46 protein-coding genes and 1 tRNA gene (2 of these 47 cut by a window edge) are annotated in these 57,671 nt (G+C 33.2%); 23 read left to right on the top strand and 24 right to left on the bottom strand.

Going from position 1 to position 57,671, the window contains the following annotated elements; genetic code table 11:
* The 6 genes from Q4Q47_RS04535 to Q4Q47_RS04510 all read right to left on the bottom strand — a co-directional run.
* On the bottom strand, positions 1–116 hold the 5' portion of the coding sequence (locus Q4Q47_RS04535; RefSeq protein ID WP_303305458.1) for a cellulose synthase family protein. Its footprint begins 1,375 nt before the window's first position; only the first 116 of its 1,491 coding nucleotides appear in the window; its start codon is at positions 114–116; its stop codon lies beyond the left edge, outside the window.
* The gene (locus tag Q4Q47_RS04530; RefSeq protein ID WP_303305457.1) at positions 113–805 is read right to left on the bottom strand and encodes a glycosyltransferase family 2 protein; all 693 of its coding nucleotides are present in this window, start codon (positions 803–805) and stop codon (positions 113–115) included. Before Q4Q47_RS04530 ends, Q4Q47_RS04535 begins: the two co-directional genes overlap by 4 nt.
* Positions 802–1,407 carry a toxin-antitoxin system YwqK family antitoxin gene (locus Q4Q47_RS04525; protein ID WP_303305456.1) on the bottom strand — a complete coding sequence of 202 codons (606 nt, stop codon included), beginning with the start codon at positions 1,405–1,407 and terminating at the stop codon, positions 802–804. The genes Q4Q47_RS04530 and Q4Q47_RS04525 overlap by 4 nt, the downstream gene beginning before the upstream one ends.
* Before the next feature lie 52 nt (positions 1,408–1,459).
* Positions 1,460–1,774: a GIY-YIG nuclease family protein gene (locus tag Q4Q47_RS04520; RefSeq protein WP_303305455.1), complete on the bottom strand. Its 315-nt coding sequence runs from the start codon at positions 1,772–1,774 to the stop codon at positions 1,460–1,462.
* 206 nt (positions 1,775–1,980) lie between these two features.
* Entirely contained in the window at positions 1,981–3,570 is a 1,590-nt protein-coding gene (locus Q4Q47_RS04515; RefSeq protein ID WP_303305454.1) for a 4Fe-4S binding protein, read from the bottom strand.
* Positions 3,571–3,579: 9 nt separating this feature from the next.
* Complete coding sequence (locus Q4Q47_RS04510; protein WP_303305453.1) at positions 3,580–4,878, bottom strand: NAD(P)/FAD-dependent oxidoreductase; 1,299 nt, start codon at positions 4,876–4,878, stop codon at positions 3,580–3,582.
* A gap of 290 nt (positions 4,879–5,168) precedes the next feature.
* Here Q4Q47_RS04510 and Q4Q47_RS04505 point away from each other — a divergent pair, with 290 nt between their 5' ends.
* Genes Q4Q47_RS04505 through Q4Q47_RS04485 form a run of 5 tightly spaced genes read left to right on the top strand, consistent with a single transcriptional unit; the run spans position 5,169 to position 9,857 of the window.
* Positions 5,169–5,882, top strand: coding sequence for a DUF547 domain-containing protein (locus Q4Q47_RS04505; protein ID WP_303305452.1), 714 nt, complete (start codon positions 5,169–5,171; stop codon positions 5,880–5,882).
* A gap of 25 nt (positions 5,883–5,907) precedes the next feature.
* Complete coding sequence (locus tag Q4Q47_RS04500) at positions 5,908–6,828, top strand: hypothetical protein (protein ID WP_303305451.1); 921 nt, start codon at positions 5,908–5,910, stop codon at positions 6,826–6,828.
* 44 nt (positions 6,829–6,872) lie between these two features.
* On the top strand, positions 6,873–7,883 hold the full coding sequence (locus Q4Q47_RS04495) for a glycoside hydrolase family 113 (RefSeq protein WP_303305450.1): 1,011 nt from the start codon (positions 6,873–6,875) through the stop codon (positions 7,881–7,883).
* Positions 7,867–8,601, top strand: a complete 735-nt coding sequence (locus Q4Q47_RS04490) for a hypothetical protein (RefSeq protein ID WP_303305449.1) — start codon at positions 7,867–7,869, stop codon at positions 8,599–8,601. The genes Q4Q47_RS04495 and Q4Q47_RS04490 overlap by 17 nt, the downstream gene beginning before the upstream one ends.
* The gene (locus tag Q4Q47_RS04485) at positions 8,598–9,857 is read left to right on the top strand and encodes a POTRA domain-containing protein (protein ID WP_303305448.1); all 1,260 of its coding nucleotides are present in this window, start codon (positions 8,598–8,600) and stop codon (positions 9,855–9,857) included. The genes Q4Q47_RS04490 and Q4Q47_RS04485 overlap by 4 nt, the downstream gene beginning before the upstream one ends.
* A gap of 147 nt (positions 9,858–10,004) precedes the next feature.
* Here Q4Q47_RS04485 and Q4Q47_RS04480 read toward each other — a convergent pair whose 3' ends face one another.
* The gene (locus tag Q4Q47_RS04480) at positions 10,005–13,457 is read right to left on the bottom strand and encodes a pyruvate carboxylase (RefSeq protein ID WP_303305447.1); all 3,453 of its coding nucleotides are present in this window, start codon (positions 13,455–13,457) and stop codon (positions 10,005–10,007) included.
* Between the two features lie 268 nt (positions 13,458–13,725).
* Between Q4Q47_RS04480 and Q4Q47_RS04475 the strand changes: the two genes are divergently transcribed.
* Positions 13,726–14,457 (top strand): metallophosphoesterase family protein, encoded by a 732-nt coding sequence (locus tag Q4Q47_RS04475; RefSeq protein WP_303305446.1) that lies wholly within the window; start codon positions 13,726–13,728, stop codon positions 14,455–14,457.
* Positions 14,458–14,570: 113 nt separating this feature from the next.
* Here Q4Q47_RS04475 and Q4Q47_RS04470 read toward each other — a convergent pair whose 3' ends face one another.
* The 12 genes from Q4Q47_RS04470 to Q4Q47_RS04415 all read right to left on the bottom strand — a co-directional run bounded on the left by Q4Q47_RS04470 (position 14,571) and on the right by Q4Q47_RS04415 (position 26,034).
* Entirely contained in the window at positions 14,571–15,332 is a 762-nt protein-coding gene (locus Q4Q47_RS04470) for a TIGR04283 family arsenosugar biosynthesis glycosyltransferase (RefSeq protein ID WP_303305445.1), read from the bottom strand.
* Positions 15,325–16,194 (bottom strand): DUF547 domain-containing protein, encoded by an 870-nt coding sequence (locus tag Q4Q47_RS04465; RefSeq protein ID WP_303305444.1) that lies wholly within the window; start codon positions 16,192–16,194, stop codon positions 15,325–15,327. Before Q4Q47_RS04465 ends, Q4Q47_RS04470 begins: the two co-directional genes overlap by 8 nt.
* Positions 16,195–16,417: 223 nt before the next feature.
* Positions 16,418–17,533, bottom strand: coding sequence for an inorganic phosphate transporter (locus Q4Q47_RS04460; RefSeq protein WP_303305443.1), 1,116 nt, complete (start codon positions 17,531–17,533; stop codon positions 16,418–16,420).
* Between the two features lie 152 nt (positions 17,534–17,685).
* A complete protein-coding gene (locus Q4Q47_RS04455) occupies positions 17,686–18,789 on the bottom strand; it encodes a hypothetical protein (RefSeq protein ID WP_303305442.1) in 1,104 nt (367 codons plus the stop codon).
* Complete coding sequence (locus Q4Q47_RS04450; RefSeq protein ID WP_303305441.1) at positions 18,789–19,229, bottom strand: hypothetical protein; 441 nt, start codon at positions 19,227–19,229, stop codon at positions 18,789–18,791. The genes Q4Q47_RS04455 and Q4Q47_RS04450 overlap by 1 nt, the downstream gene beginning before the upstream one ends.
* Positions 19,230–20,097: 868 nt before the next feature.
* Entirely contained in the window at positions 20,098–21,069 is a 972-nt protein-coding gene (gene arsM, locus Q4Q47_RS04445; RefSeq protein ID WP_303305440.1) for an arsenosugar biosynthesis arsenite methyltransferase ArsM, read from the bottom strand.
* Between the two features lie 2 nt (positions 21,070–21,071).
* Positions 21,072–21,884, bottom strand: a complete 813-nt coding sequence (locus tag Q4Q47_RS04440; protein ID WP_303305439.1) for a purine-nucleoside phosphorylase — start codon at positions 21,882–21,884, stop codon at positions 21,072–21,074.
* A 51-nt stretch (positions 21,885–21,935) separates the two neighbouring features.
* Positions 21,936–22,571, bottom strand: a complete 636-nt coding sequence (locus tag Q4Q47_RS04435; RefSeq protein WP_303305438.1) for a TIGR04282 family arsenosugar biosynthesis glycosyltransferase — start codon at positions 22,569–22,571, stop codon at positions 21,936–21,938.
* Complete coding sequence (locus Q4Q47_RS04430; protein ID WP_303305437.1) at positions 22,564–23,058, bottom strand: rhodanese-like domain-containing protein; 495 nt, start codon at positions 23,056–23,058, stop codon at positions 22,564–22,566. Before Q4Q47_RS04430 ends, Q4Q47_RS04435 begins: the two co-directional genes overlap by 8 nt.
* 2 nt (positions 23,059–23,060) lie before the next feature.
* Positions 23,061–24,116 (bottom strand): arsenosugar biosynthesis radical SAM (seleno)protein ArsS, encoded by a 1,056-nt coding sequence (gene arsS, locus Q4Q47_RS04425; protein WP_303305436.1) that lies wholly within the window; start codon positions 24,114–24,116, stop codon positions 23,061–23,063.
* Positions 24,117–24,202: 86 nt separating this feature from the next.
* Positions 24,203–24,538 carry an arsenosugar biosynthesis-associated peroxidase-like protein gene (locus tag Q4Q47_RS04420; protein WP_169671662.1) on the bottom strand — a complete coding sequence of 112 codons (336 nt, stop codon included), beginning with the start codon at positions 24,536–24,538 and terminating at the stop codon, positions 24,203–24,205.
* A gap of 353 nt (positions 24,539–24,891) precedes the next feature.
* Positions 24,892–26,034 carry an acyl-CoA dehydrogenase gene (locus Q4Q47_RS04415; protein ID WP_303305435.1) on the bottom strand — a complete coding sequence of 381 codons (1,143 nt, stop codon included), beginning with the start codon at positions 26,032–26,034 and terminating at the stop codon, positions 24,892–24,894.
* 94 nt (positions 26,035–26,128) lie between these two features.
* Between Q4Q47_RS04415 and Q4Q47_RS04410 the strand changes: the two genes are divergently transcribed.
* The 8 genes from Q4Q47_RS04410 to Q4Q47_RS04375 all read left to right on the top strand — a co-directional run bounded on the left by Q4Q47_RS04410 (position 26,129) and on the right by Q4Q47_RS04375 (position 33,856).
* Positions 26,129–27,193: an anhydro-N-acetylmuramic acid kinase gene (locus tag Q4Q47_RS04410; RefSeq protein WP_303305434.1), complete on the top strand. Its 1,065-nt coding sequence runs from the start codon at positions 26,129–26,131 to the stop codon at positions 27,191–27,193.
* A 155-nt stretch (positions 27,194–27,348) separates the two neighbouring features.
* The gene (locus Q4Q47_RS04405; protein WP_303305433.1) at positions 27,349–28,575 is read left to right on the top strand and encodes a Glu/Leu/Phe/Val dehydrogenase dimerization domain-containing protein; all 1,227 of its coding nucleotides are present in this window, start codon (positions 27,349–27,351) and stop codon (positions 28,573–28,575) included.
* A gap of 10 nt (positions 28,576–28,585) precedes the next feature.
* A complete protein-coding gene (gene nhaD / locus Q4Q47_RS04400) occupies positions 28,586–29,977 on the top strand; it encodes a sodium:proton antiporter NhaD (protein ID WP_303305432.1) in 1,392 nt (463 codons plus the stop codon).
* Positions 29,978–30,347: 370 nt separating this feature from the next.
* Positions 30,348–31,049 carry a MotA/TolQ/ExbB proton channel family protein gene (locus Q4Q47_RS04395; RefSeq protein ID WP_303305431.1) on the top strand — a complete coding sequence of 234 codons (702 nt, stop codon included), beginning with the start codon at positions 30,348–30,350 and terminating at the stop codon, positions 31,047–31,049.
* Between the two features lies 1 nt (position 31,050).
* Positions 31,051–31,443 carry an ExbD/TolR family protein gene (locus tag Q4Q47_RS04390; RefSeq protein ID WP_303305430.1) on the top strand — a complete coding sequence of 131 codons (393 nt, stop codon included), beginning with the start codon at positions 31,051–31,053 and terminating at the stop codon, positions 31,441–31,443.
* A 15-nt stretch (positions 31,444–31,458) separates the two neighbouring features.
* Positions 31,459–32,310 carry an energy transducer TonB gene (locus tag Q4Q47_RS04385; protein WP_303305429.1) on the top strand — a complete coding sequence of 284 codons (852 nt, stop codon included), beginning with the start codon at positions 31,459–31,461 and terminating at the stop codon, positions 32,308–32,310.
* Between the two features lie 191 nt (positions 32,311–32,501).
* Positions 32,502–33,719 carry a bifunctional folylpolyglutamate synthase/dihydrofolate synthase gene (locus tag Q4Q47_RS04380; RefSeq protein ID WP_303305428.1) on the top strand — a complete coding sequence of 406 codons (1,218 nt, stop codon included), beginning with the start codon at positions 32,502–32,504 and terminating at the stop codon, positions 33,717–33,719.
* A 62-nt stretch (positions 33,720–33,781) separates the two neighbouring features.
* Positions 33,782–33,856 (top strand) — tRNA-Val (locus tag Q4Q47_RS04375).
* A gap of 170 nt (positions 33,857–34,026) precedes the next feature.
* On the opposite strand, the gene Q4Q47_RS04370 is transcribed toward Q4Q47_RS04375, so the two are convergent.
* Positions 34,027–34,950, bottom strand: a complete 924-nt coding sequence (locus tag Q4Q47_RS04370; RefSeq protein ID WP_303305427.1) for a LytTR family transcriptional regulator DNA-binding domain-containing protein — start codon at positions 34,948–34,950, stop codon at positions 34,027–34,029.
* Positions 34,951–35,311: 361 nt separating this feature from the next.
* Between Q4Q47_RS04370 and Q4Q47_RS04365 the strand changes: the two genes are divergently transcribed.
* The 8 genes from Q4Q47_RS04365 to Q4Q47_RS04330 all read left to right on the top strand — a co-directional run bounded on the left by Q4Q47_RS04365 (position 35,312) and on the right by Q4Q47_RS04330 (position 54,479).
* On the top strand, positions 35,312–35,986 hold the full coding sequence (locus tag Q4Q47_RS04365; RefSeq protein ID WP_303305426.1) for a hypothetical protein: 675 nt from the start codon (positions 35,312–35,314) through the stop codon (positions 35,984–35,986).
* A 191-nt stretch (positions 35,987–36,177) separates the two neighbouring features.
* Positions 36,178–36,900: a helix-turn-helix domain-containing protein gene (locus Q4Q47_RS04360; protein WP_303305425.1), complete on the top strand. Its 723-nt coding sequence runs from the start codon at positions 36,178–36,180 to the stop codon at positions 36,898–36,900.
* Between the two features lie 431 nt (positions 36,901–37,331).
* Complete coding sequence (locus Q4Q47_RS04355) at positions 37,332–43,787, top strand: beta strand repeat-containing protein (protein WP_303305424.1); 6,456 nt, start codon at positions 37,332–37,334, stop codon at positions 43,785–43,787.
* A gap of 35 nt (positions 43,788–43,822) precedes the next feature.
* Positions 43,823–49,657, top strand: coding sequence for a beta strand repeat-containing protein (locus tag Q4Q47_RS04350; RefSeq protein WP_303305423.1), 5,835 nt, complete (start codon positions 43,823–43,825; stop codon positions 49,655–49,657).
* Between the two features lie 261 nt (positions 49,658–49,918).
* Complete coding sequence (locus Q4Q47_RS04345) at positions 49,919–51,166, top strand: gliding motility-associated C-terminal domain-containing protein (protein ID WP_303305422.1); 1,248 nt, start codon at positions 49,919–49,921, stop codon at positions 51,164–51,166.
* A 40-nt stretch (positions 51,167–51,206) separates the two neighbouring features.
* Positions 51,207–52,130 (top strand): PorP/SprF family type IX secretion system membrane protein, encoded by a 924-nt coding sequence (locus tag Q4Q47_RS04340; protein ID WP_303305421.1) that lies wholly within the window; start codon positions 51,207–51,209, stop codon positions 52,128–52,130.
* Positions 52,131–52,147: 17 nt separating this feature from the next.
* Entirely contained in the window at positions 52,148–54,061 is a 1,914-nt protein-coding gene (locus Q4Q47_RS04335; protein WP_303305420.1) for an OmpA family protein, read from the top strand.
* Positions 54,062–54,089: 28 nt separating this feature from the next.
* On the top strand, positions 54,090–54,479 hold the full coding sequence (locus Q4Q47_RS04330) for a hypothetical protein (RefSeq protein WP_303305419.1): 390 nt from the start codon (positions 54,090–54,092) through the stop codon (positions 54,477–54,479).
* Positions 54,480–54,582: 103 nt separating this feature from the next.
* On the opposite strand, the gene Q4Q47_RS04325 is transcribed toward Q4Q47_RS04330, so the two are convergent.
* The 3 genes from Q4Q47_RS04325 to Q4Q47_RS04315 all read right to left on the bottom strand — a co-directional run bounded on the left by Q4Q47_RS04325 (position 54,583) and on the right by Q4Q47_RS04315 (position 56,196).
* Entirely contained in the window at positions 54,583–55,107 is a 525-nt protein-coding gene (locus Q4Q47_RS04325) for a hypothetical protein (protein ID WP_303305418.1), read from the bottom strand.
* 487 nt (positions 55,108–55,594) lie between these two features.
* The gene (locus Q4Q47_RS04320; protein WP_303305417.1) at positions 55,595–55,813 is read right to left on the bottom strand and encodes a hypothetical protein; all 219 of its coding nucleotides are present in this window, start codon (positions 55,811–55,813) and stop codon (positions 55,595–55,597) included.
* A 98-nt stretch (positions 55,814–55,911) separates the two neighbouring features.
* Positions 55,912–56,196 (bottom strand): hypothetical protein, encoded by a 285-nt coding sequence (locus Q4Q47_RS04315; protein WP_303305416.1) that lies wholly within the window; start codon positions 56,194–56,196, stop codon positions 55,912–55,914.
* Between the two features lie 111 nt (positions 56,197–56,307).
* Here Q4Q47_RS04315 and Q4Q47_RS04310 point away from each other — a divergent pair, with 111 nt between their 5' ends.
* Positions 56,308–56,616: a hypothetical protein gene (locus tag Q4Q47_RS04310; protein ID WP_303305415.1), complete on the top strand. Its 309-nt coding sequence runs from the start codon at positions 56,308–56,310 to the stop codon at positions 56,614–56,616.
* A gap of 41 nt (positions 56,617–56,657) precedes the next feature.
* Here Q4Q47_RS04310 and Q4Q47_RS04305 read toward each other — a convergent pair whose 3' ends face one another.
* Positions 56,658–57,671, bottom strand: partial view of a UDP-N-acetylmuramoyl-tripeptide--D-alanyl-D-alanine ligase gene (locus Q4Q47_RS04305; RefSeq protein ID WP_303305414.1) — the 3' portion only. 270 nt of this gene lie beyond the right edge of the window; only the last 1,014 of its 1,284 coding nucleotides appear in the window; its start codon lies beyond the right edge, outside the window; the stop codon is at positions 56,658–56,660.

Genomic DNA, 57,671 nt, shown 5'->3' with positions numbered 1-57,671 from the left:
CATTTTTTTTGAGCACTTAGATAATTAAAAAGTAGATTTAATTGTGCCAATGCATATAAAAATATAAGCAAAAGAGCAATGGTATATATGACTATTATAATAGTTTGAGGAATCATTTTTTAATACTGTATTTAAAAATCCAACCTAAAATTTTTATGCCTGCAAATATAGCACCTTTTACCGTACCTGAAACTTTTGAAACCCCTATTCTGTTTCTGTAATTAACTGGTATTTCGGTATATGTGAATTTTTGCTTTAGTGCTTTTAATTGCATTTCTACTGTCCAGCCATAGGTTTTGTCTTCCATATTAAGTGCTAATAGTTTTTCATATTTAATGGCTCTAAAAGGACCTAAATCTGTGAATTTTGCACGAAAAAATAATGTCATTAAAGTAGTTGCCAGCCAATTCCCGAAAATTTGAGGTACTGTCATAGAACCCTGTTCTCTAAGTCGCTTTATTCGTGCACCTATTACAAAATCTATATTATCATTTACGATGGGGTCGACAATTTTGGTTAATTCTTCAGGGTAATCGCTATAATCACCATCTAAAAATACAATAATGTCCGGTTTCTTTTTTTGATTTGCGATATAATCCATGCCCTTTAAACAAGCATAGCCGTAACCTTTATTGGTCTCAGTTAAAACGGTTGCACCCGCTTTTTTTGCATTAACTTCGGTATCATCAGTAGAGTTATTACTCACTACGATAACTTCATCAACACTAGTTGGAATATCCTTAATAACATTGGCAATTGATTCTGCTTCATTATAAGCAGGTATAATAACTTTTATATGAATCATTGAAGATCAGATAGTTTATTTTCTTTCCTGAAGGACCTGTAATCCGTCCACTCCTTAATTTTTTTACCAGCTTTATATTTTCTAGCAGAAACCAGCTTTTCGTTTTTATACATCAAACAATAACCATTTTTCTGATTGTCCTTTAATTGGCACTTATGATTAATTTTTTCCATAGTATCATAGAACAACCACCAATTATTTTTTTTACCATTGATAAAATGACCTTCTGACTTTTTTTTGCCGTTTTCGACGTAAAAATACCAATATTTTATAGGTTTATCTTGCTGAAAATGGCCTTCTTTTTTAACACGTCCATTTGAATAATAAAACGTCCAATATTTTATTTTCTTATTATTACTTATCCATCCTTCAGATTTAATATTCCCGTTATCGTAATATGTTTTTTTATATAATTCTTGGGCACAAACTGATAAAGTGAAAAAGAAAATCATATACAAAGTAAGAAGTGTATAGTTTTTTGAAAAAGCATTAACAAAAAAATATGCTTCTACTCTTCTGAAAACTATGGGAAGGCTAAGATCATCATGACAGCATAGTTTCAATTTGTCTTTTTGTTTCAATTTCAATTTGCTATTTTTCATTTAGTTAAGCTGACAATTAAATAACGGAATGTCAGTCCGAGCTTGTCGAGGACTATTTTCGGTTATCGGGATGTTCATATTCAGTATAATTTTTTGAGAATTCAATTAAATCTTTCCAATTTTCGTTAATTAATGCTTCTTTTTTTCGTTGAGACCATCCCTTAATTTGTTTTTCAATTTTGATAGCTTCTGTTGGATTAGTACACTGTAAATACCATTTAAGTTCGATTGGTCGTCTTGAATACGTATAACTATCTTTTCTATAACCAGATTTATGTTGATCAATTCTTCTTTCTAAATTGTTAGTCATACCAGTGTAATAGGTGTTGTCTGAGCATAATACTATGTATACGTAATAAGATTTCATTCTAAAAAGATTATGCTTCGACAAGCTCAGCACGACAAGCTAACTTTAATTTGTCTTTATAATTCAATATCAAATTTATATTTTTTAGTGGGATAATTTAAAACCTCTATTGATTTGAAATTTGTTAACATCTATTTTTTTGTGTCAACAGCTAAAGTGACGAATAGGGCTAAACTGAAAACTGTGACTGAAAACTGCAAACTTTTTTATTTCTTATTAACTAAATCCATTAAATCTACATCGTTTCCTAATAATATTTCTGTTGGGTTAATACGCCCTTTCATGCTATCATTTTCTAATTTTAAAACACCTCTTGGACATACAGCACTACAAATACCACAACCTACACAGCTAGAGCGTACTATATTTTCACCTTTTTGAGCATAGGCACGAACATCAATTCCCATTTCACAACTATTAGAACAGTTACCGCATGAAATACATTGCCCACCATTAGTTGTAATTCTAAATTTAGAAAATAAACGTTGTTGGAATCCTAAAATTGCAGCCATTGGGCAACCAAAACGACACCAGGATCTGTTTCCTAAAATAGGATAGAACCCCGTACCAATTACCCCTGAGAATATTGAACCTATATAGATGCCATAAGCAGAACGTAAAGCACTTCCTTTTATAAAAAAGACATTTTCACTTGTGCCAGTGAAGTGCATAGTTACCAATAAAGCAATAACTACAAAGTAACCGATGGCTCCATATCTGGCATCTTTACCAAATTCATGACGTTTAAAATACATAACGCCAGCAAAAACTAAAGTTAAGAACCCAATGACTAAACTAATGAATACCCCTTTAGTTAGCCAAAAGGTATTATGATCATAACCTAAATAGGTATATACCATAGCTACGGTCATAACTACAGAAAATACAAGTACTGTATGAATTAACCAACGTTCTAATTTCCAGGCAGACATTTTTTTAGAAGATAATTGCCTAAAAGAATCTCCAGCAGTTTCGGCTAATCCTCCACAGCCACAAACCCAGGAGCAATACCAACGTTTCCCATATTTATAAGTCAATATAGGTGTGATAACAAAAATAGAAACGATGCCAAATAATATTAACCCTAATCCAATATTGCCATTAGAAAGAAAAGCTTTCACAGACCACTCATCAAAAATATAATAGTTAAGTGGCCATACACTTTTTAAATCATAATAAGGAAGATCAGAATTCATGACATACATAAATTCTGGAATCAAAAAGGCAAAGCCTAATTGAAAAAACATGACAGAAGCAGTTCGCAATTGTTGATACCTGTTATGCCTATATTTAAGCATGAATTTATACCCAAAAGCCATAATAGCTACAGTATATAAGGTGCCGTAAACAAACCATTGACTGGCATTTCTTCCACTTAATAAGTTGCTTAAAGGATCAAAAAATGAAATTAAGCCTGTATTTGAAGCACCGTCTTTACCTAATCCTAAATATTGCGGATAAAAATATAATACAATGTAGAATGCTGTTAAAATAACCCCTAAAATCCAACCCCAAACACCTCGAGACGATATGGATTTAAACCAAACGCCATCGTTTTTTATACCTTCTAATTTGGTTAAATAAGCATCTCTTGAATATATTATAGTACCAACAGAAATTAAGCTTAATGATATCGTTAAGAATAATGCCTTATTAGGGAAATCGGTGTTAAATAAAGCAAGTGTTAATATGAATAACCCTAAAATACCAATTGCTAAAGCTATTTTTTGCTTGTTTGAAATGTCTACAGCATCTGGTTTTGCTAAAGACATGCTATGATTTAATTTATTGCTCATGATATATTTTTATACGGTTTGTAATTCATTTTTAAATGCAGAATAAATATCAGATTCGTAAGTTTTATAGAACTCTGGATCAAAGTTGGCCTCTGCTAAATGTTCCATAACATAATCAACATTTCTTTTTTCTGTAAGCCATGTATCAAATATGTCATGTCGCATTCTAATACCGAAGGTGTTTATGCCTAAAAAGGCATTGGTATTTGTATCATAACATACAGTTATACATTTGGTATCGTCTGTGTGTTTCCAATGGAAATGAGATTCATTTTCTCTGGGCTTTGCAAATACCCATCCGTAAGTTTGATATTCGATGTCTAAAAACTTAGCAGAGTTATACCAATGTCCAGGATTGTATTGAATACGATTACCACAAATGGTTTGTGCGACAGTTTCACCCATCATACGACCTGTATACCAGACGGCTTCGATAGGGCGACGACCATTAATACCTTCATTTTGTTCAGCACAATCACCAACAGCATATACATCTTGGATATTGGTTTCTAAAAACCTATTTACTTTTACACCGCGTCCAGTTTCAATTTCCGAATCTTTTATGAAATCAATATTAGGAGATACCCCAGCGGTGAGACCGACAACATCACAAGCAATTTCCTCACCAGTTTCTTGTATGATTATAGATTTAACTTTGCCATTTTCATCAGAAATGATCTCTTTTAAATTGTTGCTTAACCTTAAATCTATATGGTGATTTTTTATATGTCTGTTAATCATAGCAGATTCTCCTTCCGGTAAAACACCATTCCAGAAACTATCTTCTCTAACTAAAAAAGTAACAGGTATATTTCGACTATTAAGCATTTCTGCTAATTCAATACCAATAAGACCACCTCCAACTATGACTGCTCTTTTACAAACCTTATTATTGGGGGCATATTTTTCAAGATTTTCTAAATCTTGTTTATGATACATCCCCATGACGCCATCTAAATCTTGTCCTGGCCATCCAAACTTATTAGGTTTGCTACCCGTTGCAATAATGAGCTTGTCATATTGTAAAGAATCACCTTCTGAAAAATGAAGTGTATTACTTTTAGTTTCAATATGTTTAACATACCCTTTTTTAAGATTAATTCTATTCTTTTCCCAGAACCAATCTTCGTAAGGCTGTGTGTGTTCAAATTTCATATGCCCCATGTATACGTACATGAGTGCTGTGCGCGAAAAGAAATAATCTGCTTCTGCCGATACAATGGTAATTTGTTTGTCCGATAATTTACGGATATGTCTCGCAGCAGTAACGCCCGAAATCCCGTTTCCTATAATAACAATGTGTTCCATATAATAGTTGTTATTTGTTTTATATTGTTAAAATGCAATTCACCAAAGCACAATTGATTAAGTGTGTTTATTTAGTAGAAGTCATTATGTAAATTCTGATAGTGTTGGGGTTTATGTCGAAACTAAAGATAAGAACTTAATGCGAGCATGCATATTTAGAATAAATATAAATTATTTTTTATTGTAAGTTTTGAAATGAAATTTAGACATGAAAAATTTTACATTTTTTTTGAAAGTTTGCTAAAATCATTCAGACTGAAGCAAAGTTGAAAATTAATAAATACATAAAAATGAAGAATATAGGTATCATAGTATTAATGTTTTTTGGAAGTGCATCACTTTCTGCGCAGGATTTAAATACTTTTTTTGAAAAGGCAGATAGCTTTTTTAAAACCAACGTTGCAAATGGAAAAGTAGCATATTCAAAAATTAACTCTAATAAAGAATCTCTTGATGATGTTTTAAAATTAGCAGAAAAGATTTCTGTATTAAAGGATGATGCTAAAAACTATCAGGCATTTTGGATTAATGCTTATAACCTATCAGTAATAAAAGGTATTATAGATAACTATCCAACAAAATCACCTTTAGACCATGCTGGATTTTTTGATAAAAAAATGTATAGTCTAGGTGGTAAGAAAATCACTTTAAACGATATAGAACATAAACTATTAAGAGCACAATTTAACGATGCTCGTTTTCATTTCGTATTGGTGTGTGGCGCTTTAGGATGCCCACCTTTAATTAATAAAGCATACTTGCCAGGTACATTAAATTCACAAATGGATGTGCAAACAAGGAAGGCATTAAATGGTTCTTTTTTAATGGTGAACGCTAAAAAGAAACGTGTTAAGGTGTCACAAATAATGGAGTGGTACAAAAAGGATTTTACTATGAACGGTAAAACGGAAATAGACTTTATTAATACCTATAGAACAGAAAAAATACCTGATAATTTTAAACTAAGCTATTTTCCATATAATTGGAACGTAAACAAACAATAAGAACGAATAACAAATCAAAAATAAAATGAAAAGAATAATATTAACATTACTAGCAATTACAACTATATCATTTTCTGGTTTTTCACAAGAAGCAGGCGATGAAGATCAAGGAAAAAGTAATATTCAAACTTATACCCCTTCAAAGTTATTGAAGAAAGGACAATGGGATATCAAGTTTTTTAATAGTCTTTATACGCAAACAGAACAAACGGATGCAGGAAGTAAATCTCAAAAAATAGCACGACAAAACTTTTTCACTAATACAACTGAGATCTATACAGGAGTAAGTGATAATGCAAGAATAAATATTGGTTTAGTTTTTCAAGTTAGATCTAATACTTACGGAGGTCAGGGGGCTTTTAGTGTTTTTGATTTTGATAACAATAAAACTGATTCTAGAAGTGGTTTTACAACTATTGCACCGTCTATAAGAGTGCAACCTTTTGCTAATGTTCCAAACTTTTCATTTACAAGTTCTGTCTATTTTGCCATATTTGGAGATGAACCAAATGCTGCGTATTTAGATAAAAAAAGTACATTCTGGGAAACAAAATTCTTTTTTGATAAAACTTTTGGAGGCGGAGATTGGCAAATTTTTACGGAAGCTGATTTTGGATTTAATTTTGGGGAAAAATCTTCAGAAGCTGACGCTGCTACCGAAAATGTAAGCGAACGTTTTGCAAATAATAGTTTGTTTTTACCATTAAGTGCTTTTTTAAGTTATTTCCCTTCGGACAAATCAACATTATTTATAAATGCTCAACAGGCTTTTTTAATTGATTTAGGTAACGATTTCTCTCAACGTTACACACAATTAGGTTTCGGAGGGAAATATCAATTAACACGATCTTTAAACTTAGAAGCTTCGTTTGGAAAAATAGTAACAGGGAATAATTTTCAAGGATTAGGACAAACATTTAGTTTAGGTGTAAGAGCACTATTTTAATGAATAATAGTAAATTAGGAGTTTTGAAAGTCATTTTATCATATATGAAAAGATTCAAACTCCTAATTGTATTTTCGGTTATACTTATTCTTCAGTCTTGCAATTCTCAGCCTGAAAAGATTAATGGTGTTAGTTTTGTAGCTGCTAGTGAAGCGGTTAATAATGATCATATTACCCCTGTTGTTAATGTAAATGCGAATTATGCGGCAGTGATGCCTTTTGGGTTTATTAGAAATTTATCACATCCAGAGGTTGTGTTTAATACAAAAAGACAATGGTTTGGAGAAACTAGTGAAGGAGTAAAGCAGTATGTTCAAGAACTTCGGAAAAAGAAGATTAAAATAATGCTAAAGCCCCAAATTTGGGTTTGGCATGGTGAGTTTACAGGATATATAGAAATGAAAAATGAAGCAAATTGGAAGACTTTAGAGTCATCATATTCAAAATTTATTTTAGAATATGCGAGATTAGCTCATGAAGTCAATGCAGATATTTTTTGTATTGGAACCGAATTAGAAAAGTTTATTGATAACAGGCCTGATTATTGGTTTAAACTAATTGGTGAGATTAAACAGATTTATAAGGGCAAATTAACGTATGCTGCCAATTGGGATGAGTTTAAGCGAACGCCTTTTTGGGATCTGTTAGATTTTATTGGCGTTGATGCTTATTTTCCCGTTAGTAATAGTAAAACACCAACAGTTGAAGAATGTTTAACTGGTTGGGAGCAACATAAAAAAGTCATTAATACCATTTCTGAGAAATATAAAAAGCCTATTTTGTTTACAGAATTTGGATATAGAAGTGTTGATTATTCCGGGAGAGAACCTTGGAAAAGTGATACAAATATGATGCAAGTCAACTTGGAAGCGCAAACGAATACAACTAAGGCTCTGTTTGAAACGTTTTGGAAAGAAGACTGGTTTGCTGGTGGATTTATTTGGAAATGGTTTCGCAACCATAGTAAATCCGGTGGAGAAAACAATTCTCAATATACACCTCAAAATAAACCAGTGGAAGATTTGATAAAAACACATTATGCCTTATATAAATAAAATATTATACGTGCTTACTGTTTTAGTTATGTTTTCATGCTCTAGTGACCGTGATGATGAACCTCTTAGTTTGGCCTCTTATTTAGAAGGTAGAGTTTTTGAAGTTGGAGCTGTTATAGCATGTGCTGCTAGTGATCATGATACTAAAGATATACTAACGTTTTATTACCCGAAAGAAGGGGCATTAAATATTAGATATTACGAAACGACGAATACTCAAGTTGATAACAGTGATTTTTCAAATTACACGCAAATCTTATTGAAAAATGATCCTTTTTTTAATGGCTATTTAGGGAAATTTACACAAAAGGCTTCTGTTGAAAAGTGGATTCTAGTCACTTTTGAGTTAGATGGAGAGGTGAAAATATCTAATCCAATACGTTCAAAGCAAATCTCTAAGCCAACTGTTTGGAATGATGCTGTTACTGTTAATCAATCACAGGCAGGAATGCCCGATTTTTTATGGGAAGATAATGCTTATGGAGATAATGCTATATATTTTCAAGTAGTTTCAGATGCCCAAAATAATCTATTGTCAGGAACCTATACTTACGAAAACCGTTTTCAATATTACAATACGAGTCATGTTGTTTTAAATGTTACGACCCAAACACCACCTGCATTGGTTTCGGATAATGAATATAATTTCACATTAATGGATGTAAGTGAAGATAATTGGGTAAATTGGGTCGTTTTAAAAACATTTAAAATTGAATGAAAAAAGTAACGCTTTTTTTTACCTTTTTTGCTCTTGTAGTGTCCGGTTTATCCTCTCAAGAATATATCGTTCATGACCTTAAAATTCAAGGAAATAAAAAAATAAAAGCATCATTCATAAAAAACATATCTACAGTCAAATCGGGTAGTAAGCTGGACTCCTTAGTCATAGAACAAGACGTTTTACGTTTAAAACGATTGCCTTCTGTTGCACATGCCTATTATCAAGTCTTTCCATCTGAAGGAAACCAATACAATGTATTTTATAATATTGAAGAAAACTTTACGCTCATTCCGTCTTTAAATGTTTACACGACAGACGATGATGAGTTTGCGTACAGATTAGGGCTTTATGAGTTTAATTTACTAGGAAGGAATATGATATTCGGTGGTTTTTATCAAAAAGACATTTATAGTTCTTACGCTGTAAATTTTAGAGCTCCTTATTTATTTTCAAATAAACTGGGATTGGCTGTAAATCATCAAGATCTAACCACTCAGGAACCTGTTTTTTTCGAAGATGAAACAGCTAACTATAAATATAGAAATAAGTCTTTCGAGGTTTTAGGTTTGTATGAATTTAATTTTAAGAATAGATTTGAGCTGGGAATAAATTATTTTGTAGAAGACTATACATTTAAAGGTGAAAACATTAATAATAAACCAGAATTAAATGTGCATAAATGGCTGGTAAAAGGAATTTATGAATATAATAACCTAGATTATTATTATCAATATATATCTGGATTTAGAAGTCAATTTAACTTTCAATATGTGACGTCAACTAATAACATGTTACCAGATTTTTTTATCGGCTGGAATGATTTCTTTTATTTTAAACGTATAGGATCAAAAGGTAATTGGGCTTCTAGATTAAGGATGGGGTTATCAACTAACGATGAAACACCGTTTGCTCCTTTTTCTGTAGATAATAATTTAAACGTAAGAGGCGTTGGTAATACCATTGATAGGGGAACAGGTGTTATTGTACTTAATACCGAATATCGCCATACCCTATATGAAAAAGGTTGGTTTGTTTTGCAGGGGAACGCTTTTGTAGATAGCGGTACATGGCGAAATCCGGGAGGTGATTTTGGTGATTTTAGTAAAGAGGATAATGTTAAAGTATATCCGGGCTTAGGACTTCGCTTTATTCATAAAAAGATATATAATGCCATTTTTAGAATTGATTATGGTCATGGCGTTACTAAAAATGCTACCAAAGGTTTTGTGTTTGGTATTGGACAATATTTTTAATGAATTCTTGCGAAAGCAGGAATCCACTTAAGTGTTAGAAATATCAAATTATTACTTCACTTCATAAGTTTTATTGGTTAAAATATAAAGGTATTTAAATGGGTCTGTCTATGAGTGAAACATTATATTTTTACCAAAGGCCTCACATTATTCCAATAACAATACCAAATCTTCAGAATTTACCATAGTGCCAGCTTTTAAAACAATTTGTTTTATAGTGGCTTTTTCTACAGCAGTAATGGTCGTTTCCATTTTCATAGCTTCAATAATGAACAAAGGTTGATTTTTTACAACTTGCTCCCCTTTTTTTACCAAAACTGTAGATAGTAAGCCTTGTAAAGGGGCACCTATGTGCTTCTCGTTGGTTTTATCAACCTTTATATGTTCAACCTTATCTACCTTTATAGCATTATTTTTAATTTCTACACTACGTCCTTGTCCATTTATTCTAAAATATACAGTAACCATACCATGAGTATTAGGCTCTCCTACAGATTCTAAAGTGATGAGTATGGTTTTTCCTTTGTCTAATGGTACTATAATATCTTCCCCTATATCCATGCCGTAAAAGAAATTTTTAGTAGGTAAATGCATTAGATTACCATATCTTAAATGTTTGTTATAGGCATCTGTAAATACTTTTGGATAAAGATTATAAGATAAAAAATCAGTAATATCAATGGGTCTGCCTAACCCTTTTTCAAATATTTTTTTGAATGATTTATAGTCTTCTTCTAGATCTATAGGCGGAATATGAGCATTTGGTCTATCTGAGTATGGCTTTTGATCTTTTAAAATTAATTTTTGAAGCTTTTTTGGGAAGCCTCCAACAGGTTGACCTAAATCTCCTTTAAAGAAACTTACAACAGATTGTGGGAACGAAATGGTATCACCTCGTTCTAATACATCTTCAATAGTTAAATTATTACTAACTAGATATTGAGCCATATCTCCAACAACTTTCGAGCTGGGAGTTACTTTTATGATGTCTCCGAAAAGCTGATTAACCTGACCATACATTTTTGTTATTTCATGAAAACGGTCTTCTAAACCTAAAGCTTGTGCTTGCGGTTTTAAATTAGAATATTGACCTCCGGGAATTTCATGTTTAAACACTTCTCCAGATCCAGCCTTTAAACCAGATTCGAAAGGATAATAATACTCTCTAACAGAACCCCAATAGTTCGAATAATCATTTAGAGAATCTATGTTTATTGAAGGTTCTCGTGCATCAAATCTTAACATTTCAACAATGGAGTTAAAGTTTGGTTGCGATGTTAATCCAGATAAACCGCCTAGAGCCACATCAACGACATCAACACCAGCTTCTACAGCTTTTAAATACGTGGCAGATTGAATAGATGAGGTGTCATGTGTATGTAAATGAATAGGAATATTTACTTCTTGTTTTAATGCTGAAATAAGTTCGAAAGCTGCATGAGGTTTTAATAAACCAGCCATATCTTTAATGGCTAAAATATGGGCGCCGGCATTTTCAATATCTTTGGCCAGACTTGTATAGTATTTTAGATTATATTTCGTGTTTTCGGGGTTTAAAATATCACCGGTGTAACAAATAGAACCTTCTGCCAGACCTTTTGTTTTTTTTCTTACATGTTCAATACAAGGAGCGATAGATTCCATCCAGTTAAGTGAATCGAAAATTCTAAAAATGTCAACGCCGTATTCCCAGGACTGTTCCACAAATTTTTCTATTAAATTGTCCGAATAAGCTTTGTAGCCAACGCCATTTGAGCCTCTAATTAACATTTGTAATAAAATATTTGGCATAGCCTTACGAAGCATTTGTAGGCGTTCCCAGGGATTTTCTTGTAAAAAACGCATGCATACATCAAAAGTAGCGCCACCCCAAACTTCCATGCTAAATATTTCCGGATGATTTTTTGCGTAACCTTCTGCAACTTTCATCATATCATAAGTACGCATTCGAGTTGCCAATAAACTTTGATGTGCATCACGCATTGTGGTATCTGTAAAATGAACTTTTTTTTCATTTTTCAACCATTCTGAAAACTTTTCTGGGCCTAATTTCGTTAGTAGATCTTTAGTGCCTTCAGGATAATTGGCCGTTATATCGAATTTTGGAATTTTAGGCTTTACAAATGTTTTTGATGCATCTAATTTTTTTACGTCTTCATTTCCATTTATAATGATATCACCTAAGTAAGTAATAAGTTTTGTAGCTCTATTTCGGGATACTTTAAAATTAAATAAATCTGGGTTAGATTTGATAAAATTAACAGTTACTTTTCCTTTTTTAAATGTATCGTGTTTTAGAATATTGATTAAAAAAGGAATGTTGGTCTTTACACCACGAATTCTAAATTCAGCTAAAGCACGTATTACTTTTCTGCTCGCTCCATCTAAAGTTCTACTGTTTGCAGTAACTTTAACTAGCATTGAGTCGAAAAAAGGAGAAATAGTCACCCCTTGGTATATGCTCCCGGCATCTAAACGGATGCCAAAACCAGAAGCACTTCGGTATGCTGAAATAGTTCCATAATCTGGTTTGAAATCGTTTTGAGGGTCTTCGGTAGTTATTCTACATTGTAAAGCATACCCCGTTATTTTTATAGCTTCCTGATTTGCGATTTTTATTTGCTGATCAGATAATTTATACCCGCCAGCGACAAACAATTGGGTTTTAACCAGATCAATGTTGGTAACCACCTCCGTTACGGTATGTTCTACTTGAATTCTGGGATTCACTTCAATAAAATAGATCGAATCATCTTCATCTACCAAAAACTCTACAGTACCAATGTTATTATAATCTACAGCTTTACAAATTTTAATGGCATAATCGTATAAAGCTTTTTTTGTTTCCTCTTTTAAACCATAAGAAGGTGCAAACTCTATGACTTTTTGATAGCGACGTTGCACAGAACAATCTCTTTCATATAAATGTACCGTATTGCCATGGTTGTCTGCAACTATTTGAATTTCGATATGTTTTGGATTTTCAACAAATTTTTCTAGAAATACAGTATCATCTCCAAAAGCATTTAAGGCTTCACGTTTACTTTCATTAAAAGCACCTTTTAACTCTTCTTCTTTTCTTATAACCCGCATACCTCTACCGCCACCGCCAGAAGCTGCTTTTAACATGACTGGATATCCAATTTTTTTAGCTTCGCTTAAAGCTATTTTTATATCGTTTAAAGGCTTAGCATTACTTTTAATAATGGGGATATTGTTGTCTACCGCCACTTTTTTGGCAGTAATTTTATCACCTAAAGATTTTAAAACGCTAATCTTTGGTCCAATGAAAATAATGTTATTATCCTTGCAGGCTTGTGCGAAATCCGCATTTTCAGAAAGAAAACCATAACCAGGATGAATAGCATCTGCACCATTTTCTAAGGCAATTTTTATAATAACATCTATGTTTAAGTATGGCTTTAATGGGGCATTGTCTTCACCTATTTGATAGGCTTCATCAGATTTGTGCCTATGAAGAGAATATCTATCTTCAAATGTGTAAATACCAATAGTTTTTACACCAATTTCTGCACATGCTCTAAAAATTCTTATAGCAATTTCGCCACGGTTGGCAACCAATACTTTTTCTATTTTCATTTATTAAAAAATTATAGTTACGAAAGGTTATAAACTTAATAAATTATTATGAATGATTGGTATTTTTTTTGCGACATTGTTAATTAAATCACATATTTACTGTTAATTGTATAATTTTGTTTTGTTTCAAGTTTTGGGAGTTTGAGATATTCAATTGTCAAACGCTTAGTTGTTGTATGAAGTCAATATAAAATTGATACTAAGAATTTTCAAGCGATTAATTTTATAAGCTTTTAAAAAAAATTACTTTTACCTAAAAAAAATACTTATGAGAATATTTGCTGTAGGAGACATTCATGGTGGTTTAAAAGCTTTAATTCAAGTATTAAACAAAATCGAAATTAAAGATAAGGATACGCTTGTTTTTATGGGTGATTATGTAGATGGTTGGAGTGAATCGGCTCAAGTCATTCAATTTTTAATAGAATTATCTCAAAAAATAAACTGTGTTTTTATAAAAGGTAATCACGATGTTTGGTGTGAGAATTGGTTAAAATCTGATGATGTGAACCCTATTTGGTACATGCATGGAGGAAAAGAGACCATTGAAAGTTATGCTCATTTTTCTGCAGATGAAAAAAAGAATCATTTAAGTTTTTTTGAAAACATGCCATTATACCACATTGATGATGAAAATCGTTTATTTGTTCACGCAGGTTTTACATCTATGCATGGCGTGGAAAAGGAAGTGTTTAAAGAAACGCTTTATTTTGATAGAACGCTATGGGAGATGGCTTTAACAAAGGACAGTAAGATAAGCGAAAACTCTGTTTTGTATCCTAATCGTTTAAAGCATTATAAAGAAATTTATATAGGACATACACCAACTACTAACTTTAAATCTGATATTCCAATGCGTGCTGCTAATGTTTGGAACATCGATACTGGTGCTGCATTCAAAGGAAAGTTGTCTGCAATGGATTTAAATTCAAAAGCTATTTTTCAAAGCGATAATTTGCCAGCTTTATACCCTAATGAAAAAGGGAGAAATAAAGATTAATATTCCTGCGGAGGCAGGAATCTCATAAATTGAAACTGAATAATTTTAAAGTAGATTCCTGCCTTCGAAGGGATGACAGAACAGTTAAACAAACAAAACCGATCTCAGATTATTCAACAAACATATTTTTTATAATAGCGATTTAGTTCGTTTGCATCAGCTCCCATCCACTTTTTTAGATGGATTCTCCAATAATAATATTGTAATCGCCATACACCATTAGTACAGTAGCATCTGGCAGAGGTTGTTAGCCATTTTTGAATAACAACAAATTGTTTACGATCATATAGTTTTGCAATTAAATCGTTGTCTTCGTAAATAGTGAAATCTTCATTAAACCCTCCTATGTCGTTAAAAAGTACTGTTGTTATAAATTGACTTTGGTCACCGCCTCGACAAGCTTTCCAAGGTAAACGAGTTAGTTGTCCAGCAAGTTTAAGCCATAAATGGTTGCTGTTGAACTTCATTCTAAAGCAACCAGCTTCATGGCCTTTTTTTACTTCGTTTATAATAAGAGCATCAAAATTTTTAGGAGGGAATGAATCGGCATGTAAAAAATAAAAAATATTACCAGTAGCATGTTTTGCTCCCAAATTCATCTGTTTAGCACGTCCTTTAGGAGCGCTAATACATTTTATTATGGTTTCGGCTTCGCTCGGTATAAACTCCGTCGAGAGATCTTTATTAGGTCTTGACTGCGCTCGGTCTAACACATATTTTGAAACGATTTCTAATGATCCATCAGTACTACCTCCATCGACAATAATTATTTCTGATATGTTTTCTTTCGATGAGTTGTCTAAAAGATGAGTAAGCAGGTTACCAATATGATCTGCTTCGTTTAACATGGGGATTATTATTGATATGCTATTCATTTAAATTCCAGTTATAGACTTTAAAATTCTTTTTTGCTTTATCAGAAATTGTGATTTCTGAATATTGATTAAGAAAATCGATTAATGTCCCTGTTTGTTTAAAATCTTTAGCAAACCATTGAAATATTTTTGACAGCCTAAGGCTGTTTTGAGATATATCATTCCTTTTTTTATCTGCTAAGAATACTTTAGTAGCATTGGTCAATTGATCGTCTATGCTTGATGGTGTAAAGGCTTCGTTTTGTAGTTTAGGACAAGAAAAAGAAGCGCAAACAATGGCAAAATGAATACGAGGCTCATCCATTTTTCGTAAAATTTGATGTTCAATTTCGTTTAAGTTATACCATTTTTTACCAAGTTTCCAGAAACGTTGATCCCATGGGTTTTTAATATCTTTAATGCTTTTAATAGGATAATGACGCAAGATTAAATCGATAGTCATAGCGTTATAGGCATTAATCCAATAGGCCAGTTTATCTTCCCTTGTCCATGAATCTTGTGGTATATGATTGCCTAAGTAAGTAATATAATTTGTTAATTCGTTTCGATTAGACTTAAAAGCTTTGTAGTCAACATGGCCTTTATTTGAAACATGTTTTTGCAGTAAAGTATTCCAGGACGAATGATTAGTTTTTGTCGACTCTATTTTTTTTGGTATTTCTTTTATCGCTTCGTCAATTTTTTTTTCTTCCGAAATTATAACGTCTTTTTTGAGGTTAATGACTTCATCAGTTTTTTCCGGTTCAGCTTGCTTAACATTTTTTGAAGTGTTTTTTCCAACATGTTTTGTGCTAGAACATGATAATAGAGTAATAACTGCTAATAAAATTATAATATAACGTGAACTCGATAAAAATTTCAATGGATAAATAGTGTTTGTTTTTCTGGAAAACAGTGTTTTGTCATGTCGACAGAGCGAAGTATGAGCGACGAGACATCTCATAAGGATGAGATTCCTCCTCGTTCCTCGTTCGGAATGACATAGTTTTTTTATTGAAATATTTAAATAACTGATTATCAGTTTGTAATATATTGAGTCTACGTTAATATACTTCATATAGAGCATTTTTTTGAACACTTAACAATTATGAAAAAGTTTCCAATAATTTAAATATTAGAGCACTTATAATAGCTGCTATTGGTAACGTAAGCAACCAAGATAATAGTATTTTACTTATCATTTTATAATCTGCCTTTTTCGTAACGGTTCCAATTCCAAAGATAGCCCCCACCGATACATGAGTAGTAGAAACTGGTAGTCCATGAATACTAGCAGTTGTTACTAATAATCCAGTTATTAAATTAGCGGTAAAACCTTGACCGGAATTCATAGGAGTGATTTTTCTACTCATTGTTACACCAACTTTTTTTGCGTTTATTAATCCACCAGCTGCCATAATAATTGCAACAATGATCATGCTCAGTTTAATATCTATAACATTAATTATTAATAGTAAACCTACGATTTTTGGTGTATCGTTTAAACCTCTAGCAAAACTTACTATGCCGGCACTTAAGTAATGTAAAGCATCTAAAACTTTTTGAGAACTTAATCCTAAAATCTCGCCGTCATAGGTGTCTACTTTGTTGTTAACGGTCGCCTCTATGGTTGTTTTAGTTTTTAAAGCCGCATGATCCATATTTAACGACGCAAGATCTGTAGTTTGTTTTTCGTGGATATGTAGATGTGTTTTTTTCGTTACACCCAATTTTTTTCTAAAAAACCTAAAAATAAGATACGCAATAAAACTAGCTACTGCAGCCATTAAAGGGCTCACGATTAAGGGCATTAGAAAAGTACCTCCTAATTTCTCGAAATTAAATTGAGAACCAACAGCCATGATGCCTGCTCCAAACAGCGCACCAACTAAACTATGTGTTGTGGAAATAGGCATGCCTATTTTTGTAGCAATAAAAACAGTTAAAGCAGCTCCAGAAGCAATTGAAATTGCAAATATGGGCATGGTTATCAATTCATTGGGTACTAAACCTTTTCCCGAAAAGTTTTTCACAAGTTCATTGGCTAAAAAAATAGCTGCTACAGATCCGGAAAAGGTGGTTATAGTAGCCCAATTAATGGCCTTCTTGTAGTTGGTGGTGCCACTGCCAAAAAGTGTGGCTACACCCTTAAAATTATCGTTTGCACCATTGCTATAAGCTAAGAAACAAGCAGAAAGAAATAAAAGTATTAAAATGGTCATATAATATTTTTTGTATTATATCTTTTGACGGTATTAAACAAAAGTTCTTACTGCAATTTGTGAATTTATATGTTAAAATGCGTCAAGATTATATATGCTTCTATTTTAATTCCATAATGATTATAATAGATCAAAGAATACATCAATAAATATTATAAGGATAATTTCATCAATTGTTTTTTCATATTTCCTTGACCCAAATTAAAAATAGTATTATTAGATTTTACTGTTCCTTCAGCTCTGAATAAAACATCAGAATCTGCATTAGAGAAAATTATTTTTGGAATAATAGTACCATCAGGTTTTACAATAATATTGTAAAAATTGGTTTTTGAGTTTCTCTTGTCTTGCTTCATTATGAGTCTGTCCTTATCTAGATTAATGAATCCATTCATTAAAAAATTTAATTGATTGTTCTGTAAAAAAGCATAATATGAAGAATCTTTTTTATTAGATTTAGATTTTATTTTTTCAGTTTTCTCGAGTTCGAATATATTATCCCAAATAAGTGTTCCTTTAGAATCTATTTTTGAAATTAGAATGTCATCGTAAACTTTATAACTTATGCTAAGAGGGTTATACGTTATAAAAGCTGTAAAACCTGCTGTAGCGAAAGAGGCAATAGGTATTCCAACGGGTACATATTGTTTTCTTATAGAATAAAACTGCCCTATTAAATAAGTGTTTTTATCTTGATCAATAAAAATATCTTTAATATCAATACTTCTGTTATTTTTAAAAAAGCCGATAAAATATTTTCTAGCATCTTCATTTATGAAATTTGAAAGTTTATTAGAAGTGATTTCTAACGTGTCCAGATTTACATTGTAATATGAAAACCCTTCAAAAGCTCCTTTTTTTTGCTTTGAAAATAAACCGCTAATAATATAATTTTCTTTAGATATTTTCACATTTATTAATTGATAAAGACCTTCTTGTATAGGTAAATTTAAATCTCGTGTTTTACCGTCCTTAAATTCTATTAACTGGTAATAATTACTACCTTCTTCATCTATTAAGCTATGTAGTATGTAAGTCTTGTTATTATAAAGACTAACATTTAGGAATGTTGTGTTTTTTCTATGAATGTTTTTGTCAGGATAAATTTTATGTGATGAAATAGGGTTTAAAACCGAATCAAAATATTCTAAATAAGTATAGGCCGTTTTATCATCAATGACAGGGAAATTTAATAAATAATCCTTATCGTGATTTACAGAAATAGAGTTATCATTTTTTAGAGCACTATAGAGCACTATAGAGCACTATAGAGCTCTCCATCTAAACTTTTACTTACATGGATAAGATTTTTTTTGATAAGTGTTTTTTCATCTAAATCGAATAGATCAAATCTTAAAGAAATACTTTTATTATCATGTTCTTTAATTAAAACATGAACTTTGTTGTTTTTAATAAAAACTTCTAAAATTTTTGTAGAGTTTTTTGTTTCAACAAACTGCCGTTCTAAAAAATTTAGCTTATTAAAAAATTCTATATTATAATCTCTTAAGGTACCATTTATTCTATGCGGTCTAATAGAAATAAAGTTTCCATTTTTATCACAAGTCGTAATTTCATTTTTGTCAATTAAGAATTGACGGTCTTTAATAATTTCTCCTTTATTGATGGTAAAATTTTGCGAAACAGATTTTAAACAAATAAATATAGATAAAATGAGAAGCGATTTAATTTTCATATTAAAGTTTTATGACGAACTGAAAATAAAAAATCCTATGAAATTATTTACAGAATTATAATAAATTATTTTTATTTAGAAAGAAAAAGCCAAAGCTCACTCGTTTTTTGAAAAGGGTTCTAAAAACTAAAATAGATATTGCTTTGGCTTTTTGGGGGCTTTCTGAAGTAATACCACTTCTGTTATAAATCCTTGATTTTAACGCTATCACCAATGAATTACTCTACTGTTGTAAAGCAATAGGCGGTAAATCATCTAACCTGTATATGGACTCGCCAGATTTACCTGTCTCACAAGGTCAGTTCTATTCTGTTGTTTATGAGTATTATAAGTTTTATGTTGGTTTTGTTATTGATAAGTACGAATTCTATCATTGTTTTTTAGATTAAGGAATACTTAATTAGCGAACAAAATTCGGAGATAAAACTTGTCTCAAAAGGATGAAAAATTGTCTCAGAGGGATTTATTGAGAACGGCTAATAAATGATGGATTTGTAAGAAAGGCACTTAAAATAACGAGGGTTAGATATAGGGCAATTTTGTAAAGGCGTGACTATGAGGTTCTTGACGTTATTAAAAACAAGTTAAGCGGTGTCGAACTAGTTCATTTGTTTTTTAGAAAAAGAATTCTAAAAGCACTTTAAAGATGAGTTCAATAAAAAAGAAGGGTGTCTAAGAAGTAAGTTCGATGTCATATTGAGCTTGTTGAAACCGATATTGATTATCAATAAGTTAAAGATATTTCGACAAGCTCAATATGACAAATCAAATTATAAAGACTTTTTACCCTCTTTTTTAGAAAAAATTAATTGAAAAGAGTTCTTCGGGGTTTTGCCTCGAGAATAATTCGTTTCAAGAAATTCTTTATTTAACAGCACCCTCCACCATCATAATGGTATGTGGATTCTGAAAAATAAATATCATCTCTATTTAAAGATTGTAATGCTGCCGCCGTTTTATCGCAAATGGCTAAAGGTTGATTTTTTAGTAATACATGTCCTGCTTTATCATCAAAATAATCTTCATCTCCATAGTAAATAGCTGCTTTACCAGTAAAGATACATGGGCCATCTGCCGGCATAGGGTCTTTTATTGCTGCAACCTCAATAGATTCTATATAAATTAACTCGTTAGTTGGATAATTTTTAGGATCTAGTATTCTATAGGGCTTTCTTGCTCTAATTTCGATAGTGCCAAAACCAGCATCTGTTAATGCTTTTACATATTCTGCAATTGGTAAACTGCCGCTTAAGCATAAAGCACGTAGCCTTTCGTCATTACGTAAGGTGTCATTCATAGGTTGCTCGCATGTTGGATCGCTCATGACTAATCTGCCATGAGGTTTTAAAACACGATACATTTCTGCGATAGCTTTTTTTAAATCCTCAGCTTTAAAAATATTAAATAAACAGTTTTGAGCCGCTACATCAATACTATTATCGTCTACAGGAAGATTCATAGCATCTCCTTTTTTAAGATCTACGAATTCACTTTTAAACCAATCGTTTTGGGTTTCAGCCTCAACAAAGTTTTTACGTGAAGCTTCTAACATTTCATCAACGACATCAACGCCTACGACACCTCCTTTTTGGCGATTAAAATAGGCGAATTGTAATAATTCCATGCCACCACCAACACCAACATAAAGCATCTTTGGGTTATTGGTTAAATCACGAGCATGAACGGTACTTCCACAACCATAGTTCATTTCCTGCATGATTTTTGGTATTTTTAATCCCGGTAATTCCCAAATAGGGTTTGTGGTACAGCATAACCCAACATCGGGTGTTAAAGCTGCTTCTTTATAAACATCGTGAGTGGTTTCTAAATAATTACTCATAATTATAGGGTCTTAATAAGTTCTTTAAACAAGGTTATCATATCTGGTTCTGCTTTTGTCGCATTTTCAATGATATCCGAGATGTTAACAGGTTCTAAGTTATCTGGGTCGCATTCATCTGTTAAAACTGACACGGCGGCTACTTTTAATTTTAAATGATTTGCCACAATAATTTCAGGTACTGTACTCATGCCAACAGCATCAGACCCGATAATTTTTAGCATACGATATTCTGCTTTTGTTTCTAATTGTGGTCCTACAACGCTGGCATAAACACCTTTATGTAGTTTAATATTGTTTGCTTTAGCAATACTTTCAAACTTTGAATTGATTTCGGCATCATAAGGAACGCTCATATCTGTAAAGCGTTCTCCTAATTTTTCAACCCCTTTAAATGCTAAAGGAGAGCTGCCTTGCAAATTAATATGATCATCAATAATCATTAATTCTCCTTTTTTAAAGTTTAAATTAATGGCCCCCGCTGCATTAGAAACCAATAATGTTTTGATGCCTAACTTTTCCATAATACGAACAGGGTAGGTGACATCTTGCAATGTGTAGCCTTCATATAAATGAAAACGTCCTTGCATGACCACCACTTTTTTACCAGCAAGTTCACCATAAATTAATTTCCCTTTATGAAACTCAACCGTTGCTGTTGGGAAGTTAGGAATATGATTATAACTAACTTCTTTTATAATGTCTATTTCGTTGATGAGTTGTCCTAACCCCGTGCCTAGTATAATACCAATTTCTGGAGTTTCAAAACCTTTGTCTTGTAGATATTTAGTGGTTTCGTTTATGTATTTGATCATTTTATATTTCTTGGAATTAATTTAAAAAAAATGCTATGTAATGTAATGAATTTATACGTTACCAATTAAAGATTTTACTTTTAATTGGAGCGCTTCATTATGCTGATAGAATGATGAGTTTTCTAAATCTTCGAAAGTATCAATATCATTTAATGCTTCTAGTAAGGTATAAGGTATTTTTTCTTGATTTAATTCTTTGAGTGTGACTTCCAATAAATGAGATTCACTCCAAGGCTTATCATTGAATATAGAATGATACATTTTTGTCATCCCAATTAAGTAGTAGCCACCATCAATAGCAGGTCCAAAAACAACGGCGCTACTATTTAGATTTTTTAGTCCATTTTCGATATGTTTAGAGCTGATATCGGGCAAATCGGAACCTATAAGCACAATGCGTTCGTAACCATCTTCAAATCCTTTTTTGAAAGCGTTTTTCATACGCTCACCTAAATTTTTGCCCTCTTGAATCGTTTTGTAATCGTTTTTCCATTTACCATCAATAACAACATCAGAAAAATAGATGCGTTTATCTGTTAGCATGTTTTCTGTTGCTAGCTCGGTAATTTTAACCAGTTCGCTGTAGACCTCAAAAGCACCTTGATTGCCAATGGTTTTGGCAAGTCTTGTTTTTACTTTGCCTAATTTTATATTTTTAACAAAAACAATAATAAGTTCTTTACTCATATACTTTTATGCCTTTTTTTGCCCATTTAGCCCATTCTTTAGAATAGGTATGAATACTATCCGTTACCTTCTCTACTGAATTATAAATAGGTAAATTATTATTTTTCCATTCAAAAATACCACCGTATAAATTTTCTACATTAGTATAGCCTGCTTTTTTGAGACTACTTGCAATGGAATCTGAACGTATTCCTAAGGAGCAGTAAACAACTATTTTGGTGTTTTTATTAGGAATTTTTTTTTGAATATTACTTATTTTAAATTCATCATACCCAACATGAATGGCATCTTTTAGATGACTTACTTTGTATTCGGGCCATTCTCTGGTATCTAGAAGTATGGGTTGCGTTGTTTGTTTTTTTAATTGTTTTACATAAATATACGGAACGCTTTCTTTATTGTATTCTTTTAATAAAGATTTAAGATTGTTTTGAGAAACCCCTGAAGCGACAAAGCTTATAAATATGTAAAAAAATACTTTGTTCATAATTAAGCTACAACACCTTGGCAGCTACTCCCCGCTCCAGCAGTACACCCATAACAGTGTTGGGAAATAACAATATTACGACCTTCAAGTAGTTCTTCGTTATATTCCGATATATGTTTTACTTTACTATTTACCGGTAATTCTAACATTTGATTGAAATCACAATCAAATAAATAACCGTCCCAGCTAACAGATAGTGTATTTGTACACATAACATTAGCAACAGCAGTTGGGTTATATGCTTCGACTAAAGAATACATGTAATCTTCATAATTTTCGGAAGCAATTAAGTAATCCAAAAACCTGCTAATAGGTAAATTTGTAATAGCAAATAAATTATGAAACTGAATATTAAAATCTTCTTTTAATGCTTTTTTAAAATCCTTTTCCATAGAGGCTTGATCTCCTGGTAAAAAAGCACCTGATGGATTGTAAACTAAATCTAATCGCAGACCACTACCCGGCATACCGTACCCGATAGCATTTAATTCCTGTAATGCTTTTATGGATTTGTCAAAAACACCATCCCCACGTTGTTTATCCGTTTTTCCGCGAGTCCAGTGAGGCATGGAAGATACAACATGCACATTGTGCTTTTTAAAGAATTCAGGTAAATCGTAATATTTTTTATTCGCTCTTATTATAGTTAGGTTAGAGCGCACAATAAAATCTTTAATACCAGCTTTGGCAGCTTCTTCTACAAACCATCTAAAATCAGGATTCATTTCTGGAGCACCTCCTGTTAAATCTAAGGTATGAGCGCCGGTGTTTTTAATAACATCCAAACATTGTAGCATGGTTTCTCTGGTCATAATTTCCTTTCGATCCGGACCGGCATCTACATGACAATGCTCACAAACCTGATTACACATATAGCCTACATTTATCTGAAGGATTTCTAATTTTTTAGCTTTTAAAGGGAATTGCTTTGTTTCAGAAATTTTACTTTTAAACGTAGGTAGTTCGCCATTTTGAAATATACCATTCGATAAAATTTCAAGTTGTCTATTGCTATTAGCTAAATCGCTTTCACGCTTATGTAGGGATTTTGTTGCCATATTTCGATTTAAGAATTACGAATTACGAATTACGAATTAATATGGATGTGAAATCAAAAATCGTAATTCTAATATCGTAAATCGTTCTACATTTCAAGTTTATTTACTTTATTCATCATTTGCACACCATGAACTAATGTTGCTCCACTTTTTATAGCGGCTCCAACATGAAGTGCTTCCATCATTTCTTCTTTAGTAATACCACGTTGTAATCCGTCTTTTGTATAGGCATCAATACAGTAAGGGCATTGCTCTGTATGAGAAACAGCTAATGCAATTAAAGATTTTTCACGAGCTGTGAGTGCGCCTTCTTCAAAAACTTTTCCGTAGTATTCAAAAAATTTATCACCTAGTTCTTGATTCCATTCACTTATTTTTCCAAACTTTTTAAGATCCGCTGGATCATAATATGTTTTTTGCATAAAATTTAATTTTTACTAAAGATAAAAATCTATTAAGGTTATGTCGAAAAATTTAAAAATACTTAACAAAAAAAGTTCAACTATTAGTTTTTGCCAAAATAATAGTTGAACAGTAAAATCTTAATTTGAAGTGGTTTAAGTTTTTTTGATTGAAGCGAAAAATAACAATTTTATTCTCAAATGAAGGCTTTTTTGAACTGCATAGCATCGCTACGGAGTAATAAAAAGACAAAATGTGGGGATAAAAGAGAATTTTGTAGCCAATTATAAAAAGTTTAAATCACTTCTTTACCTTAAATTGTAAAAAAAGAAATAAAACCTGTTGAGAATCAGGTTTTCAAAGCAAGAGTGTTTTAATCTCTTATAAGGCTTCTTGAGATTACAATTTTCTGGATTTCCGAAGTCCCTTCATAAATCTGTGTGATTTTTGCATCTCGCATAAGACGTTCAACATGATATTCTTTTACGAAACCATTACCACCGTGTATTTGTACAGCTTCAACAGTATGTTCCATGGCTACTTTAGAAGCATAAAGTTTGGCCATAGCACTAGATTTGTCATAATTATTACCTTGATCTTTATCCCAGGCAGCCTTCATGACCAAGTGGCGAGCTGCTTCAATTTCGGTATACATATCGGCTAATTTAAAGGCTATAGCTTGATGATTGCATATTTCCGTGCCAAAAGCTTTTCGTTCTTTCGAGTATTTTAAAGCTAATTCATAAGCCCCTGATGCAATTCCTAAAGCTTGTGAAGCAATACCAATACGTCCGCCAGATAATGTTTTCATGGCAAATCTAAATCCAGAACCGTCAGCACCTATTCTATTTTCTTTAGGAACTTTTACGTCATTAAACTGTAGGGTGTGTGTGTCACTTCCGCGAATACCAAGTTTATCTTCTTTAGGTCCAACATGAAATCCTTCCATGCCTTTTTCAAGAATAAATGCATTAATGCCATGAGAGCCTTTATCTTTATCGGTTTGGGCTATTACTAAATATACGTCAGCAGTTCCACCGTTAGTAATCCAGTTTTTTGTGCCATTAATAAGGTAGTGATCTCCTTTATCGATGGCTGTAGTTCTTTGTGAAGTGGCATCACTACCAGCTTCAGGTTCACTTAAACAAAAGGCTCCTAGAAACCCACCAGTAGCCAGTTTTGTTAAATATTTTTGTTTTTGTTCCTCAGATCCATAAGCTTCTAACCCATAACAAACTAATGAATTGTTTACAGAAACCATCACAGAAGCCGAAGCATCAATTTTTGATAATTCCTCCATAATAAGAACATATGAGATAGCATCCATACCGCTACCACCATATTTAGGATCTACCATAATGCCCATAAATCCTAATTCCCCCATTTTTTTTACCAACTCATTTGGGAATTTTTGTTTATTATCACGTTCAATAACGCCAGGGAGTAATTCGGTTTGTGCAAAATCGCGAGCAGCATCGCGTATCATGATATGTTCTTCTGAAAGATTAAAATCCATAATTTTTCAATTTGTTGTTGATTTGATAAAAAATATGTACAAATATAGCTCTTTAGTGTCAAATTTTCAATAAGTATTGTTATTTTTACACAATATGATAAAAAACGAGTATAAGGTTGTTGGTGTTATGTCTGGAACATCATTAGATGGAGTAGATGTTGTTTATGTAGAGTTCGAGTTAGATGATGTATGGCATTTTAAAATGATACATTTTGAAACAGTTAGTTACAATTCAAGTTGGGAAAACATACTTCGTAATTTAGTTTCGTATAATGTTGCTGAATTGCAGAAAATTGACGAAGATTATACTAATTACCTGTCTGGTATTATAAAAGACTTCATTAATAAAAATAGTATAAAGGATATTGATGCTATTTGTTCGCATGGGCATACTGCTTTGCATCGGCCAGACATTGGAATGACATATCAGATAGGGAATCAGCCAGTTATTGCAGTATTATTGAACGAAACGGTGGTTTGTGATTTTAGAGTTCAAGATGTTGAACTTAGAGGGCAAGGTGCTCCATTGGTTCCAATAGGCGATAAATTGCTATTTTCTGAATACGATTTTTGTTTGAATTTGGGCGGGTTTGCAAATATTTCCACTGAGATAAAAAATAAGAGAATTGCTTATGATATTTGTCCGGTAAACATCGTTTTAAACCACTATACTAAATTAATTGGACTTGACTATGATGATGGTGGCAAAATGGCAAGAACAGGAACTGTAAATAATAAGCTACTTGATAAATTAAATAGTCTCGCTTTTTATAAAGAAAATTACCCCAAATCTTTAGGTCTAGAATGGGTCATTAAAAATATGTTTCCTCTAATTGATGCTTTCCAATTAGATACAAAAGATATTCTAAAAACTTTTGCTGAACATATTGCTATCCAAATAGCTAAGGAAATAAATAAAAAGAAACACGGTTCTGTTCTCGTTACTGGAGGAGGTGTTTATAATAATTATTTAATAGATACCCTTAAACAGTATTCGCAACATGAAATTATAATACCTTTAAATGAGGTTGTAGAGTTTAAAGAGGCGTTAATTTTTGGGCTTCTGGGTGTGCTTAAATTAAGAAACGAAGTTAACTGTTTAAAAAGCGTTACAGGATCTACAAAAAATCATAGTTCGGGAAAAATATTTCTACCTTAAAAATAATGAAAAATTAATCTTAAAGGATTTTAGTTTTTTATATTTGTTACCATAATAATTTAAATCATTTTCCTCATGAATCAGCTTTAGCTACGCTTAATAAAAACACTGAAAAATTAAATGTAAGCGATACATGAATCAACTTAAAAATAGAAATGAAAAAATTATTAAAGAAATTTGAAAATAAAGAGCCTGAAATTGTTTTTAATTGGAAAGATGCAGAAACATATGCTGAAGGATGGACCGTTATAAACTCATTACGTGGAGGAGCTGCTGGTGGAGGAACACGAATGCGAAACGGGTTGGATATGAATGAAGTTTTATCCTTAGCCAAAACCATGGAGATTAAATTTACAGTTTCCGGACCCGCCATTGGTGGTGCGAAATCAGGAATAAATTTCGACCCAAGTGATCCTCGAAAAAAGGATGTATTAGAAAGATGGTATGCCGCTGTATCTCCATTATTAAAAAGTTATTATGGTACAGGGGGCGATTTAAATGTAGATGAAATACATGAAGTTATTCCAATCACAGAAGAGAGTGGTGTGTGGCACCCTCAGGAAGGTGTCTTTAATGGGCATTTTAAACCAACCGAAGCAGATAAGATAAATAGAATAGGACAGTTGAGACATGGCGTTATCAAAGTTATAGAGAGTTCTAATTATTCTCCCGATATATTAAGGAAATATACTGTAGCAGATATGATTACTGGTTTTGGTGTTGCTGAAGCAGTTAAACAATACTATAATATTTATGGTGGTTCTGTTAAAGGAAAGCGCGCAGTGATTCAAGGCTTTGGAAATGTGGGTGCAGCTGCTGCTTTTTACTTGTCGCAAATGGGAGCTAAGATTGTTGGAATTATTGATATTGCTGGCGGTTTAATTAATGAAAAAGGATTTACTTTTGAAGAAATCACCAGTTTATTTCTTGCAAAAAAAGGAAATACATTGGTAAGTGATGATTTAATTCCTTTTGAAGAAGCTAATGAAAGGATTTGGTCTATAAAAACTGAGATTTTTGCACCTTGTGCAGCATCACGTTTAATCACACTTCATCAAATAGATCAAATGATTGATAGTGGTTTAGAAGTTATTTCTTGTGGGGCAAATGTGCCTTTTGCTGATAAAGAAATCTTCTTTGGTCCTATTATGGAACATATCGATTACAAAGTAAGTTTAATCCCTGATTTTATTTCTAATTGCGGAATGGCTCGTGTCTTTGCATATTTTATGGAACGTAAAGTGCAGATAACGGATGAAGCCATATTTAATGATACATCAAATATAATAAGAGATGCACTACAGAAAGTGTACAATAAAAATGAATCGAAAACAGAGATCAGTGCAACAGCATTTGAAATTGCACTCAATCAATTAATATAATATTTTATTTATGGAAGCAACAATTATTCTAGTATTTGTAATGGGGTATTTAGCCATTACTTTAGAACACAGTATTAAAATTGATAAACTTATACCGGCGCTAGTCATGATGGCTATTTGTTGGGCATTAATTGCATTAGGTTTAGAAAGCTTCCCGGAATGGTTTGATTCATCAAAACATGCTTTATTAGATAGTTTTGGAACGTTTTCCTCGGAAGAAAAGACACATCTTATGGAAGAAACCTTACTGCATCATTTAGGTAAGACATCAGAAATATTAGTGTTTCTTTTAGGGGCTATGACTATTGTTGAAATCATTGATTATTTTGATGGTTTTTCTACTATTAAAGATTTTATAAAGACCAAAAAGAAAACTAAGATTTTATGGATATTCTCTATTCTAGCGTTTATCCTTTCTGCTATAATAGATAATCTTACTGCCACCATTGTACTTATATCAATACTTCAAAAAATTGTAAAAGATAGAAGCGTACGTATTTGGTTTGCAGGTTTAATTATTATTGCTGCCAATGCAGGAGGCGCATGGTCACCCATTGGAGATGTAACCACGACTATGTTATGGATTGGCAAAAAAGTAACGACAGGCCACTTAATAGGTTATTTGTTTGTGCCTTCTCTCTTATGTATGGCTGTGCCATCATTAATAGCGTCTTTTTTACCAGCATTTAAAGGTGATTTGGATATTGAAGAGGTTGAGGAGAAAAAGAAATCAAGGTTTAGTGGCACCATGCTCTATCTTGGTCTGGGAGCTATTGTATTTGTACCAATATTTAAGATGGTAACCCATTTACCACCATATGTAGGTATGATGTTATCGTTAGGTGTTGTAGCTATTTTTGCCGAAATATATAGTAGTTCTAAATTTAGTATGACAGAGTTTGGGTCGGAAGAAAGCGATGCGCATGCAAGTCACAGCCCAGTACATTATTCCTTATCAAAAATAGAATTACCAAGTATTTTATTCTTCTTAGGTATATTAATGGCAGTAGCAGCTTTAGAATCTTTAGGGATTCTATTTGGATTTGCATCATCATTACAGGAATCAATGCCTCAATTAGGAACCGAAATTCATTCTGGAGGCGTCTCAGATTTAGTTGTGTTATTATTAGGTGTAGGTTCTGCAGTTATTGATAATGTACCATTAGTGGCTGCTAGTTTAGGAATGTTCTCAGAACCAATGGATCATGAGTTATGGCATTTTATTGCTTTTTCAGCTGGAACAGGAGGTAGTATGCTAATTATAGGATCTGCAGCTGGTGTTGTAGCTATGGGAATGGAAAAAATAGATTTTTTCTGGTACTTGAAAAAGATTTCCTGGTTAGCTTTAATCGGTTTTCTTGTAGGTTCAGCGGCGTTTATGGTAACTAGAACATTGTTTTAACCTAAATTAAGCATTAGAAAATCTATTGCAAATTAAAACTGCTTCAAACTATATTTTATAAGTTTATCTCCTCGCCTTCGCGAGGACAGGCTAGACGATGCAATGCTGGAACTTATAAAAAACCATAGTTTTTTTGTAGTCTTAACCTTCATAATAAAGTTGTAATGCATAATATGGGTATAATTAAAGAAGTATTTCTCGATTTTTATCCAGATTTCAAATAAAATTGTCATTTTAGTAAAATCAAAGATTTCCGAATGCATATTAAAATAAATACTAATGAGTAAAATAGGGAATCTAAGCGAAAAGTATTTTTGCTATACTTTAATAAAAAAAGAAACGTTATACATTTGCAATAAATTTAAATTATATGCTTAGTACATTATTACAAACCACACAAGAGGGAGCAGAATTGCTTACCGACGAAGAGTCAGTTGAAAAAACACTTTCAATTATAGAATTAATAAGTAGCGGTGGTGCCGCAGGACAAGTTATTATAGCTGTTCTTTTTATATTACTTGTTGGAGCTATTTATATTTATTTTGAACGCATTTTTGCTATAAAGGCAGCTTCACAAGTAGATTCGAATTTCATGAATCAAATTAAAGACCATGTAAGTAATGGGAAAGTTGATTCAGCTCAAATGTTGTGTGCTCAAGTAAATTCTCCGGTTTCTAGATTAATTGGTAAAGGAATTTCAAGGATAGGAAAACCACTTGCCGATATTAATACAGCTATTGAAAATGCTGGGCGTTTGGAAATTTATGGTTTAGAAAAAAATGTGAGTATTTTGGCAACGATCTCTGGAGCAGGGCCTATGATTGGATTTCTTGGAACAGTTATTGGTATGATATTAGCAATATTTGAACTTGCCAATGCAGGTGGAACGATACAAATGGATGTTTTAGCAAGTGGATTATATACAGCTATGACAACTACCGTTGCAGGATTAATTGTAGGTATTGTTGCTTACATTGCGTATAATCATTTGGTAGTAAAGACAGATAAGGTAGTATATCAAATGGAAGCTAATTCTTTAGAATTCTTAGATCATTTAAACGAACCTACATAATATGAATTTTAGAGGGAGAAATAAAGTAACACCAGAATTCAATATGTCTTCAATGACAGATATTGTATTCTTACTTCTAATATTTTTTATGATTGCTTCTACACTAGTAACAACTAATGCTATTGATATTTTATTGCCAAAAGCAAGTGGAAAAACAGAGAATAAGAAATCTGTAGCGGTAAGCATAAAAAAAGATTTGACCTATTATATAGATCAGCAGCGCGTTGGAGAAAGTGTGTTAGAAAATGAATTACTAGCAGCCTTATCCTCGCAAGAAAAACCAACTATTGTTTTAAGAGCAGAGAAATCGGTTCCTGTGGAAAATGTAGTTAAGGTTATGGACATAGCTAATAGAAATAAGTTTAAAGTCATATTAGCGGTAAAACCTAAATAAAAATAAGTTTATTTAATGAAGAAATACTTCAAAACCAAACATGAAAAAGATTCAGCAAAATTAACAGCATTGATTGCAGTTATTTTGTTGCTATTGTTGTTTGTGGTAGGAACGCCTTATATGGACCCTCCAGAAGAGTATGGGGTTGCGGTAAACTTTGGAAACACAGATTTTGGTAAAGGAAGAGTTCAACCAATAAAACCCGTAAAGTCTGAACCTCGAAAAATAGAACAACCGCCTCAACCGGACGTTTCTAAAGCAGAACCAACAAAAGCTTCTGAGACTAAAGAAGAAGTATTGACACAAGAAAATGCTGAATCTATAGCTATAAAAAAACAAAAACAGGCAGAAGCAAAAGCGAAAGCCATTGCGGATGCTAAAGCAAAAGCGGAAGCCGACAGAATTGCTAAAGAGAAACGAGAACAAGAAGAGAAAAAGAAAAAATTAGATGCTTTAATAGGCGGTGTAAGTAAATCTGAAGGAAGTGAAGCAGGTAGTGAGGGCAATGACAATAAAGCAGGGGATAAGGGACAATTAGACGGTAACCCTTATGCACCAAGTTATTTTGGAGGGCGAGGAACAGGAAGTGGAGGTGTTGGTTACGGATTGAATGGACGAGGTACGGCTTCTTATAAAAAACTCAAGCAAGACTGTAACGAATCGGGACTTGTTATAGTTAAGATTATTGTAAATAATAATGGAAATGTTATTGAAGCAGTTCCAGGGGTTAAAGGGACTACTAATACAGCACAATGTTTATTGGAACCAGCAAAAAAAATAGCATTATCTCATAAGTGGAGAGCAGACTCTAAAGCACCTACAAAACAGATTGGTTTTGTGAAAGTAAACTTCAAACTAGGGCAGTAGTTAATACCAATTAAACTTAAAAATGACTCATATAAATGGTTTACTCAATCAAGTTGAGCACAGGTCTTTTTAGCTTACTCGTCGTTAAAAAAATGTAACCGTAACTAATACTATGCTTAAATTTTCCGTCTAGGACTAACCAAAAAACAACTCAATTTATTTATGTGTAATTTTAAAATTTATTTGGTATTATGACATATCAAGATACACTCGATTGGATGTTTTCTCAACTACCAATGTATCAACGACAAGGTAAAGTAGCATTCAAAGAAGATTTATCGAATACCTTAATACTAGCAGACTATTTAAATAATCCTGAGCGAAATTTTAAATCTATACATATTGCCGGAACCAATGGGAAAGGATCTACGAGCCATATGCTGGCATCTGTTTTACAAGAAGCCGGATATAAGGTTGGGTTGTATACGTCGCCACATTTAAAAGACTTTAGGGAGCGTATTAGAATAAATGGCCATGTTGTAAGTAAGCAATTTGTAACGGAGTTTATAAAGCAAAATAAAACGTTTTTTGAAGTAAATTCTTTGTCGTTTTTTGAAATGACTGTAGGCATGGCTTTTGAGTATTTTTCAATGGAAAAAGTTGATATTGCTGTTATAGAAGTTGGTTTGGGAGGTCGTTTAGATTCAACAAACATCATTATTCCGGAAGTTTCAGTAATAACTAATATAGGAATAGACCATACTCAGTTTTTGGGAAATACACTTGAAGCTATTGCGTTTGAAAAAGGCGGCATTATAAAGCGTAATATACCGGTGGTCATTGGAGAAACTCAAGAAGAAACGGCTTCGGTTTTTAAAGATTTGGCATGTAAGAACAATTCTAAGATTGTATTTGCTGACCAAGAGATTATTAAAATATATGAGTCTGATCTGTTAGGAACTTATCAATCTAAAAATATAAAAACAGTTATTCAAGCTATTAAAGAGTTAAGGGTTAAGGGATTTAAAATATCCGAACAGCATTTAAAAAAAGGTTTGCTCAAAACAGTTGAAAATACAGGATTATTAGGACGGTGGCAGGTAATAAATGAAAGCCCTAAGGCGGTTTGTGATACAGGACATAATAGGGAAGGCCTAAGTTATGTTATGAATCAAATACATAATGAAAGCTACAAGGCATTGCACATTGTTTTAGGTTTTGTTAATGATAAAGACTTGAGCTCTATTATAGATTTATTTCCCAAAAAGGCTACTTATTATTTTTGTAAACCTAATATTCCACGAGGTTTAAAAACCAATGTGTTAAAACGCATTTTTAATGAGCATAGATTAAAAGGGAAGGTTTATAATTCTGTCAATGAGGCGTATATGAGTGCTTTGAGAAATTCTGACCTAGATGATTTTATTTTTATTGGAGGTAGTACATTTGTGGTAGCAGAAATAATTTAAATTTTTATTGAAAAAGTTTTTGCAATATTAAAAACTCCGTTATATTTGCAGTCCAATTTAGAGGGCGCGTAGCTCAGTTGGTTCAGAGCACTTGGTTTACACCCAAGGGGTCAGGGGTTCGAATCCCTTCGCGCCCACTCAAAAAGACAATTTTTATTTATTTAAAAATTGTCTTTTTTTATTATGTAAAATCATTGCCTATTTTTAATGATCCAAATTAAGCATATAATAATACTCATTAATTAGTTAAAGAATTTCAAAGAATTTATTCTCTCTACTATGTCGTATAATTATTTTTATACATAGCTTAACTATTTTTGTTTAATTTATTATTGAAAACTATTTCTTTTAAATATTCTATTTTATTTTTTGATATAGGCACTTTTGGTGAATAGTGTTTTAAATAAGCATGCGCTTTATTAGAATTTCCGATAACAGAAGTTAAAAAATCTAAATTTAAAAAATAGGAATTATGACATCGATATATGTTTTCAAAATCAACAGTCTGGTTGTCTATATTTTTCATTGTATTTCTTAAAATAGAACTATTAAATCTTTTGGATTTACCACATAAATAGTATACCTTAATATAATGTCCCTCGCTTTTTGCACAAATAAAACAATCGCTGTTTATAACTAAGTTTTCGTCTTTGTTTTTTCCAATAAGGTTTAATGTTTTTTTATTTAAATTGTTTTTATTTATAAAACCAGTATAAGTATTGTTTTCTATTTTATTTCCCCCATTATTAAATTTAATAACATTATACATATGTAATATTATATATACTAGAGTGCCAGTTCCTAAGGTATAAATTAGAGTTTTAAAGAAGAAATTTTCTGGAGGAACAAAAGGCTCATTAATATGAAAGGGTACAGGTAGATTAACTTTAGAGCATAGTATCAAGAATACATATATTAGTAACCATACAAAAAACAAGGTTGTCATTACTGTACTTATCTCCAAAAATACAGTCCATTTTTTTTTATTAAAAGGCATAAAAATAGAAATAGCAAGTACATATCCTACTCCAGCTAGTATACTACTACCTATGGTTATAATTAATTGAGTTTTTATAAGTAAAAGGTTTATTGAAAAAGGCTTGAAGAAAAATAGAAGGCAAAAAACGATACCTATGATCATTAAAAAAACCTTTCTTGTATTGTGTGCTAATTCTCCTATAATAGCTTCTTTTTTTAAGAAGGCTACAATTCTATTAATAGTAAATTTCAATTTGGGCTATTTTGAAATTAATTAATTAAAATTCTCGTGAAAGCACATAATTAATGATTTTTTTATAAAAAAACATGGATTTCATGAAATAAAAATGGATTCCATGAAATAAAAAAAACAACAATAAACCCTATTTAATTGATCATAAGATAATTAAATTGTTTTATGTGAAAATTTTGTCTTTCAATGAAAAAAAAAAAAAATCATACGTTAACTTATATAGTTTTGAATAATTGACGTGTTAATTAAATATTAGTCAAAAAACTATTTTTATTATTGAAATAATATTATCAATTATTCAAAGTTAATACAAGTTTTAGGTCAAGAGGATTTGAATGATTTTTCATCCAATAATTCCAAATTGAAACCAACTATTTGTAATTCTTTCATTTTTGATGTTTTGGTATGGAGTTTGGATATTAAAACAAATAACTTTAGACAAATTAGTTCTAATTTTGATTATAATGCTATTTCAACTTGTAATTTTAAGAATTTCTTACTGGCTATAAAACCTTGCTTTCAAAGTTATTTTGTAGATTATTTTGTAGATTATTTTAATGTACTCATTGAAAATAAAAATAAAATAAACATAAGCGATTGTCGTTTTCAAAGCTTTTTACCAGTTAAACTTAAACAAAACAAATACTTCTTTGCTAATTTATGTATTATTCCAGAAGTTCAAAATAATAAAATTGTAGAACTCTTCTTTGTAATAACACCTTTAAAAGAATATCAAAACGAAGTACTTAATTTCGGAATATTAAAAGGAAGAAAAAAGGATGAATTACTAACTAATCAAATTAATAATCAAGTATATGCAGAAAATCTATTTACAAAAGAGCAAGTAGAGATTTTTAATTTATTGGTTCTTGGGTATTCATCAAGTAGAATTTCAGAAATTCTAAATAAGAAAAAGGATAATATTTTAAAATACAATATTAGAATTAAAGATAAATTAGCTTCTTTTTTTAATATTGACTTTAACAATGTTAAGGAAGCTGCAAATTATTATAAAAAATGCTTTCTAACGAGTTAATTAGTTCTTTGTCGACAATTATCCTACTATAGCATAATCAAGTTCCTAAGTGTTTTATACTTTGCTAACCAAACCTCTATAAATACTAGTTGAAATGGTATTTATAGATGTGAAATTTATGTAATCCAATTTTTTAATTGAATATCCCTCTATTTATTTTAGCCTTTACAATGAGTAGCTGTACAAAATTAATGCGTAATTTAAATAGTTTAGACTTTCAAAAAACATTTGAAGTTGAACTTATAAAGCCTAATTTGAAAAGGGTTTTTGGTGACCGAGGTCTTTTAGATTTATTGGTTTATAGTTATAATATTAGTAATGACAAATTCAAACTAATAAGTTTGAGTTTTGGATATAAAAACTTTACTCATACTAATTTAAAAACACTTCTACATACTATTAGCCCATGTTTTAGGAATTATTTTATAGAATTTTTTGCGTTATATCTTCAATTTATAAGCGAAAAGCAAAGTAAAAATGCTAAATACTCGTTACAAGCTTTTTTACCTATGAAGTTAAAGGAGAATGAGTCTTTTTTTGCTACTTTATATATTCTTCCAGAGGTAATAGATTACAAAATAGTCGAACTGCACTTTGTATTACTGCCCTTAAAAGTATATAACAAAGAAGTTATTACAATTACTGTATTAAAAGATTTAAAAAAAGATTACAATATTACACGTAAAGTTAAGAATGAAATACAATTGGAAAAAATTCTTACTCACGAACAAACAAAAATCGCGGACTTGTTACATAAAGGCTGCTCTTCTAAAGAAATTTCAGATAGATTAAATAAAAAACATGATAATATTCTAAAATATAATATTAGAATTAAAGATAGACTGTCTGTTTTTTTTAATGTTAAATTTGACACAGCCAAAGAAGCTGTCAATTATTATAAAAGCTGCTTTTAATTACGAAAAGTAATTTTAATGCTTCCATATTAAAACATTGCGTATAATAATGAAGTGGTTTAAACTTTTTTAAATCACTTCAATATAAAGAGTTTGTAATTTTCAAACTAAAGCTTAAAATAGACTTCACAATACTCATCATAATTGGTAATATTTTATTTTCAAAACATCTTTTAAACAGATATATCAGTAATTATAACGGTTTTTTAGGATTATACGCATATTAAATCGACAAAACACAATTGCATTTAATCGATTAAATATGAATTTCATCTGTTTTTATATTAAAAACATACTACTCTAGTACACGCCTCTCTTTTTAATTAATCTTAATTCGTAAAGTCATAATATTAAAACATTAAAGACTCAATGAATAACACAGATAAAACAAGAAAATACACACGCAAAATATTAAATAACCTTAACCTATTATGAAAACAAAATTACTATTTTTCGCTTTTTTCTCAATCGGCTATATATCTATAGCTCAGGTTGGTGTCGGAACACCATTACCTAATAGTTCAGCTCAACTTGATGTTGTGGCTTCAGATAAGGGTATATTAATTCCTAGAGTTTCTCTTTTAAGTAGTACAGACATTACTACAATTTCTAATGGTAATGTTGAAAGTCTATTAATCTTTAATACAAGTACAATATCAGATGTAAGACCAGGATACTATTATTGGCATAATAATATTTGGAATAGAATAATCATTCAAGGTGAATCTGCAAGTGGAGTAAGTTCGGGGTCAGGAGCACCTACTGGAACAAGTCCAACAAATCCACAAGACGGTGACTTGTATATAGATAATACAACTGGTGAGACGTATGTGTATAATAGTACTACTGGCACTTGGGATACAGCTCCATATAAAGTTGTTAGCGGGGATGTAGGCAATGTTGTTATTGAAGATGCCAACGGTTTAGCATATTTATCTGCCGATGCTATTACAGCAGCAGGCGGTGTAGGTTCAGGCGATGGCCCACCTAACGATGGGACAGACGATCCAGCAAATCCTACAGACGGACAAATATATATAGACAGTTCTACAGGAGAAACTTATGTTTATGATGGCGCAACAAACACTTGGAATACTGCCAAAAGCAATGTAGTAAGTGCTAATACAGGCAATGTTGTTATTGAAGATGCCAACGGTTTAGCATATCTATCTGCCGATGCTATTGCAGCAGCAGGCGGTGTAGGCTCAGGCGATGGCCCACCAAACGATGGGACAGACGATCCAGCAAATCCTACAGACGGACAAATATATATAGACAGTTCTACCGGAGAAACTTATGTTTATGATGGCGCAACAAACACTTGGAATGCTGCTAAAAGCAATGTAGTAAGTGCTAATACAGGCAATGTTGTTATTGAAGATGCCAACGGTTTAGCATATCTATCTGCCGATGCTATTGCAGCAGCAGGGGGTGTAGGCTCAGGCGATGGCCCACCAAACGATGGAACAGACGATCCAGCAAATCCTACCGACGGACAAATATATATAGACAGTTCTACCGGAGAAACTTATGTTTATGACGGCGCAACAAACACTTGGAATACTGCTAAAAGCAATGTAGTAAGTGCTGATGCTGGTAATATCATTACAGAAGACACTAATGGATTAGCCTATTTATCTATTGCTGGAATAACTGCAGCAGAAACAACATCAACATTAACACAAAATGATGTAACAGGAGATGCTACTTATACCGATGAAGATGGATTAGTAACAACAGTAGATGTTATCAGTACCGATGCAGCAAACATCATTGTAGCGGGAACAGACGGAGGTGCCTTGGTTAATCCAGCAGCCTTAGCGGCAGCTGAGACAACAACAACAGTTGCCAATACGGTAACTGGACACAAAATTGGAGATTATACCAATGAAGATGCAGTAGCTATAGATATCAACGAAACAGTTACATCTGTTGTCCAATCAGGAACAGGAATTATCACATATACCAATGAAGACGGAACGGCACAAACTGCTAACGTTATCAGTACCGATGCAGCAAACATCATTGTAGCGGGAACAGACGGAGGTGCCTTGGTTAATCCAGCAGCCTTAGCGGCAGCTGAGACAACAACAACAGTTGCCAATACGGTAACTGGACACAAAATTGGAGATTATACCAATGAAGATGCAGTAGCTATAGATATCAACGAAACAGTTACATCTGTTGTCCAAGCAGGAACAGGGATTATCACATATACCAATGAAGACGGAACGGCACAAACTGCTAACGTTATCAGTACCGATGCAGCAAACATCATTGTAGCGGGAACAGACGGAGGTGCCTTGGTTAATCCAGCAGCCTTAGCGGCAGCTGAGACAACAACAACAGTTGCCAATACGGTAACTGGACACAAAATTGGAGATTATACCAATGAAGATGCAGTAGCTATAGATATCAACGAAACAGTTACATCTGTTGTCCAAGCAGGAACAGGGATTATTACCTATACCAATGAAGACGGAACGGCACAAACTGCTAACGTTATCAGTACCGATGCAGCAAACATCATTGTAGCAGGAACAGACGGAGGTGCCTTGGTAAATCCAGCAGCCTTAGCAGCAGCTGAAACGACAACAAACCTAGCTCAAGCAGGAACAGGAATTATCACATACACCAATGAAGACGGAACGGCACAAACTGCTAACGTTATCAGTACCGATGCAGCAAACATCATTGTAGCGGGAACAGACGGAGGTGCCTTGGTTAATCCAGCAGCCTTAGCGGCAGCTGAGACAACAACAACAGTTGCCAATACGGTAACTGGACACAAAATTGGAGATTATACCAATGAAGATGCAGTAGCTATAGATATCAACGAAACAGTTACATCTGTTGTCCAAGCAGGAACAGGGATTATTACCTATACCAATGAAGACGGAACGGCACAAACTGCTAACGTTATCAGTACCGATGCAGCAAACATCATTGTAGCGGGAACAGACGGAGGTGCCTTGGTAAATCCAGCAGCCTTAGCAGCAGCTGAGACAACAACAAACCTAGCTCAATCAGGAACAGGAATTATCACATATACCAATGAAGACGGAACGGCACAAACTGCTAACGTTATCAGTACCGATGCAGCAAACATCATTGTAGCGGGAACAGACGGAGGTGCCTTGGTTAATCCAGTAGCTTTAGCGGCAGCTGAGACAACAACAAACCTAGCTCAATCAGGAACAGGGATTATTACCTATACCAATGAAGACGGAACGGCACAAACTGCTAACGTTATCAGTACCGATGCAGCAAACATCATTGTAGCGGGAACAGACGGAGGTGCCTTGGTTAATCCAGCAGCCTTAGCGGCAGCTGAGACAACAACAACAGTTGCCAATACGGTAACTGGACACAAAATTGGAGATTATACCAATGAAGATGCAGTAGCTATAGATATCAACGAAACAGTTACATCTGTTGTCCAAGCAGGAACAGGAATTATTACCTATACCAATGAAGACGGAACGGCACAAACTGCTAACGTTATCAGTACCGATGCAGCAAACATCATTGTAGCAGGAACAGACGGAGGTGCCTTGGTTAATCCAGCAGCTTTAGCAGCAGCTGAGACAACAACAACAGTTGCCAATACGGTAACTGGACACAAAATTGGAGATTATACCAATGAAGATGCAGTAGCTATAGATATCAACGAAACAGTTACATCTGTTGTCCAAGCAGGAACAGGGATTATCACATATACCAATGAAGACGGAACGGCACAAACTGCTAACGTTATCAGTACCGATGCAGCAAACATCATTGTAGCGGGAACAGACGGAGGTGCCTTGGTAAATCCAGCAGCCTTAGCAGCAGCTGAAACGACAACAAACCTAGCTCAAGCAGGAACAGGAATTATCACATATACCAATGAAGACGGAACGGCACAAACTGCTAACGTTATCAGTACCGATGCAGCAAACATCATTGTAGCGGGAACAGACGGAGGTGCCTTGGTTAATCCAGCAGCCTTAGCAGCAGCTGAGACAACAACAAACCTAGCTCAATCAGGAACAGGAATTATTACCTATACCAATGAAGACGGAACGGCACAAACTGCTAACGTTATCAGTACCGATGCAGCAAACATCATTGTAGCGGGAACAGACGGAGGTGCCTTGGTTAATCCAGCAGCCTTAGCAGCAGCTGAGACAACAACAAACCTAGCTCAATCAGGAACAGGAATTATCACATATACCAATGAAGACGGAACGGCACAAACTGCTAACGTTATCAGTACCGATGCAGCAAACATCATTGTAGCGGGAACAGACGGAGGTGCCTTGGTTAATCCAGCAGCCTTAGCGGCAGCTGAGACAACAACAACAGTTGCCAATACGGTAACTGGACACAAAATTGGAGATTATACCAATGAAGATGCAGTAGCTATAGATATCAACGAAACAGTTACATCTGTTGTCCAATCAGGAACAGGAATTATTACCTATACCAATGAAGACGGAACGGCACAAACTGCTAACGTTATCAGTACCGATGCAGCAAACATCATTGTAGCAGGAACAGACGGAGGTGCCTTGGTAAATCCAGCAGCCTTAGCAGCAGCTGAAACGACAACAAACCTAGCTCAAGCAGGAACAGGAATTATCACATATACCAATGAAGACGGAACGGCACAAACTGCTAACGTTATCAGTACCGATGCAGCAAACATCATTGTAGCGGGAACAGACGGAGGTGCCTTGGTTAATCCAGCAGCCTTAGCGGCAGCTGAGACAACAACAACAGTTGCCAATACGGTAACTGGACACAAAATTGGAGATTATACCAATGAAGATGCAGTAGCTATAGATATCAACGAAACAGTTACATCTGTTGTCCAAGCAGGAACAGGGATTATTACCTATACCAATGAAGACGGAACGGCACAAACTGCTAACGTTATCAGTACCGATGCAGCAAACATCATTGTAGCAGGAACAGACGGAGGTGCCTTGGTAAATCCAGCAGCCTTAGCAGCAGCTGAAACGACAACAAACCTAGCTCAAGCAGGAACAGGAATTATCACATACACCAATGAAGACGGAACGGCACAAACTGCTAACGTTATCAGTACCGATGCAGCAAACATCATTGTAGCGGGAACAGACGGAGGTGCCTTGGTTAATCCAGCAGCCTTAGCGGCAGCTGAGACAACAACAACAGTTGCCAATACGGTAACTGGACACAAAATTGGAGATTATACCAATGAAGATGCAGTAGCTATAGATATCAACGAAACAGTTACATCTGTTGTCCAAGCAGGAACAGGGATTATTACCTATACCAATGAAGACGGAACGGCACAAACTGCTAACGTTATCAGTACCGATGCAGCAAACATCATTGTAGCGGGAACAGACGGAGGTGCCTTGGTTAATCCAGCAGCCTTAGCGGCAGCTGAGACAACAACAACAGTTGCCAATACGGTAACTGGACACAAAATTGGAGATTATACCAATGAAGATGCAGTAGCTATAGATATCAACGAAACAGTTACATCTGTTGTCCAAGCAGGAACAGGGATTATTACCTATACCAATGAAGACGGAACGGCACAAACTGCTAACGTTATCAGTACCGATGCAGCAAACATCATTGTAGCGGGAACAGACGGAGGTGCCTTGGTAAATCCAGCAGCCTTAGCAGCAGCTGAAACGACAACAAACCTAGCTCAATCAGGAACAGGGATTATTACCTATACCAATGAAGACGGAACGGCACAAACTGCTAACGTTATCAGTACCGATGCAGCAAACATCATTGTAGCGGGAACAGACGGAGGTGCCTTGGTAAATCCAGCAGCCTTAGCAGCAGCTGAAACGACAACAAACCTAGCTCAATCAGGAACAGGGATTATTACCTATACCAATGAAGACGGAACGGCACAAACTGCTAACGTTATCAGTACCGATGCAGCAAACATCATTGTAGCGGGAACAGACGGAGGTGCCTTGGTTAATCCAGCAGCTTTAGCGGCAGCTGAGACAACAACAAACCTAGCTCAAGCAGGAACAGGAATTATCACATATACCAATGAAGACGGAACGGCACAAACTGCTAACGTTATCAGTACCGATGCAGCAAACATCATTGTAGCGGGAACAGACGGAGGTGCCTTGGTTAATCCAGCAGCTTTAGCGGCAGCTGAGACAACAACAACAGTTGCCAATACGGTAACTGGACACAAAATTGGAGATTATACCAATGAAGATGCAGTAGCTATAGATATCAACGAAACAGTTACATCTGTTACTCAAAATAACACAACAGGAGTCATAACTTATACAAACGAAAATGGAGTAACAGACAATACTGTTAATGCAGGAGAACTTTTAAATGTCGTTAGTGTAGAACCAACCAATGGTAATGCTATTAAAATTGGAACAGACGGAGGTGCCTATATCAATCCTCTGGTTACTGAAGTATTTAGCGCAGAATACGCAGGAGCAACTTTATTTGCAGATGGTTCTAATAATATTGGTATGATGACCTCAGATAACGCAGGAGCTTCTGGTAGCTGGATGAACTATTACGAATGGTCGAGTGGTGAAGCTACTGCTCAAGATTATGATGTTGTAGTCCGTTTCACACTGCCAAATGATTTTACAGCTTGGGATACAAATCCTATAGTTATTGATTATCAAGCTGAAGGAGCTGCAACTTTTGGAGCTACAATGTTTTTAGAAAACGGTGCAGCTTTAGGTACTATAGCGGCAACAACTTCTGGAGCTTGGACAACGGCTAATCTTAGTCCTGGAGCTATGACAGCAGGACAAACGGCGGTTATTGTATTAAAGTTAACAAGTGCTCCAAATGATGATACTAAAAAAGTAAGAATTGGAGACATCACACTAAATTACAAGAAATAAGATATCATAGTGTACAACTTAAATAAGAAACAATTATGATACAAAAACAAGCATATAGTTGGATAACCATGGCCCTGTTTTTTATGGCTACGGTTACCATACAAGCACAAGATTATATTGTAACTGATTATGCAGATACAAATACACCTGGGACTTTGCGTTGGAGTATAAACCAAGCCAATGGTGCAGCAGGGCCGCATACAATTACATTTGATGGTACAGGAGGAACTATTGATTTAACAGCAAATTTACCTTTAATAAGCACAGCAGATATTACCATAGACGGTACATCTGCTGGTGGAGAAGCCTCTGTGATTATAGATGCAGGAGCAGGAGATAATGGACGATATATATTTAGGGTTCAAGCAGGAGGAACCAATGCAACCTTGAGGGGGATGACTTTGCTAGACTCCGGTAATAACGCAATTATATTAAACGGTAGTCCAACTGGAGTAGTTATTGAAGACATAATTGTTACAAATTCTGTAACTACTTGTGACTGCATTGACAGTGCGGTTTATGTTCCTAATAATGCAATAGATTTAACGATTAGAAATGTAGTAATGACAGAAGGACAAACTGGACAATATGGAATTATTATTGCAGGTACTTCTAATAACGTTACTATTGACAAGTTTATTTTGTCAAAATCAGATCCTAGTATGGGTATAAGATTTTCAGGTGCTGCTAATAATGTTAATATTTTAAATACAACATTAGATTTACAAAGAGATGGATCAGGAAGTAGTGGGGATTATGGAATCTATTTCATAAGTGCAGCTACGAACATTACTATAGATGAACTAGAAGTAAATAACGCAGACGGTGTTGGGCTTTATTTTACTAGTACAGCAGACATTATAAGGATTGATGATTCTCGATTTAGTAATGCAACTGGAGAAACGAATGCAATTGAGATACGTTTTGCAGGTGTTGCAACTGATGTTATCATGAATACTGTTACTTTAGATTTAGATCATACTTTAACTACAAATGATGGAGACTATGGTATCTATTTTAATACTACTGCAAACCAAATTACACTTAATGGAATAACCATGCATGATCCTGAGGTTCATGGTATTTTTATTGGAGGTGTTGCTACAGATATTACCTTAACCAATTCGACCTTTGATAATTTTGATGGATCAGGAACTAATGAAATGATTCGTTTTAACAATGTTGTGAATGGAATTACGATGACCGATGTTACTATTGATGCAGATTTTTCAGGTACAACTGATGATGGAAACACAGCTCTCTATTTTCTTTCAGATATAAATCAAGATGACTCGAAAAATGCAACATTTACAAATTTGGATATAAGAAATGCTGATAGTTTTCAATTCCATGCTGCAAGAGCTGTAAATAATTTCACGGTTGAAGGCTCTACTTTTACAGGGAATACTGAAGCAAACGCGGCAGGTATGGGGATAGACTTAGGCTATAACTACATAAAGAGAGATATTTTAATAAATAATAATACCTTTTTAAACCTACAGCAAAATGGGATACTTATAGATACAGATGGTACTAATGCCACCTCAAACATTAAAATAACCAATAATACTATTAGCGGTACCACTGCTAATGGTGCCTTTCCTGGAAATGGTATTATTGTTTGGGAACATAATGGAGTTACAGATTTTGAAATTTCAGGCAATACCATATTTGATAACGCAGCAGCAGGTATAGCCATCTCACATACGGATGGTATAAATATTTCCCAAAATAGTATCTATAATAATGCTTTGATCGGGATTGACAATCAAAATAACAATGGAGGGAATGACCTTGAACAAATAGATGGTGATACCCCTCTTATTTTAAATTCTGTAAATACAGGTGTAGATACATATGACGTTACGTTTACTACCCCTCCTACTACAGTTTGTAACCCTTGTGATATAGAATTTTTTACCAATCAAGCTTCCGATTCGCCTTATAATGGCCGTACTTATGTACATACAGAAACAGGGCTTTCAGGAGCAACAACCTACACAAGAAGCATTAATAGTGGTGGAGAAAACATAGGTTTTTGGACCACTACATTAAAATCCATAAACTTAAATAGCTCCGTATCTGAATTTGGTGATGCATATAAAATTAACCCAACATTAGGCCCAGGTGGTGTTACTGCAGGTCTTAATTTATGGCTTCGTGCAGATGTAGGTACTACACCTACTTCAACAGGAACATTAACAGGATGGGAAAATTTAGCTCAGTTCAATGTTGCAGGTCAATTTGGTGCAAGACCACTACCCTCTCTTATTGATGGTAGTGCTACTTTGTTCAACTTTAATAAAGCAGTTCAATTTACTGCAACCAATCAAAAAATCGGAAATGTTACTTCTGCAACTTTAGGAACTAGTAGTTATGACATATTCACGCTTACTAAAGAAGGAATGACTGGCTCAAGGTTTTTCAATATTGGTAGAGACAATATTACTTTAAATGGAACCAATTGGGATTCACCTGGATTATATACCAGTGGTGCTATTGCAATTCGAAATAGAGGAGGTGGACTTCCATATCTTTCTAACCCTGGTGGTACATTTAGTGCAACGATCCCCTCTATTACTTATAATAGGTTTACAGATGTGTCTGTAACAAAAGGATTTAACGGTGCAAACACAGGTGGTATTGGGGCTCATGGCTCAACAGGATCGCCTATGGGTGGATATGTTTTGGGAGATACTCGTAGTACTGGAACTGGTGGAGATGATTCTGGATTCATAGGAACAGTTGGTGAATTTATAGCCTATAATAGAAACCTCTCTGCAACAGAAAGAAGACAAGTAGATAGTTATATGGCTATTAAATATGGTCTTACATTAGACCTGACAGTAGCAAGCAATAATTATTTATTAAGTGATGCTTCTGTTATTTGGAATGCAACAGCCAATTCTGCATATAATAATGATATAGCAGGTATTGGTAGAGATGATAAATCAGCCTTAAGCCAAAAACAATCCAAGTCTGTAAATGCAGATGCTATAGTAACTATAGGTTTGGGAGGTATTGCAGCAACAAATATTGCTAATGCTAACACATTTACAACCGATAAAGACTTTCTTATTTGGGGTAATGATAATGCCAGTATAGATTTTCAAACTACCGAGTTACCAGCAGGAGCATTAGCATTACAACGTATAGGTAGAGAATGGAAAGTACAAGAAAATGGGAGTGTAAGCAACCAAACAATAGCATTTAGTAATATTAATGTGAGCTCAATAGCTTATGATTATGAATTATATGTAGATACGGATGGAGATGGCAATTTTGCCAATGCTACAATTATTACTGGAGGTGTTGAATCTGGTGGTACAATTACGTTTGCAGGAGTAGATTTAAACCATAATGATGTATTTACTTTAGGCGTAACTATTCCAATTCCTGGTGGGATTTCGAATGGGCTATCTGCCTGGTATCGATCTAGTGAGAATATTACAACTACCTCATGGCCAGATGATGGTCCCGTTGGTAGTTTTGACTTAACCAAAGTAGGTTCACCAACGTTAATGCCTACGGCTATTAACTTTAATCCTGGTGTAGATTTCCCTGGTAGTAGAGGAAATAGATATGAGCGAGTAATAGCACCTTTGTCTGGTGGTTCTAATGCCACTGTATTTTATGTGGGTACTGCTAATAGACTTGCAAGTGGTGATGAGATAAAAGTTGGCTTTGGAACATCTTATGATAATCCTACCATAGGCTCGTTTAACAGGAAAATAGGACATTATGATGGTAATTATGGGACAGGTACAAATGGAGATGATGTAGTAGAACAAGATGAACCCTATATGCACACTACCTCATGGCTCAATGCTACAGCGCCAGAATATAGCTTCAATGGTTTAAATGCAGTAGCATCAAACGGTATGCGTATATCAGTTCCAGCGGGGTCAAGATTACATTTTGGCGCAGATATAGGTGGTGGAGATGATTCAGGAAAGGGTATTATAACGGAAGTGGTTATCTATAATACAAAGCTTACACCAGTGGAGCGCGAACAAGTAGAGAGTTACTTAGCATTAAAGTTTGGTATTACCCTGGATCAAACAACAGCAAGAAATTATGTAGCTTCAGATGCTTCTGTAGTATGGAATGCAACCACAAATAGCCTTTATAATAATGATATAGCAGGTATAGGTAAAGATGATTTAACTGCATTAAACCAAAAGCAATCCAAATCTATAAACGAAGATGCTATGGTTACCATAGGTTTGGGAGGTATTGCAGCAACAAATATTGCTAATGTTAACACATTTACAACCAACAAAGACTATCTTATTTGGGGTAATGATAATGCTAGTATAGATTTACAAACTACCGAGTTACCAGCAAGCGCAGGAGCATTACAACGTATAGGTAGAGAATGGAAAGTACAAGAAAATGGGAGTGTAAATAACCAAACAATAGCATTTAGTAATATTGGTATTAGCCCATTAGCTTATAATTTCGAATTATTTGTAGATACGGATGGCGATGGAGATTTTACCAATGCTACAGTAATTGGCGGTGTTGAATCTGGTGGCGTAATTACATTTTCAGGAGTAGATTTAAACAATAATGACCTATTTACTTTAGGATTTACACAGCCATCTCCAGGAGGCGTTACGAATAGTTTATCTGCTTGGTTTGAAGCAAATCAAGGCGCAACAACTGCACTTTGGGAAGATCAAAGCGGAAATAACCGTGATGCAGCTGGAAGATCTCTTGCTGGAGGGCCTACAGGAACAATGATAAACTTTAATCCATCTATGTCCTTTGTCGGTGCATCAATTAATGAGGCCTACGATATTAGTGGCTTAGGCTTAGGTTTGTTTACTAATGGAAACTTTAGCAATGCAGCCTTTTCTGTAGGTTCTGGAACCGGAGGAGCTTGGTTAAGTTCAGGGGCAGTTGGTACCGATAGATCAATGTTTTTGAGAAATTCTCCTACATCTACATCTTTTGATTTATATAATAGAGGATTTAGTCCAGGAGGAGCTTCTACAGAAACGAGAATGATGAGTGTCGCTTATGCATCTGGAACATCTACTCGATCTATTTCTTTGAATAGTATGGCACCCAGTACAAATTCTTCAGCTACATTAAATTTTTTACCAGGTCAGGCTATTATAGGACATGACCTTAGCTCAGGAACTAATAGATATAATGGAGACTTACCTGAAGTTATTTTTCATAAAGATGTTGATTTAACAGCCATAGAAACGTTAAGAATAGAATCCTATTTAGCAATTAAATATGGCTTAACGTTAGATCAGAGTTCTTTAACAAATTACTTAGCATCAGATGCTTCTGTAATTTGGGATGCAACCACAAATAGCCTTTATAATTATGATATAGCTGGTATAGGTAGAGACGATTTAAGTGGCTTAACTCAAAAGCAATCTAAATCTGTAAATACAGATGCTATTGTTACTATAGGTTTGGGAGGTATTGCGGCAACAAATATTGCCAATGCCAACACATTTACAACCAATAAAGATTTTCTTGTTTGGGGTAATGATAATGCCAGTACAGCAGTAGTAAACTCAGGTATTCCAAGTGCGTTTTCAGAAAAAACAGCCCGTAATTGGTTGGTAAATGAAACTGGAGCTGTTGGCAGCACCTTGATACAGATACCTAACAGTGCTGTTGCAGGGTTTAGCAGTACTACCGAACTCATGCTATTCGTAGCAGACGATTCTGGATTTACTACTAATGTAGTAACAGTGCCACTTGTACAGAATGGTGCTAATTGGGAAGTTATCTATGATTTTGATGGAACTAAATATTTCACTTTTGGAATTGTTGCCCCAAGTGATTTTATGAGACATGGTAAAAACTTTCAAAATGGAGTAGAACAAAAAATGAAATTTTAATAAATAAAGGTGTGTTTAACCTTAGGTTATTCCACATATAAGGAGGGCTGAATTTAGGTTTGGTTGGCTAACAATAAGTCCTCCTTTTTAAATAACAAAGTGTTTAGTAGAGGTTAGTTGGGACTAGTATTTACAACACTTCAAAAAGAGAAAAGTAATGGTTAGAAGTATTAAAAATTCTAACCTACTTTCTCTTAAAAAAAGGAAGAAGTTAAGACTATGTATTATAAATGGTCCAATACTAAATAAAAATTATAAAAAATGAAAACACATAAAAATGTAGCACTTGGATTATTTCTATTTGTGAGTTTAATAACTATGGCACAAACATCAAATCTTGGAGAGCTATCTATTCTCCCCAATACACAAATGGGAGTTGTAGATGATTTTAACAATACCACGACAGCAAGTGTAATGAATAATGGAGAACTGTTTGTGTACTCCAATTTTAATAACGATGGATTATTCTCATATTTCGATTCAAATAATAATGGATTAACACGTTTTGAAGGAACAAGCATACAGCAAATAACAGGTAACGCACTAAGTGAGTTTTATAATGTATTATTTAATAACACATCATCTGCATTTTCCTTTGAATTGAGTGGAGATATAAGCGTTGTAAATACTGCTGAGTTTTTTCAAGGTATTGTTAAAAATGATGATTTTGGAGGAAATATAACCTTTGAACAATTAGCAGATCATATAAACACATCTAATACAAGTTATGTTGATGGATCAGTATATAAAAATGGAGATACTGCTTTTGAGTTTCCTATCGGTGATAATGGGTTTTATAGAAGTTCAGCTATTTCTACACCAGATAACAGCAATGATATATTTGCTTCTAAGTATTTTTTAGAAAATAGTGATACCCTGCATCCTCATGCATTGGCAACTGGTGTTATTGAATTTATAGATAATACAGAATATTGGACGATTACCAGAGATCAAGGAGTTGCTAATGTTATAGTAACACTTAGCTGGGATACTAATACGACACCTTTAGAAATAAGTAATGCACCAGCTACTGCAATACGCATAGTGCGCTGGGATGCTATTCAAGGTTTTTGGGTGGACGAAGCAAGTATTGTAGATATAGACAACCAGACTGTTACAACAGTAGCTGAAGTTTCAGGTTATGGTGTTTTTACACTAGCCACAGTAAAAGAAGATATTATTCTACTCGATGATGTGATAGTATATAATGGACTAAGCCCCAATGGTGATGGCAATAACGATTTTTTCCTTATAGATGGAATTGCAAAATACCCTGATAATACAGTTCAAATTTTTAATCGCTGGGGTGTAAAAGTATTTGAAACAACCAGCTATAACGAAACCAACAATGTATTTAAAGGCATATCGGATGGTAGAATAACTATAAACGAAAAAGAACAATTACCAGTTGGCACCTATTTCTATATTGTAGAATACAATCCTGGAGGTAATCAATCACAAGCTGTTAAAAAAGCAGGGTATTTATATATAAATACAGACAAAAATTAACAATAACATTCTTATAGCCTCAATCTTAAAACTTACAACCATGCAACTAAAATACTTACCATACTTATTAATAGGAGTGTTCTTATTAAACGTTAACATACTGTTAGCACAGCAAGATCCTCATTTTACACAATATATGTATAATACTGTTTCTTTTAATCCGGCATATGCAGGTAGTAATGGAACTTTAAATGCTAACTTGTTACATCGCTCCCAGTGGGTAGGTTTGGAAGGCGCTCCAACCACACAGCTTTTTTCAATAAATAGCCCCGTAGGAGGTGGCAACACGGCATTAGGCTTATCATTTATAAACGATAAGATAGGCCCCTCCCAAGACTTTTATGTTACAGTTGATGCATCTTATACTATACCTTTTGATAATGATATAAGATTTGCTTTTGGTATAAAAGCAGGATTACAATCCTTACAAGTAGATTATAATAAGCTAGCTATTTATAACCCTACAGATGCTCGGTTTAACGAAAACGTTAACAATCAGAAGCCTCAAATAGGTATTGGAAGTTATCTATATGCCGAGAATTGGTATTTGGGACTTTCAATACCCAATGTATTAAAAACAGATTTCTATGACGCTGTAACTATATCTACCGCAGCAAAGCGTCAGCATTTTCATCTTATTGCAGGCTATGTATTTCAATTAAACGAAAACTTAAAATTTAAACCAGCAACATTAGTTAAAATTGTTTCCGGAGCTCCAATAGCATATGATCTATCAGCTAATTTTTTATTAAATGACAAGATTACACTTGGAGGGGCTTATCGTTTAGACGCTTCAATTAGTGCTTTAGCAGGATTTCAAATATCTGATAGTTTAATGATAGGATACGGTTATGACTTTGATACTACGGAATTAGCTAGATATAATTCAGGATCACATGAGGTATTTTTAAAGTTTGAAGTATTCAACAAGATAAAAGGTAGAACATCACCTAGATTTTTCTAATAATAAATTGTAGACAGATGAAACATATAATAACAATTATAATATTGCTTTTTGTTTTAATTAGCAATGCACAAGAGAATAAGCTAAAAAAAGCAAATCAAAAATATAATGATTTATCATATATAGATGCAGCAAAGGTGTATTTACAAGTGGCCGAATCTGGTTATAAATCAGAAGAACTATTCAAAAAAATAGGAAATACATATTATTTTAAAGCTGATTATAAAGATGCAGAAAAATGGTACGGAGAGTTATACAAATTAAACAGTAAAACACTTGAGACAGAATATTTGTTAAGATACTCACAGTCTTTAAAAGCTGTAGGTAAAGAAAAAAAGGCAGAAAGTGTATATGACCAATTTTTAAATACCTCAGGTATTTTAAATAAAGAGTTTTCTTCATCTTCAGATTATTTAGAAATAATAGAAGAAAACAGCAATAGATATAATATTACCCCATTACCGATAAATTCTAGTAATGCAGATTATGGCGCGTTTATTCATGAAAATACAATATATTTTGCTTCAACAAGAAACTTAAAAAAAAGAAGAAGTGTTGATGTTTGGAGTAATGAACCTTTTTTAGATATCTATAGTGTAAATTATAATGAAGAAGAAAATACTTATAGTGAACCAGTAGCTATAAAAGGTGACGTAAATAAAAGATTTCATGAAAGCTCACCCGCAATCACTAAAGATGGTAAAACACTTTATTTTACAAGAACCAATTCTACACCAAGAATTAAAACCAATAAAAAAGATAAAATACAATTAAAAATTTATAGGGCAACCAAAGTTGGCGATGAATGGACAAATATAGAAGACCTATCAATAAACGGCGATAACTATTCGAATGTACACCCCGCATTAAGTCCCGATGAAAACACTTTGTATTTCGCATCAAATATGCCTTCATCTATAGGTCAAACCGATATTTTTTCAGTATCAATAAACAAAGACGGATCGTTTGGGAAGCCAAAAAACTTAGGTTCCAAAGTAAATACTAAAGGAAGAGAATCGTTCCCATTCGTTACAAATAACTATGAACTTTACTTTTCATCCGATGGTCATTTTGGTCTAGGGGGCTACGATGTATTTTATATAGATTTAAAAGCCACAGGCAAGCAGTTACTTAATGTAGGGATGCCAGTGAATGGTCCAGCAGACGATTTTGCATTTTCAATTAATAACCTCACAAAAAAAGGCTTTTTTAGTTCCAATCGTACAGAGGTCGATAATATATATGGGTTTACAGAAACAAAATCAATAAAAGAATTATTAGAAGCTGTAGTTACGGGTGTGGTTACCGATAAAGTTACAGGGCAGCCTATTGCTCATGCAACATTAACCATTAATAGTGATGATAATACTATTAAATATGATATCATCACTAGAGAAGATGGCTCATTTTCAACAACTGTAAACAAATTTAAAGCTCATACCATTACAGTAAAAAATAAAGGCTACGATACCACAGACACCTTTATAGCCAAAGGAGAAGATGCCTATAAGGTAGATATTCAATTAGTAAAAAATGTATTTGAAATAGGTCCAGACGCTATGTCAGACTTAGCCAAAATGCTAAACACAAGTCAAATATATTTTGATTTAAATAAATCCAGTATTAAAAAAGAGGCAGAAATCGAGTTAGAAAAAATTATAGCAGCTATGAAACAGCATCCTAATTTAAAAATAGATGTACGCTCACATACAGATAGTAGAGCTAACGATTCCTATAATATAAATTTATCTAACCAACGAGCAAAAGCAACCATTAATTATTTAATAGCAAGAGGCATTAATAAAGATAGATTAACAGGTAAAGGTTATGGAGAAAGTCAATTATTGAATGGTTGTAAGAATGGTAAAAAATGTACAGAAGCACAACATCAGGAAAATAGACGGAGTGAGTTTATTGTATTGAAGAATTAATAAACCATAAAAAACACTTCAATCAGTTATGGTAATAAAATTTAATACTAAGGAATTGTTGTTTATTAAAAAGTATGCTTATGGTATAAACAGTGAAGCTATAAAAGACAAAATATGCCTAGGGTGTGATGATATGTTTATGGCTTTAAAACAAGAGTTTAAAATGAAATTAAATGTTGATTGTGATATACAGATGATTCAAAGATCGTATAACAATAATCTGTTCGATATTGACAATTATTTTTTAATGAATCAGCAGCACATTGCTTTTGGGACAGCTTACAATGTTTATGTAAGCACAAAAGATAATCCTGTTTATTGTTATAATATGACTCTTAAAGAATTATATGTAAAAGTACTTCGTGCACACATAGGTATAATTAAAAATTATAAGAAAACTCTAAAGTTTTGTTCATAAAATTAGATAGATAAAAGGTTAATAGGGGCTGAAAATATGGGGTAAATAATTCTAAGATCTAATACGAAATTCAAAGAAATTACAAAGTACTTTAGCTTGCTTTTTAAGATTTAATTTTAACCGATTTGTATATAAGGGAATGTGTTATTTTGGAATTATCAGTTGCGAGATTTAAAATGATATTGGTATCAGGAAGTGACCAAATGCTTATATATTCTAAATGGCCTGAAGAAACCGCTAGACCGTAACGACTTTTGTCGTTTTTGAAAATATCGTTATTCCATTTTAATTCATCGACAGTGGGGCTGCCATATTTTTTAGTCAGTAGGTTCTTTATTTTTTCAAAATCATCTATATAAACATTTTCATTACTATGTTGTTTTTTAAACATGTAAGAAATGCGTTCTAGTGAGTTTTTATTTATTTCAAAAAGTAGTGTAGCACCTAAATGGTTAATTAGAGTTGTTTTAGAAAATCCGGTTTTTGTTTCTTGTAAGTCTGGTATAGTTGATTTTACTTTGGTTTCTGTATCACCCCAATTTAGGTTTTGAAAAGCGAAAGGGCTATGTGTTTCTTGACAAAAGCTTAAAAAAGGAAGTAATAAAAGAATAAGTAGGGATTTCTTCATAATGATTTAATTTTAACATAATTGATATCCTTAGAGTAGTACCAATTAAAATTTTAATAATGGGGCTAATAATTATAAAACCATCTAATTTGGACGGTTTTGCTTGTAATTAGTATCTGGTTGGAAACACAGCAAAATTAAAAAAGTTTCTTTTTGTAATCTTTGTATTATTTTTAATCACCTGATACTAAGGCATCACCTCGTAAAAAGTAACTACAAATCTTATCAAAAACAACTCTTTTTATAAAATTCGTCTGTTTCTGACCACACACTAATTCTCAAATATATATAAATTAGAACAAGTTTATTGTACATGTTCATCTTTTTAGATGAAAGTATATGAGCTGTTTTAAAATAAGTTGGTAGTTCTTTTGATAAAATTAATAAACCTCCTGTCCAGGAGGCTTATTTTGACTATTTTTCCCTCAATAAAACCAATAGCCAATTTTTGATTGCTCACAATCAAATGAAAACTTAATCAGAGTATTTACCAAAATTCAATAAATACGCCTTGGGAAGTCGTTTTAAGTGTTACGCTAACAGGTATCTCTTCACAAAGTTTTGCTAATTGAATTATTTGATGCTTAACCAAAGGTTCATTAACTATGGTTATTAAACCATCAAAGCTTCCTTTTTGAGTCTCCGTTTTAAAGATGTCTTTGAAGCCTTCTTCAATTCTCTTATGATATTTTTTGTTTACAGCCATTTTATTAGATAAGGTATCGAAATTTTATTCTGGTATTTATTGTTTTGAATATTTAGATGTATGTTAAAAGCTATGACCAAATAATAATATAATGGGGTTTAATTGGTATTATTTTTTAGATTTTTCTTCAAACGATTAGACATGGTCTTATATTCTTTAGCTATTTCAACAATAGCATTAAAGACTAGGATGTTTTTTGAAATACCAGCTTTTGTGTTTCTAACAGTTTGTGAATCAACGATGACTTTATTCGCGCTTAGTTTGTCTATGACCTTACTTGTATATTCTTTAGGAAGGTGGTTTGTTAGTAAATCTTTGAGAGCTTCCTGCTCTTTACGAATACTGATGTCATATAATGCATATAATTTGTTTAAATTTGTCATATCTTGTATATATTTGTTAGCAATTGAGTGAATTTACATACAAATATATACAAATAGTTAAATAAATGAAAAATATTTTACTTATTGGTATAATTTATAATTGTTCTAAATATGCTATTTAAAGAAAAACTAAAACAATTAATAAAGACAAAGTATAGCAAATATGGTGATTTAGCTGATAAATTCGAGATGAATTATACCCAGTTATCACAATATATAAATGGTAAGAAAATATCAATAGATTTCTTAAATAAAATAATTCATGAATTTCCTGATGCGGATCTTAATTGGTTATTGAGAAATGACGATATTTTACGTGAAGACGTAGAACCTTACAAAGCAACATTGACTAGTAAGCAAATTATAGATAAAATAGAAATATTGTTTGAAGATTTAAAAGACCAAATAGAAGAAAAATGATGATTTTTTTTTTTAGTAAAAATATCACAGGTTACTTCTTATTAAAGATATTCCAAAATTCTTTCCAAAGCCATACCTCTTGAACCTTTAATAAGTATTGCGGTATTTTCTATTTTAGAGTTATCAAACCAGTCTTTAAAATCATAAAAAGATTTAAACTGTTCTGTTGTGTTAGATTTCGTTTGTGTTTTAAAAAAGTTTTCACCAATAAGAACAACCTGATCTATATTTAAAGATGCTGCTAAATCAGCAATGTTTTGATGCTCTTTATTCGCATCTTTTCCAAGCTCAAACATGTCACCGATAAGTGCTATCTTTTTTGTGCTTAGCTGCTTTTCAAAATTTAATAAAGCTGCTTGCATACTTGTTGGGTTTGCGTTGTAAGCGTCTAAAATGATCTTGTTAGTGTCTTTCTGTATAATTTGTGAACGGTTATTGGTGGGCGTATAATTTTCAATAGCGGCCTTTATATCGTTATCTTCAACTTTAAAATAATGACCGATAGCAATGGCTGCTGTGATGTTATTAAAGTTGTAATCACCGATAAGCTGACTTGCTATTTCTAGCTTATTGTACTCACATTTTACAAAAGGGAGTGCATTAATGAAATTGATATTGATATCAAAATCACGACTGTTTTTGCCAAATATAAACCGATTTGTATTTTTTGTTTTTTCAATTTGGATACTATCATTACCATTTACAAAAATGGTTTTATCGTGGTTAATTAGGAAATCGTACATTTCACTTTTTCCTTTAATAACACCTTCAATACTTCCAAAACCTTCTAAATGCGCTTTTCCAAAATTAGTTATATATCCATAGTCTGGTTTGGCTATGTTGCATAGAAATTCAATTTCTTTTTGATGATTTGCACCCATTTCTACAATCCCAATTTGGGTATTATCTGTCATAGAAAGCAACGTTAATGGCACGCCAATATGGTTATTTAAATTACCAATAGTAGCAGTGGTTTTATATTTTTGAGATAATGTAGCATTAATTAATTCTTTAGTTGTTGTTTTACCATTACTACCAGTAAGCGCTATTATGGG

The organism is Flavivirga spongiicola (assembly GCF_030540825.1).
GTDB lineage: Bacteria > Bacteroidota > Bacteroidia > Flavobacteriales > Flavobacteriaceae > Flavivirga > Flavivirga spongiicola.
Note: the sequence above shows the minus strand (reverse complement) of the source record. Positions and strands in the feature narration are given on the sequence as shown.

Bases quoted from the DNA above. Each gene is read 5' to 3' on its own strand.
- Q4Q47_RS04530 (WP_303305457.1), bottom strand. From the start codon at position 805: ATGATTCATATAAAAGTTATTATACCTGCTTATAATGAAGCAGAATCA.
- Q4Q47_RS04525 (WP_303305456.1), bottom strand. From the start codon at position 1,407: ATGAAAAATAGCAAATTGAAATTGAAACAAAAAGACAAATTGAAACTA.
- Q4Q47_RS04520 (WP_303305455.1), bottom strand. From the start codon at position 1,774: ATGAAATCTTATTACGTATACATAGTATTATGCTCAGACAACACCTAT.
- Q4Q47_RS04515 (WP_303305454.1), bottom strand. From the start codon at position 3,570: ATGAGCAATAAATTAAATCATAGCATGTCTTTAGCAAAACCAGATGCT.
- Q4Q47_RS04510 (WP_303305453.1), bottom strand. From the start codon at position 4,878: ATGGAACACATTGTTATTATAGGAAACGGGATTTCGGGCGTTACTGCT.
- Q4Q47_RS04505 (WP_303305452.1), top strand. From the start codon at position 5,169: ATGAAGAATATAGGTATCATAGTATTAATGTTTTTTGGAAGTGCATCA.
- Q4Q47_RS04500 (WP_303305451.1), top strand. From the start codon at position 5,908: ATGAAAAGAATAATATTAACATTACTAGCAATTACAACTATATCATTT.
- Q4Q47_RS04495 (WP_303305450.1), top strand. From the start codon at position 6,873: ATGAAAAGATTCAAACTCCTAATTGTATTTTCGGTTATACTTATTCTT.
- Q4Q47_RS04490 (WP_303305449.1), top strand. From the start codon at position 7,867: ATGCCTTATATAAATAAAATATTATACGTGCTTACTGTTTTAGTTATG.
- Q4Q47_RS04485 (WP_303305448.1), top strand. From the start codon at position 8,598: ATGAAAAAAGTAACGCTTTTTTTTACCTTTTTTGCTCTTGTAGTGTCC.
- Q4Q47_RS04480 (WP_303305447.1), bottom strand. From the start codon at position 13,457: ATGAAAATAGAAAAAGTATTGGTTGCCAACCGTGGCGAAATTGCTATA.
- Q4Q47_RS04475 (WP_303305446.1), top strand. From the start codon at position 13,726: ATGAGAATATTTGCTGTAGGAGACATTCATGGTGGTTTAAAAGCTTTA.
- Q4Q47_RS04470 (WP_303305445.1), bottom strand. From the start codon at position 15,332: ATGAATAGCATATCAATAATAATCCCCATGTTAAACGAAGCAGATCAT.
- Q4Q47_RS04460 (WP_303305443.1), bottom strand. From the start codon at position 17,533: ATGACCATTTTAATACTTTTATTTCTTTCTGCTTGTTTCTTAGCTTAT.
- Q4Q47_RS04450 (WP_303305441.1), bottom strand. From the start codon at position 19,229: ATGAAAATTAAATCGCTTCTCATTTTATCTATATTTATTTGTTTAAAA.
- arsM (WP_303305440.1), bottom strand. From the start codon at position 21,069: ATGAGTAATTATTTAGAAACCACTCACGATGTTTATAAAGAAGCAGCT.
- Q4Q47_RS04440 (WP_303305439.1), bottom strand. From the start codon at position 21,884: ATGATCAAATACATAAACGAAACCACTAAATATCTACAAGACAAAGGT.
- Q4Q47_RS04435 (WP_303305438.1), bottom strand. From the start codon at position 22,571: ATGAGTAAAGAACTTATTATTGTTTTTGTTAAAAATATAAAATTAGGC.
- Q4Q47_RS04430 (WP_303305437.1), bottom strand. From the start codon at position 23,058: ATGAACAAAGTATTTTTTTACATATTTATAAGCTTTGTCGCTTCAGGG.
- arsS (WP_303305436.1), bottom strand. From the start codon at position 24,116: ATGGCAACAAAATCCCTACATAAGCGTGAAAGCGATTTAGCTAATAGC.
- Q4Q47_RS04420 (WP_169671662.1), bottom strand. From the start codon at position 24,538: ATGCAAAAAACATATTATGATCCAGCGGATCTTAAAAAGTTTGGAAAA.
- Q4Q47_RS04415 (WP_303305435.1), bottom strand. From the start codon at position 26,034: ATGGATTTTAATCTTTCAGAAGAACATATCATGATACGCGATGCTGCT.
- Q4Q47_RS04410 (WP_303305434.1), top strand. From the start codon at position 26,129: ATGATAAAAAACGAGTATAAGGTTGTTGGTGTTATGTCTGGAACATCA.
- Q4Q47_RS04405 (WP_303305433.1), top strand. From the start codon at position 27,349: ATGAAAAAATTATTAAAGAAATTTGAAAATAAAGAGCCTGAAATTGTT.
- nhaD (WP_303305432.1), top strand. From the start codon at position 28,586: ATGGAAGCAACAATTATTCTAGTATTTGTAATGGGGTATTTAGCCATT.
- Q4Q47_RS04395 (WP_303305431.1), top strand. From the start codon at position 30,348: ATGCTTAGTACATTATTACAAACCACACAAGAGGGAGCAGAATTGCTT.
- Q4Q47_RS04390 (WP_303305430.1), top strand. From the start codon at position 31,051: ATGAATTTTAGAGGGAGAAATAAAGTAACACCAGAATTCAATATGTCT.
- Q4Q47_RS04385 (WP_303305429.1), top strand. From the start codon at position 31,459: ATGAAGAAATACTTCAAAACCAAACATGAAAAAGATTCAGCAAAATTA.
- Q4Q47_RS04380 (WP_303305428.1), top strand. From the start codon at position 32,502: ATGACATATCAAGATACACTCGATTGGATGTTTTCTCAACTACCAATG.
- Q4Q47_RS04360 (WP_303305425.1), top strand. From the start codon at position 36,178: ATGCGTAATTTAAATAGTTTAGACTTTCAAAAAACATTTGAAGTTGAA.
- Q4Q47_RS04355 (WP_303305424.1), top strand. From the start codon at position 37,332: ATGAAAACAAAATTACTATTTTTCGCTTTTTTCTCAATCGGCTATATA.
- Q4Q47_RS04350 (WP_303305423.1), top strand. From the start codon at position 43,823: ATGATACAAAAACAAGCATATAGTTGGATAACCATGGCCCTGTTTTTT.
- Q4Q47_RS04345 (WP_303305422.1), top strand. From the start codon at position 49,919: ATGAAAACACATAAAAATGTAGCACTTGGATTATTTCTATTTGTGAGT.
- Q4Q47_RS04340 (WP_303305421.1), top strand. From the start codon at position 51,207: ATGCAACTAAAATACTTACCATACTTATTAATAGGAGTGTTCTTATTA.
- Q4Q47_RS04335 (WP_303305420.1), top strand. From the start codon at position 52,148: ATGAAACATATAATAACAATTATAATATTGCTTTTTGTTTTAATTAGC.
- Q4Q47_RS04330 (WP_303305419.1), top strand. From the start codon at position 54,090: ATGGTAATAAAATTTAATACTAAGGAATTGTTGTTTATTAAAAAGTAT.
- Q4Q47_RS04325 (WP_303305418.1), bottom strand. From the start codon at position 55,107: ATGAAGAAATCCCTACTTATTCTTTTATTACTTCCTTTTTTAAGCTTT.
- Q4Q47_RS04320 (WP_303305417.1), bottom strand. From the start codon at position 55,813: ATGGCTGTAAACAAAAAATATCATAAGAGAATTGAAGAAGGCTTCAAA.
- Q4Q47_RS04315 (WP_303305416.1), bottom strand. From the start codon at position 56,196: ATGACAAATTTAAACAAATTATATGCATTATATGACATCAGTATTCGT.
- Q4Q47_RS04310 (WP_303305415.1), top strand. From the start codon at position 56,308: ATGCTATTTAAAGAAAAACTAAAACAATTAATAAAGACAAAGTATAGC.